At 63.4% G+C, this 56429-nt stretch carries 55 protein-coding genes (2 of these 55 cut by a window edge); 29 read left to right on the top strand and 26 right to left on the bottom strand.

Annotated features, from left to right (window positions below):
• Positions 1-61 carry the 5' end (the start) of a phosphate ABC transporter substrate-binding protein PstS gene (pstS, locus tag AC3CBN_RS17580; protein ID WP_488636762.1) on the bottom strand. It extends 953 nt beyond the left edge of the window, so the window shows 61 of its 1014 coding nt (coding positions 1-61); it begins with the start codon at positions 59-61; its stop codon lies beyond the left edge, outside the window.
• Positions 62-267: 206 nt separating this feature from the next.
• A complete protein-coding gene (rnt, locus tag AC3CBN_RS17575) occupies positions 268-927 on the bottom strand; it encodes a ribonuclease T (protein WP_488634280.1) in 660 nt (219 codons plus the stop codon).
• A 212-nt stretch (positions 928-1139) separates the two neighbouring features.
• Here rnt and AC3CBN_RS17570 point away from each other — a divergent pair, with 212 nt between their 5' ends.
• The 4 genes from AC3CBN_RS17570 (at position 1140) to AC3CBN_RS17555 (ending at position 5739) form a co-directional block, all read left to right on the top strand.
• A complete protein-coding gene (locus tag AC3CBN_RS17570) occupies positions 1140-2780 on the top strand; it encodes a prefoldin domain-containing protein (RefSeq protein WP_488634279.1) in 1641 nt (546 codons plus the stop codon).
• Positions 2781-2974: 194 nt separating this feature from the next.
• Entirely contained in the window at positions 2975-3325 is a 351-nt protein-coding gene (locus AC3CBN_RS17565; protein ID WP_488634278.1) for a hypothetical protein, read from the top strand.
• A 204-nt stretch (positions 3326-3529) separates the two neighbouring features.
• Positions 3530-4213: a carbonic anhydrase gene (locus AC3CBN_RS17560; RefSeq protein ID WP_488634277.1), complete on the top strand. Its 684-nt coding sequence runs from the start codon at positions 3530-3532 to the stop codon at positions 4211-4213.
• Positions 4210-5739 carry a SulP family inorganic anion transporter gene (locus AC3CBN_RS17555; protein WP_488634276.1) on the top strand — a complete coding sequence of 510 codons (1530 nt, stop codon included), beginning with the start codon at positions 4210-4212 and terminating at the stop codon, positions 5737-5739. The genes AC3CBN_RS17560 and AC3CBN_RS17555 overlap by 4 nt, the downstream gene beginning before the upstream one ends.
• 103 nt (positions 5740-5842) lie before the next feature.
• Here the strand turns inward: AC3CBN_RS17555 and AC3CBN_RS17550 are convergent, their stop codons facing one another.
• The 11 genes from AC3CBN_RS17550 to AC3CBN_RS17500 form a co-directional block, all read right to left on the bottom strand.
• On the bottom strand, positions 5843-7333 hold the full coding sequence (locus AC3CBN_RS17550) for an efflux transporter outer membrane subunit (protein WP_488634275.1): 1491 nt from the start codon (positions 7331-7333) through the stop codon (positions 5843-5845).
• 5 nt (positions 7334-7338) lie between these two features.
• Entirely contained in the window at positions 7339-8529 is a 1191-nt protein-coding gene (locus tag AC3CBN_RS17545; protein ID WP_488634274.1) for an efflux RND transporter periplasmic adaptor subunit, read from the bottom strand.
• Positions 8519-11758 carry an efflux RND transporter permease subunit gene (locus AC3CBN_RS17540; RefSeq protein ID WP_488634273.1) on the bottom strand — a complete coding sequence of 1080 codons (3240 nt, stop codon included), beginning with the start codon at positions 11756-11758 and terminating at the stop codon, positions 8519-8521. The genes AC3CBN_RS17545 and AC3CBN_RS17540 overlap by 11 nt, the downstream gene beginning before the upstream one ends.
• A 1149-nt stretch (positions 11759-12907) precedes the next feature.
• Complete coding sequence (locus AC3CBN_RS17535; RefSeq protein ID WP_488634272.1) at positions 12908-14308, bottom strand: sensor histidine kinase; 1401 nt, start codon at positions 14306-14308, stop codon at positions 12908-12910.
• Entirely contained in the window at positions 14305-14970 is a 666-nt protein-coding gene (locus AC3CBN_RS17530) for a response regulator (RefSeq protein ID WP_488634271.1), read from the bottom strand. The genes AC3CBN_RS17535 and AC3CBN_RS17530 overlap by 4 nt, the downstream gene beginning before the upstream one ends.
• A 277-nt stretch (positions 14971-15247) precedes the next feature.
• Positions 15248-15553: a hypothetical protein gene (locus tag AC3CBN_RS17525; protein ID WP_488634270.1), complete on the bottom strand. Its 306-nt coding sequence runs from the start codon at positions 15551-15553 to the stop codon at positions 15248-15250.
• 152 nt (positions 15554-15705) lie between these two features.
• Positions 15706-16344: an endonuclease III gene (gene nth / locus AC3CBN_RS17520; RefSeq protein WP_488634269.1), complete on the bottom strand. Its 639-nt coding sequence runs from the start codon at positions 16342-16344 to the stop codon at positions 15706-15708.
• Positions 16341-16949 carry an RnfABCDGE type electron transport complex subunit B gene (locus AC3CBN_RS17515; RefSeq protein ID WP_488634268.1) on the bottom strand — a complete coding sequence of 203 codons (609 nt, stop codon included), beginning with the start codon at positions 16947-16949 and terminating at the stop codon, positions 16341-16343. Before AC3CBN_RS17515 ends, nth begins: the two co-directional genes overlap by 4 nt.
• A complete protein-coding gene (locus AC3CBN_RS17510; RefSeq protein ID WP_488634267.1) occupies positions 16933-17346 on the bottom strand; it encodes a putative signal transducing protein in 414 nt (137 codons plus the stop codon). The genes AC3CBN_RS17515 and AC3CBN_RS17510 overlap by 17 nt, the downstream gene beginning before the upstream one ends.
• 35 nt (positions 17347-17381) lie before the next feature.
• Complete coding sequence (gene metG, locus AC3CBN_RS17505; RefSeq protein ID WP_488634266.1) at positions 17382-19487, bottom strand: methionine--tRNA ligase; 2106 nt, start codon at positions 19485-19487, stop codon at positions 17382-17384.
• Between the two features lie 78 nt (positions 19488-19565).
• Positions 19566-20096, bottom strand: a complete 531-nt coding sequence (locus AC3CBN_RS17500; protein WP_488634265.1) for a metal-dependent hydrolase — start codon at positions 20094-20096, stop codon at positions 19566-19568.
• Between the two features lie 258 nt (positions 20097-20354).
• Here AC3CBN_RS17500 and AC3CBN_RS17495 point away from each other — a divergent pair, with 258 nt between their 5' ends.
• The 3 genes from AC3CBN_RS17495 to AC3CBN_RS17485 are packed head-to-tail and all read left to right on the top strand — an operon-like array spanning position 20355 to position 22856.
• A complete protein-coding gene (locus tag AC3CBN_RS17495; protein ID WP_488636761.1) occupies positions 20355-21425 on the top strand; it encodes an MFS transporter in 1071 nt (356 codons plus the stop codon).
• Positions 21422-22060 (top strand): HAD family hydrolase, encoded by a 639-nt coding sequence (locus AC3CBN_RS17490; RefSeq protein WP_488634264.1) that lies wholly within the window; start codon positions 21422-21424, stop codon positions 22058-22060. Before AC3CBN_RS17495 ends, AC3CBN_RS17490 begins: the two co-directional genes overlap by 4 nt.
• Complete coding sequence (locus tag AC3CBN_RS17485; protein ID WP_488634263.1) at positions 22053-22856, top strand: DeoR/GlpR family DNA-binding transcription regulator; 804 nt, start codon at positions 22053-22055, stop codon at positions 22854-22856. Before AC3CBN_RS17490 ends, AC3CBN_RS17485 begins: the two co-directional genes overlap by 8 nt.
• 157 nt (positions 22857-23013) lie before the next feature.
• On the opposite strand, the gene AC3CBN_RS17480 is transcribed toward AC3CBN_RS17485, so the two are convergent.
• On the bottom strand, positions 23014-23460 hold the full coding sequence (locus AC3CBN_RS17480) for a DUF2147 domain-containing protein (protein WP_488634262.1): 447 nt from the start codon (positions 23458-23460) through the stop codon (positions 23014-23016).
• Between the two features lie 146 nt (positions 23461-23606).
• On the opposite strand from AC3CBN_RS17480, the gene apbC reads away from it, so the two are divergent.
• From apbC to AC3CBN_RS17460, 4 genes are all read left to right on the top strand, one after another.
• On the top strand, positions 23607-24695 hold the full coding sequence (gene apbC, locus AC3CBN_RS17475) for an iron-sulfur cluster carrier protein ApbC (RefSeq protein ID WP_488634261.1): 1089 nt from the start codon (positions 23607-23609) through the stop codon (positions 24693-24695).
• Complete coding sequence (locus tag AC3CBN_RS17470) at positions 24692-25261, top strand: NADPH-dependent FMN reductase (protein ID WP_488634260.1); 570 nt, start codon at positions 24692-24694, stop codon at positions 25259-25261. Before apbC ends, AC3CBN_RS17470 begins: the two co-directional genes overlap by 4 nt.
• A gap of 70 nt (positions 25262-25331) precedes the next feature.
• Positions 25332-25898, top strand: a complete 567-nt coding sequence (gene dcd / locus AC3CBN_RS17465) for a dCTP deaminase (protein WP_488634259.1) — start codon at positions 25332-25334, stop codon at positions 25896-25898.
• 129 nt (positions 25899-26027) lie between these two features.
• Positions 26028-26489 (top strand): hypothetical protein, encoded by a 462-nt coding sequence (locus AC3CBN_RS17460; RefSeq protein ID WP_488634258.1) that lies wholly within the window; start codon positions 26028-26030, stop codon positions 26487-26489.
• A 144-nt stretch (positions 26490-26633) separates the two neighbouring features.
• Here AC3CBN_RS17460 and AC3CBN_RS17455 read toward each other — a convergent pair whose 3' ends face one another.
• Positions 26634-27050 carry an HIT domain-containing protein gene (locus AC3CBN_RS17455; protein ID WP_488634257.1) on the bottom strand — a complete coding sequence of 139 codons (417 nt, stop codon included), beginning with the start codon at positions 27048-27050 and terminating at the stop codon, positions 26634-26636.
• Positions 27047-27718, bottom strand: coding sequence for a dienelactone hydrolase family protein (locus AC3CBN_RS17450; RefSeq protein ID WP_488634256.1), 672 nt, complete (start codon positions 27716-27718; stop codon positions 27047-27049). The genes AC3CBN_RS17455 and AC3CBN_RS17450 overlap by 4 nt, the downstream gene beginning before the upstream one ends.
• 104 nt (positions 27719-27822) lie before the next feature.
• Here AC3CBN_RS17450 and rimO point away from each other — a divergent pair, with 104 nt between their 5' ends.
• The 4 genes from rimO (at position 27823) to AC3CBN_RS17430 (ending at position 31667) form a co-directional block, all read left to right on the top strand.
• The gene (gene rimO, locus AC3CBN_RS17445; RefSeq protein WP_488634255.1) at positions 27823-29142 is read left to right on the top strand and encodes a 30S ribosomal protein S12 methylthiotransferase RimO; all 1320 of its coding nucleotides are present in this window, start codon (positions 27823-27825) and stop codon (positions 29140-29142) included.
• A 19-nt stretch (positions 29143-29161) separates the two neighbouring features.
• The gene (locus AC3CBN_RS17440) at positions 29162-30022 is read left to right on the top strand and encodes a DUF3025 domain-containing protein (protein ID WP_488634254.1); all 861 of its coding nucleotides are present in this window, start codon (positions 29162-29164) and stop codon (positions 30020-30022) included.
• 33 nt (positions 30023-30055) lie between these two features.
• Positions 30056-31102: a phosphate/phosphite/phosphonate ABC transporter substrate-binding protein gene (gene phnD, locus AC3CBN_RS17435; RefSeq protein WP_488634253.1), complete on the top strand. Its 1047-nt coding sequence runs from the start codon at positions 30056-30058 to the stop codon at positions 31100-31102.
• A 73-nt stretch (positions 31103-31175) separates the two neighbouring features.
• Positions 31176-31667 carry a hypothetical protein gene (locus tag AC3CBN_RS17430; protein WP_488634252.1) on the top strand — a complete coding sequence of 164 codons (492 nt, stop codon included), beginning with the start codon at positions 31176-31178 and terminating at the stop codon, positions 31665-31667.
• Between the two features lie 46 nt (positions 31668-31713).
• Here AC3CBN_RS17430 and greB read toward each other — a convergent pair whose 3' ends face one another.
• From greB to AC3CBN_RS17410, 4 genes are all read right to left on the bottom strand, one after another.
• Positions 31714-32211 (bottom strand): transcription elongation factor GreB, encoded by a 498-nt coding sequence (greB, locus tag AC3CBN_RS17425; RefSeq protein WP_488634251.1) that lies wholly within the window; start codon positions 32209-32211, stop codon positions 31714-31716.
• 112 nt (positions 32212-32323) lie between these two features.
• On the bottom strand, positions 32324-32755 hold the full coding sequence (locus AC3CBN_RS17420; RefSeq protein ID WP_488634250.1) for a hypothetical protein: 432 nt from the start codon (positions 32753-32755) through the stop codon (positions 32324-32326).
• Between the two features lie 178 nt (positions 32756-32933).
• On the bottom strand, positions 32934-34190 hold the full coding sequence (locus AC3CBN_RS17415; RefSeq protein ID WP_488634249.1) for a tetratricopeptide repeat protein: 1257 nt from the start codon (positions 34188-34190) through the stop codon (positions 32934-32936).
• Between the two features lie 163 nt (positions 34191-34353).
• A complete protein-coding gene (locus tag AC3CBN_RS17410; RefSeq protein ID WP_488634248.1) occupies positions 34354-35859 on the bottom strand; it encodes a helicase HerA-like domain-containing protein in 1506 nt (501 codons plus the stop codon).
• 163 nt (positions 35860-36022) lie between these two features.
• Here AC3CBN_RS17410 and AC3CBN_RS17405 point away from each other — a divergent pair, with 163 nt between their 5' ends.
• Positions 36023-37528 (top strand): transglycosylase SLT domain-containing protein, encoded by a 1506-nt coding sequence (locus tag AC3CBN_RS17405; protein WP_488634247.1) that lies wholly within the window; start codon positions 36023-36025, stop codon positions 37526-37528.
• Positions 37529-37603: 75 nt separating this feature from the next.
• On the opposite strand, the gene AC3CBN_RS17400 is transcribed toward AC3CBN_RS17405, so the two are convergent.
• From AC3CBN_RS17400 to AC3CBN_RS17390, 3 genes are all read right to left on the bottom strand, one after another.
• Positions 37604-38038, bottom strand: a complete 435-nt coding sequence (locus AC3CBN_RS17400; protein WP_488634246.1) for a hypothetical protein — start codon at positions 38036-38038, stop codon at positions 37604-37606.
• A 149-nt stretch (positions 38039-38187) separates the two neighbouring features.
• Complete coding sequence (asd, locus tag AC3CBN_RS17395; RefSeq protein ID WP_488634245.1) at positions 38188-39033, bottom strand: archaetidylserine decarboxylase; 846 nt, start codon at positions 39031-39033, stop codon at positions 38188-38190.
• A gap of 98 nt (positions 39034-39131) precedes the next feature.
• The gene (locus AC3CBN_RS17390) at positions 39132-40193 is read right to left on the bottom strand and encodes an FG-GAP repeat domain-containing protein (RefSeq protein ID WP_488634244.1); all 1062 of its coding nucleotides are present in this window, start codon (positions 40191-40193) and stop codon (positions 39132-39134) included.
• Between the two features lie 280 nt (positions 40194-40473).
• Between AC3CBN_RS17390 and prmB the strand changes: the two genes are divergently transcribed.
• The 10 genes from prmB to AC3CBN_RS17340 all read left to right on the top strand — a co-directional run bounded on the left by prmB (position 40474) and on the right by AC3CBN_RS17340 (position 50682).
• On the top strand, positions 40474-41400 hold the full coding sequence (gene prmB / locus AC3CBN_RS17385) for a 50S ribosomal protein L3 N(5)-glutamine methyltransferase (RefSeq protein WP_488636760.1): 927 nt from the start codon (positions 40474-40476) through the stop codon (positions 41398-41400).
• Between the two features lie 7 nt (positions 41401-41407).
• Positions 41408-41974 (top strand): GNAT family N-acetyltransferase, encoded by a 567-nt coding sequence (locus tag AC3CBN_RS17380; protein WP_488634243.1) that lies wholly within the window; start codon positions 41408-41410, stop codon positions 41972-41974.
• 34 nt (positions 41975-42008) lie between these two features.
• Positions 42009-43097, top strand: coding sequence for a chorismate synthase (gene aroC / locus AC3CBN_RS17375; protein ID WP_488634242.1), 1089 nt, complete (start codon positions 42009-42011; stop codon positions 43095-43097).
• Positions 43098-43147: 50 nt separating this feature from the next.
• Positions 43148-44167, top strand: coding sequence for a 2-hydroxyacid dehydrogenase (locus AC3CBN_RS17370; RefSeq protein WP_488636759.1), 1020 nt, complete (start codon positions 43148-43150; stop codon positions 44165-44167).
• Between the two features lie 120 nt (positions 44168-44287).
• A complete protein-coding gene (locus tag AC3CBN_RS17365) occupies positions 44288-45316 on the top strand; it encodes an aspartate-semialdehyde dehydrogenase (RefSeq protein ID WP_488634241.1) in 1029 nt (342 codons plus the stop codon).
• Entirely contained in the window at positions 45316-45606 is a 291-nt protein-coding gene (locus AC3CBN_RS17360; RefSeq protein WP_488634240.1) for a hypothetical protein, read from the top strand. The genes AC3CBN_RS17365 and AC3CBN_RS17360 overlap by 1 nt, the downstream gene beginning before the upstream one ends.
• Positions 45607-45785: 179 nt before the next feature.
• On the top strand, positions 45786-48125 hold the full coding sequence (locus tag AC3CBN_RS17355; protein WP_488634239.1) for a motility hub landmark protein FimV: 2340 nt from the start codon (positions 45786-45788) through the stop codon (positions 48123-48125).
• A gap of 106 nt (positions 48126-48231) precedes the next feature.
• Entirely contained in the window at positions 48232-48999 is a 768-nt protein-coding gene (gene truA / locus AC3CBN_RS17350; RefSeq protein ID WP_488634238.1) for a tRNA pseudouridine(38-40) synthase TruA, read from the top strand.
• Positions 48996-49613, top strand: coding sequence for a phosphoribosylanthranilate isomerase (locus AC3CBN_RS17345; RefSeq protein ID WP_488634237.1), 618 nt, complete (start codon positions 48996-48998; stop codon positions 49611-49613). Before truA ends, AC3CBN_RS17345 begins: the two co-directional genes overlap by 4 nt.
• 64 nt (positions 49614-49677) lie before the next feature.
• Positions 49678-50682, top strand: coding sequence for a cupin-like domain-containing protein (locus AC3CBN_RS17340; protein WP_488634236.1), 1005 nt, complete (start codon positions 49678-49680; stop codon positions 50680-50682).
• Positions 50683-50687: 5 nt separating this feature from the next.
• Here AC3CBN_RS17340 and AC3CBN_RS17335 read toward each other — a convergent pair whose 3' ends face one another.
• A complete protein-coding gene (locus tag AC3CBN_RS17335) occupies positions 50688-51602 on the bottom strand; it encodes a LysR family transcriptional regulator (protein WP_488634235.1) in 915 nt (304 codons plus the stop codon).
• A gap of 120 nt (positions 51603-51722) precedes the next feature.
• On the opposite strand from AC3CBN_RS17335, the gene trpB reads away from it, so the two are divergent.
• Genes trpB through accD form a run of 3 tightly spaced genes read left to right on the top strand, consistent with a single transcriptional unit; the run spans position 51723 to position 54656 of the window.
• Positions 51723-52934, top strand: a complete 1212-nt coding sequence (gene trpB, locus AC3CBN_RS17330; RefSeq protein WP_488634234.1) for a tryptophan synthase subunit beta — start codon at positions 51723-51725, stop codon at positions 52932-52934.
• The gene (gene trpA / locus AC3CBN_RS17325) at positions 52931-53731 is read left to right on the top strand and encodes a tryptophan synthase subunit alpha (protein WP_488634233.1); all 801 of its coding nucleotides are present in this window, start codon (positions 52931-52933) and stop codon (positions 53729-53731) included. The genes trpB and trpA overlap by 4 nt, the downstream gene beginning before the upstream one ends.
• A gap of 52 nt (positions 53732-53783) precedes the next feature.
• The gene (accD, locus tag AC3CBN_RS17320) at positions 53784-54656 is read left to right on the top strand and encodes an acetyl-CoA carboxylase, carboxyltransferase subunit beta (protein ID WP_488634232.1); all 873 of its coding nucleotides are present in this window, start codon (positions 53784-53786) and stop codon (positions 54654-54656) included.
• 587 nt (positions 54657-55243) lie between these two features.
• Here the strand turns inward: accD and AC3CBN_RS17315 are convergent.
• Both AC3CBN_RS17315 and AC3CBN_RS17310 read right to left on the bottom strand, forming a co-directional pair.
• Entirely contained in the window at positions 55244-55816 is a 573-nt protein-coding gene (locus AC3CBN_RS17315) for a phosphatase PAP2 family protein (protein ID WP_488634231.1), read from the bottom strand.
• Positions 55785-56429 carry the 3' portion of a glycosyltransferase family 4 protein gene (locus AC3CBN_RS17310; protein ID WP_488636758.1) on the bottom strand. 516 nt of this gene lie beyond the right edge of the window, so only the last 645 of its 1161 coding nucleotides appear in the window; its start codon lies beyond the right edge, outside the window; its stop codon occupies positions 55785-55787. The genes AC3CBN_RS17315 and AC3CBN_RS17310 overlap by 32 nt, the downstream gene beginning before the upstream one ends.

The raw sequence follows: 56429 nt of genomic DNA, 5'->3' as shown, positions 1-56429 counted from the left end.
GCACAGACATGCCAAACAGCGAAGCCGCAGCGAACACAGCGGTCGTGCCGATGCGAGACATGGATTTGGTTGAGGTCAACACGGTTGCTCCTTAGCGATAAGGGTCTCGGGGGATTCCCGCCCGCCGTTATTTCATGCGCGCCGTGTTGCAATGAAATGAGTTAAATGTTTCAGCTATATGACAATTTACTGTCGACTGTCATATGGCGCTGATAAAAAAGGAATTAAGGGGTGCCGGCGAAACCGGCGATGAGCCCCGTTTCCTCTTTACATCGACTCAACACCGATCTGTTCGCGCTCGAACACCTCGAGGCGACGCCAACGATTGACGATGGTGCAGAACAATTCCGCGGTGCGTTCGGCGTCGTAGATAGCCGAGTGCGCCTCGCGCGTATCGAAAGGAATGCCGGCCGCCTGCACGGCCTTGCTCAGCACCGTCTGGCCAAAGGCCAGGCCACTCAGCGTGGCGGTATCGAAGCAGCTGAAAGGGTGGAATGGATTGCGCTTGTGACTGACGCGCCGTACGGCGGCGTTGACGAATCCCAGGTCGAATGCCGCGTTGTGGCCCACCAGGATCGCGCGCTGGCAATCCATGTCGCGCATGGCATCGCGGATCGGCTTGAACACGTGATCGAGCGCCAGCCGTTCGTCCAGCGCGCCGCGCAGCGGATTGTCCGGATCGATGCCGGTGATCTCCAGTGCGCGCGGATCGATATTGGCGCCGGGAAACGGATGCACATGGGCAGCGACGGCGGGCATCGGTTGCACATAGCCCTCGGGGGTCATGTGCAATATGACAGCGGCGATTTCCAGCAGTGCGTCGCGCTCAGAGTCGAAGCCGCCGGTTTCCACGTCCACGATCACCGGCAGGAATCCGCGGAATCGCTCGGCCATGCGGCCGGCCATGCTGTTGCTGAGATTTTCCATCGCCAAAGCATACCAGCCAGTGCGTCAGGGCCGGGCAGGGCGAGTGTTGCGTGTCCGTTAGGAACGTTCGCGGGCGAATGTCTTTGTTATGTCACATAACGTGCATGTAACGGTAAAGACGCAGCCGCATCCTGCGCTTCGATCGTGCTTGGACAGCCGGAGATCGAAAGGGGGCGGTCCAGGTGATTCTTACCTACATGCGGAGAATATCCATGCGTTCCAAGTTGCTCGCGGTAGCCGTTGCTGCCGGTTTGGGCGTTACCAGCTTCCACGTCATGGCCGACCCGGCCGCGGCAAAGTCGACCTCGAAGACCAGCACGTCACAGTCTACCCAGAGCGCCGAGATCGAAGCGCTGAAGGCCCAGCTGCAGGCACTGCAGGCCAAGGTCGTCGAGCTGGAACAGCGCACCGATGCCCAGTCTGACATCAACGTTTCCACCGGCCAGGCCGTGGAGCAGGTGCAGAAGCAGGTCGCCACGACCGACGCAACGGTCAAGAAGTCGGCCGACAAGATCGCCTACAAGGGCGTGAACATCACGCTGGGCGGCTTCCTTGCTGCTGAGTCGATCTACCGTTCGGCCCAGGAAGGCGCGGACATCGCTTCGAACTACAGCGCGATTCCGTACAAGAACGTGCAGACGGCCCACATGGCCGAGTTCCGTCTGAGCGCTCGCCAGAGCCGCCTGTCGGCCCTCGCGCAGGGTGACGTGAATCCGACCACCCACCTGGCCGGCTACATCGAGATGGACTTCCTGGGCGGCGCCCAGACGGCGAACTCGAACGAGAGCAACTCGTTCAACCCGCGTATGCGCAACGTGTACCTGACCTCCGATTGGGATACCTCGGGCCTGCACCTGCTGGCCGGCCAGAACTGGTCGCTGCTCACGCTCAACAGCAAGGGCATCATGCCGCGCACCGAGCAGATGCCGCCGCAGATCGACGCGCAGTACATCCCGGGCTTCACCTGGGCCCGTCAGGCTCAGATCCGCCTGGTCAAGGATTGGGACAAGAAGTACTGGCTGGGTATCTCGCTCGAGAACCCGCAGACCACGTTCTACAACAGCCCGAACCAGGCCAAGGCGCCGGTGCAGCAGACGGCTTACAACATTACCGCGGGCTCTGGCTTCGACTCTGCCAACACGCTTTCGCTCAACCACATCCCTGATGTGATCGTGAAGTTCGCCGCCGATCCGGGCTACGGCCATTATGAAGTGTTCGGCCTCGGCCGTTCCTTCTACAACCGCTACGCCGTTAACGGCCACTATCAGAACAACGATTCGTGGGGCGGCGGCTGGGGTCTGGGCGCGATCCTGCCGCTCATCGACAAGACCCTCGACTGGCAGATCTCCGGCATGTCGGGCAAGGGCATCGGCCGCTACGGCAGCGCCCAGCTGTCTGACGTGACCTTCAGCCCGAACGGCAACCTCGCTCCGATCAAGGAAAACATGATCCTGACCGGCCTGACCTGGCACGCCAACTCCGACGTGGACGTCTATCTGTTCGGCGGTCGCGAATCGGCCAGCAAGAAGGACTTCACCGCTTACAACGCTGGCTTGGTGCAGCTCGGCTACGGCAACCCGGCCTACAACAACAGTGGTTGCGACACGGCGGGTGCCGCTGCGGCTACCTGCGTGGGCAACGCCAAGGACATCTGGCAGGGCACCGCTGGCTTCTGGTGGAAGTTCTACCAGGGCAAGTTCGGCAAGATGCAGTTTGGTGCGCAGTACTCGCACACCGAGAAGGAAGCATTTGCTGGCCAGGGCTTCGTCAATGGCGTGCTGACCAATGGCGCGGCTTCGCCGAAGGCCAAGGAAGACATGTTCTTCACCAGCTTCCGTTACTACCCGTTCTAAGCAACTGCACGATTATAGGAAAGGAGTTCGACCCAAGGATGGAGAAACGGCGGGCTTTGCCCGCCGTTTCTGTTTTTGTTTTTCGTGAGCAACGCGATGGAAGGCTAAACGTTGCCTGACCTCGTGCGGTTGAATTGAACTGGCATCATCGCAAACACTTGCGATTCATGGCCGTTTTCCGCTAGTTTTCTCGCATGACCTCGCGTCGCTCCCACTCCCCCTTCGCCGCTTTTCTGTCGTGTCTGTTCGGCCTGTTGCTGCTGATCGGCGCGCCCGTGCGGCCGATACAGGCGTCTTCTGCGCCGATGGGTGATGAGGTCACGACGATCTCGGCCATGGCCGACGATTTTCAGAGCGATGCCGATGCCGACTATTCCGGCCAATGCACGTTCGACGACAACAGCGGCGGCATGGACGACATCCTCCATCCGTTCAATACGCCCCGCCTGTGGGCTTCGCTGCCCTCTCAGCCTCCCGCTACTGGCCCCTACGACGTAGGCCAGTACGCTTCCGCCCGGCTGCTGCGTCCTCCCGAAGCCGCCTGATCGCAGACGCCTATTTGGTCTGTGCGTGCACGCGCCAATAGCGTGCCTGCCGTACCAGCGTGCCTGCTCGTGAGCCTCTGACCGCTACGAACGCCTTGCGTGTTCGCGTCCCGTCGCGGCCATTCACCCACTTTTTGTCCGATGCCTCTCATGGCGCGTCACGCGCCACCGGCGTCGCACCCGAATTTTGTCTGGAGTATTCGCATGAAGCGTTTGATCGAAGGTTTCGAACAATTCCGCAAAGAAGTTTTTCCCGCACAGCGCGAGGTGTTCCGCAAGCTGGCCGATGGCCAGAGTCCCGGCACCATGTTCATCACGTGCGCCGACTCCCGCGTGATGCCAGAGATGATATTTTCGTCGCAGCCTGGCGAGCTGTTTGTCTATCGCAACATCGGCAACATCGTGCCGCCCTATGCCCAGCACGTGAGCGGTGTGGTCGCTGCAATCGAGTACGCGGTGAAAGTGCTCAAGGTCAGGCACATTGTCATTTGCGGGCACTCCGACTGCGGTGCGATGAAGGCGCTGCAACACCCTGAGTTGGTGCAGGACATGCCTTCGGTAGCTGCCTGGATGAAGCATGCCGATGTGGCGCGCTACGTGGTGGAACAGAACGGCCCGGGCCTGCATGGCGCTGGTGGTTTGGCGCGGCTCACGGAAGAGAACGTGGTGGGGCAACTGGAGCACCTGCGAACGTTGCCAACCGTGGCTGCGGCGCTGGCGAGTGGTCAGCTCAGCATCCACGGCTGGGTCTACGACATCGCGCACGCGGAGCTGAAGGCGTTCGATGCACAGCGTGGCCGCTTCGTATTGCTTGAGCCGGGCAAGGGCAAGATGCCTGAAGCCACCCCGCATGCGCGTTTCTCGTTGCCTGCGTCGTCGGCTGCGTGAGGAATACGATCGTGATACGCAGTTATTTTTTGCAGGGATGGTTCGGCCGAGACCTGCTCGGTTCCATCGTGGTGTTTCTGGTGGCGCTGCCCTTGTGCATGGGCATCGCCATCGCCTCGGGCATGCCGCCGGCTGCTGGCCTGATCACTGGCATTATCGGTGGCGTGGTGGTCGGTGCCATCGCGGGTTCGCCTTTGCAGGTGAGCGGTCCTGCTGCGGGCCTCGCGGTGTTGGTGTTCGAGCTTGTTCGCGAGCACGGCGTCATGGCGTTGGGTCCGGTAGTTCTGTTGGCCGGACTGATCCAGATCGCCGCCGGTTTGTGCCGGGTGGGTGTGTGGTTTCGCATGTGTTCGCCGGCGGTCGTGGCCGGCATGCTGTCCGGTATCGGTGTGCTGATCGTGGCCTCACAGCTGCATGTGCTGATCGATGCCGTGCCCAAAGCACGCGGTTTGGAGAATTTCGCAGCGCTGCCAGGCGCAGTGATCGATGCAGTGCAAGGCGAGGGCGGCAGCCTGACGGCCATGGCCGTGGGCGTCGTCACCATCGCGATCATGTTGGGTTGGGAGAAGTTGCGTCCGGCCAAGTTGCGTTTCGTGCCCGGTGCTTTGCTTGCCGTGGTCGCTTTGACGGCTGCGGTGCAGGTGATGGACCTGTCGGTGAAGAAGGTAGATGTGCCATCCAACCTGATGGCCGCGGTGTCGATGCCGGGCTGGAGTGGCTTGGCGGGTTTGCTCGAACCGTCAATGCTGATCGCGGCGTTGACGTTCGCCTTCATCGCCAGCGCTGAGACGCTGCTCTCGGCGGCGGCGGTCGATCGCATGCACGATGGTGCGCGCACACGGTACGACCGCGAGCTCACTGCGCAGGGTATAGGTAACATGCTGTGCGGTTTGCTCGGCGCGCTGCCGATGACCGGCGTGATCGTGCGCAGCGCTGCGAATGTGCAGGCGGGTTCGGCCACGCGCATGGCGACCATTCTGCATGGTGCATGGATCCTGGTGTTCGCGTTGCTGCTGCCCTGGCTGATGCGCATGACGCCGGTGGCGTGTCTTGCGGGCATCCTCGTCTACACGGGCATCAAGATGGTGAATTTCCAGCAGGTGAAAGCGCTGGCGGTGTATGGCAAGGGCACGGCATGGATCTATGTGGGCACCACGGTAGCGATTGTCGCGACGGATCTGCTCGCTGGTGTGCTGGTTGGATTTGCGCTGTCGCTGTTCCGTCTCGCGCTGCATTCGTCCCGGCTCAAGGTGGGGCTGGATCACCATAACGAAACGGGTACGGCATCACTGCGCCTGGAAGGTTCGGCCACGTTCCTGCGTGTGCCGTCGGTGGCGCGCACGCTTGAGCGTGTTCCACCGAACACGCGTGTGCAGTTGGTGGTGGATCGTCTTCACCACGTCGATCAGGCCTGTCTGGAATTGCTGCGTGAGTGGGGCCGCAATGCCTCTGCGCGCGGTTGCGAGCTGGTGGTGGACTGGCAGCAGCTCAACCAGCGGGTCGAGGGCACGCGACGGGCCGCGTAGGAGCCCGGCTCGTGCAATGAACCTGTTCACGGCCTCCCCCTCTCTCCGCATGTGAACAGGTTCGATGGCCCCGGGCGGGCACGACGGTGGTAGGTCCGTCGCGTTAGCGGGCCCGGGTTGTGCGGTTGGTCATGGCGGTATCGCCGTCGGGCATTTGAGCACTGTCCCAACCACCGCCAAGCGCACGGATCAGATCCACGCTGGCTTGCAGTCGACGTGTGCGTACCTCCTCGGCGCTGCGCTCGGCCTGCAGGGTGGCCGTTTGCGCGCTGACCACATCGAGATAGTTGACCGCGCCTTCGCGATAGCGGTTGGTGGCGATGGTCTGCGAATCGTGCGCGGAGCTGGCGGCATCGTCCTGCTCGTGCGCTTCCTTGCCGAGTTGCTGCAGCAGGGTGAGGTTGTCCTCCACCTGCTGGAATGCGGCGAGCACGATTTGACGATACTGGCCCGCCGCCGCATCGAGATTGGCTTGTGCCGCCTGCACGCGTGAGCGACGCAAACCGCCGTCGAACAAACTCATGGCAAGCTCGGGCCCCAGAGCCCAGTAGCGATTGCCCGCCGTGAGCAAAGCGCCCATGCCCGTATCCTGCCAGCCATAAGCGGCGGCAAGGCTCAGGCGCGGAAAGAACGCCGCACGAGCCACGCCGATCTGCGCATTGGCCGCATACACGCGTCGCTCGGCGGAGGCGATGTCTGGACGCCGTTGCAGCAGGGTCGAAGGCACGCCCAGCGGAATGGCGGGCACCGGCATCGCGGCATCGGTCGTGACGAGCTCGAAGCTTGAAGCCGGCTCACCCACGAGACTGGCGATGGCGTGCTCGGTAAGTGCGCGTTGCGCTTCCACCTCGGAAACCTGCGCCATCGCATCAGAAAGCTGTGTCTTTGCACGGCTGACGTCCAGGCCAGAGGCGACACCACCCTGGAAGCGCCGCTGCGTCAGGTCGAGGCCCTGTTGGTACGCGTCGAGTGTGTCCTTGAGGATGCGGTCCTGCACGTCGTAACCGCGCAGGCGAATGAAGAGGTCAGCCAGCTGTGCTTCGAGGCTCAGCTTCACGGACGCCAGATCGGCGGCGGCAGCGGCCTCATCCGCCTTGCCGGCGGCAACCTCGTTGCGCACGCGGCCCCACAAATCCAGTTCGTACGCTGCGCCGAAGCCAATCGTATCGGCACTGTATTCGTTGGGCTGGTCGCTGCCGCGCAGCGGGCGATTGTTGGACTGGCGATTGCGCAGGTCGCTGGCGCCAACGCCCAGGTGCGGATAGAGATCCGAGCGCACTTCACCGACCAGGGCGCGCGCGGCGTCATAGCGAGCCAGCGCTACCGAGAGGCTTGGGTTGGCGCTGTCGAGCTGTTTTTCCAATCGGTCCAGTTCCGCGTTGCCATACACCGACCACCAGGGACCGCGCGATGCAGTGTCTGCCGGGTGCGCCGGGGACCAGAGTCCATCCTGCGTCTGTCCAGCGAACGATGCAGGCACCGGGCCGACGTCTGGCTTCTGGTAGGTGGGTGCCAGCGAGCACGCCGGCAACACCGCCACCAGTGCGAGCGACAACACATGCCGCATCGAACGATGCAAAGAGGAAAGGGCCATCGTCACTACTCCCGCTTCGCCTGCGCGGCAGAGGTGCTGGCTGTTTCGACCACTTGCACACGGTCGCCTTGCATCAGCGAATCGGATGGGTGATCGACGATGCGGTCGTTCGGCTGCAGGCCTTGGTCGATTTGCAGGTGGTCACCCAGATCCAGCGCGATATGCACGTTGCGTAGCTGCACCTTGCCGTCGGCGCCGAGCACCGCCACCTGTGGACCCTGCGCGCGAAAGATCAGCACGGTCGCAGGCACGGTGACAATGCGGCGGGTGTTGTCCATGGGTAGATGCACTTCTGCATAAGCGCCGGGCATAAGCGCGTTCCTGGTGTTGTCGACTTCGAACTGGGCGAGCAAGGTGCCGGATGTCCGGTTGACCGCACCGGAGTTGCCGATCAGATGGCCGCTGAAGTGCTCGCCCGGATGATCGGGCACGTCCAGGTGCACGCTCATGCCCGGCTTGATCGCATCGGCATAACTCTGCGGCACTTCCACATACAGGCGCATGCGACTGGTGTCCGACACGGTGAACAGGGCCTGGCTGTTGTCGTTGTTGGCGCTGATCAGATCGCCAATATCGGTGTGGCGGGCAGTGACTGTGCCGGCGAAAGGTGCAGTGATGTGCTTGAACGCTTCCAGTGCCGCGATGCGATCCACATCGGCCTGCGCAGCCAGCACATTGGCCTGCGCCGCTTCGGCTTCACCGGCCTTTTCGTCGGCCTCCTGCTTGGACACCGAATTGGATGCGAGCAGGTTTTTCCAGCGCTTGTCGGTCAACGCGGCCAGGCGTGCGTTGGCCTTGGCGCGCGCCAGCCCAGCCTTCGCCTGTTCGAACTGCTGGTCCAGCTCCGGCGTGTCGATCACCGCCAGTGTTTCGTTGGCGGCCACTTCGCTGCCGATGTCGTGATTCCAGCTCTTGAGGTAACCACCCACACGGGCGTGGATCGGCGCACTGATCCAGGCGTCCAGATGGCCAGGCAGGGTCATGCTTTCAGTACCCGCACCGGTTTCAGGGGTGATCAGCTGCACGCTGGGTACGACCTGGGCGTCGGTCCACTTGACCACGCGGTGGTAGTCGTAAGCGCGTACTGAAATTCCCGCGATGGTGGCGAGCACGGTCAGGACCAGGCCTACGCGCAGAGCCTTGCCCGCCTTGGGCAAGCGCTGCGGCGTGGCGGCGGCATGGACATCATGCGACATGGACGGTATCTCCAAGCAAAGAATCGGGAGCCGCCTGCGCCTGCTCACGGCCGTGCACGATGCTGAAGATCACCGGCACGAACAGCAGGGTGGCGAAAGTGGCGAACAGCAGGCCGCCGATTACGGCGCGGCCGAGCGGTGAGTTCTGTTCCTGGCTGAGCGCCATGGGCAACATGCCGATGATCATCGCCAGCGCGGTCATGCAGACCGGACGGAAACGCGTGAAGCCCGCTTCCAGCGCTGCCTTCATCGCGTCGCCATGCTCGGCCAGGCGTTCGCGGCAGAAACTCACGACAAGAATCGAGTTGGCCGTGGCCACGCCCATGCACATGATGGCGCCGGTAAGCGCGGGTACCGACAGCGTGGTGTGCGTGAGGAACAGCATCCACACGATGCCGGCAAGTGCCGCGGGCAGGGCGGTGATGATCACGAACGGGTCAAGCCACGACTGGAAGTTCACCACGATCAGCAGATAGATCATCACGATGGCGCCGACCAGACCAAATATCAGGCCGCCAAAGGCTTCGTTCATCGTGCCGACCTGGCCGTGCAGACTCACCACGGTGCCCTTGGGGCGTGTTGCGGCGAAGTGGTCGAGCACCTTTTGCACATCGCCGGAAACGGCGCCAAGGTCGCGATCCTGCACCGTGGCGTAGATGTCATAGGCCGGCATGATGTTGTAGTGCGACACCACTGCTGCGCTGGGTACGCGCGTGAACGTGGCGAGCCCTCCGAGAATCTGGCTGGCACCCTTGCCGGTGGGCGTCACCGGCATGCTGGCGAGATCGGCCATGCTATTCATGCGGTATTGCGGCGTGGCGGCCACGATGGCGTAGGACACGCCGCTCTTGGGATTGAGCCAGAACGCCGGTGCCACCTGCGAACTGCCGGCGAGTGACGCGACCATGCTGTTGGTGACGTCGCGCTCGGTGACGCCCAGCTGGTCGGCGCGCGTGCGGTTCACTTTGACGTTGAGCTGCGGATAACTCGAACTTTGCTGCAGGCGAACGTCAGCGATACCCGGCACCTTCCGCAGCTCCTTCATGATCTGCATGGCATAACTCTCGTTGGCCTCGCGATCGCGCCCGGCGATGGAGATGTCCAGCGGGGCAGGTGCGCCGAAGTTGAGAATCTGGCTGCTCATGTCAGCTGGCAGGAAAGCGAACTGGCTGCCCGGGAATTCGCGCGGCAGCCGCTCGCGCAGCTTGCGCACGAAATCAGCGGTGGGACCGTGGCCTTCCTTCAACACGATCTGGATGTCACCGTCCTGCGGGCCGATGGTGCCACTGCTGTTGTAGACCAGATTCACGCCGCTGAGCGGCAAGCCGATGTTGTCGATCACCGATTCCAGCTGCTCAGGTGGGATCACCTGCCGGATGGCCGCCTCGATATGATCGAACTCCGCCGCGGTTTCCTCCACGCGCGTTCCCATCGGTGCGCGCACATGCATGGCGATGGCGCCGGCGTCAACGTCGGGGAAGAAGTCGCGCCCAAGCATTGGCACGAGTGCGAAGGAAACCAGTACGAAGCCGAGAAAGCCAAACACGAATTTCCGCCGGTTGGCTAGGGCTACGCTCAGCGTGGCGTAGTAGAGATCGCGGACGTGGGTGAAGCGAAGTTCGAAGCGCTGCTGTAGCGAGATCAGCCACGCCAGCACCGTCGGTCGGCGATGCGGCACCGGCTGGTCGCCTTCGTGATGATTGATATAGGTGTCTTCCGGATGGTCGCCCTTGCCGTTTTGCGTGTGGTGCGGCTTGAGCAGGTACATCGCCAGCGTTGGCACCAGCGTGCGCGACAGCAGGAACGACGAGGCCATGGCAAAGATCACCGCCAGCGCCATCGGGCGGAACAGGAAGCCGGCAATGCCGTTGAGCATGAACATCGGCACGAACACGATGCAGATGCACAGCAGTGAAACGAAAGCAGGCGTCACGATCTGCTTCGCACCGTCCATGATCGCCGTCTGGACGTCCTTGCCTTGCTCGAGGTGCCAGTTGATGTTTTCGATGGTCACCGTGGCGTCGTCCACCAAGATGCCTACGGCCAGCGCCAGGCCACCGAGCGTCATCACATTCATCGTTTGGCCGAACGCGGCCAACAGCGTGATGGCCGAAAGGATCGACAGCGGGATGGACACGGCGATGATCACCGTGGAACGCCAGCTACCCAGGAACACCAGGATCATCACCGAGGTGAGCAGTGCAGCGATGATGCCTTCGCGCGCCACGGACGAGATGGCCGACTTCACGAAGATGGACTGATCGCTGAGCAGCGAAATCTTCAGCGATGAGGGTTGGGTTTCCTTGATCAGCGGCAACAGCTGCTTGATACCTGCCACCACAGACAGCGTCGACGCATTGCCGTTCTTGAGCGCCGGCATCAACACCGCGCGTTTGCCATCCACGCGCACCACGTTGTTCTGCGGCGGCGCGCCGTCGCGTACATGTGCCACATCGCCAATGGTGATGGTGGCACCATTGACTGTCTTCACCGGCAGGTCGTTGAGCTCATCGATTGCCGTGGGACTGTTGTTGAGCTGCACATGGTATTCGTATGTGCCGATCTTGGCGGTGCCCACCGGGATGATCTGGTTCTGCGCGGACAGCGCATTACCCACGTCCTGCGCCGACAGCCCCTTGGCGGCGAGCGCCTGCGGATCGAGGTCCAGCGTGATCTGGCGTTGCTTGCCGCCGTACGGCGTGGGAATAGCCACGCCCGGCACGGAGATCAGCGTCGGACGCATGAAGTTCTGCGCAATGTCGCGGATCTTCGCTTCCGTCAGCTCATTGCTCGACAACGCCATCTGCAGCACCGGCACGGTGGATGCGTTGTAGTTGAGAATCAGCGGCGGCGTGATGCCGGGTGGCATCTGCTTCACCACGGTTTGCGAAATCGAGGTGACCTGCGCAGTGGCAGTGCGTATGTCCACGCCCGGCTGAAAAAAGATCTTTACGATGCCCACGCCCGGCAGCGATTGCGACTCCATGTGCTCGATGTCGTTGACCGATGTGGTGAGCTGACGCTCGTAGTAATAGATCACACGACCTGACATCTGATCGGGCGGCAGGCCGTTGTAGGTCCACACAACGCTGATGACCGGAATGCCGATGTTGGGAAAGATATCCGTCGGCGTGCGCACGGCGGCCAGCGGACCGGCAATGAGGATGACGATCGCCAGCACGATGAACGTGAGCGGACGTGAAAGGGCAATGCGGACAAGGCCAAGCATGGAATGTTCCGGCGGTGCGTCGGCGCACATGGCGCCACGGCGTGACGGCGGAGCTGTCACATCGGTGAAATGTGGTGGAGCGTCGAGAGCTAGCGGGGCGGTCCAGAGTCTTGCGGAATGCAGCGGCAGATCGTCATGTCGTGGCTCGATGCAGGGCGTGAGCCCGATGCGAGCATGGTCGCAAGGTAATCTTGTGGGAACCTTTTGGATGGCTGAAGGGAGCTTGACCCAGGGGCAGGGCTTTAGCTCCTTCTCCCCTTTGGGGAGAAGGTTGGGATGAGGGGCGGGTGCTCGCGATAGCGTGGCTATGAGCCTTATCGCCAGCTTGCCGCCTAAGACCTGAGGAAGTCCCCGTGGAACACAGCGGGTGTTTCGACATCCTGACGGCTGCTGCTCCTTCTCCCCTTCGGGGAGAAGGTTGGGATGAGGGGTCAATCTTGCGATTGTCTATGGGGGTTCTTGCCAGCTTGCCGCTTACGCAGCGGGCGTTTCGACTGCCTGCCGGCAGCCGAGTCACTTTTCTTTGCTGGCCCAAAGAAAAGTAACCCAAAGAAATGGCCTTGAAGGCTCATAGCGATGGGCGAGATACGAGCCTGAAGGACGCCGCCAGTTAAATGGGTTGCGGCCCATGGTCATGCACAGTTGCTACACCGCAACGCGCCCAGGCGCAGAGGGCTTAACGCGTCGGTTTTGTTGCACTCTCGGCTACAGCAAACGTCGCGACCTTCGGTCGCCCCGCGTTTTAAGTCCTCACCGCTTCGACGCGTTGCGGCGTAGCGGCTGCGTATAGTTAGGGCAACCAACTTTCAGATCACAGAGACCTTCCGGCGCTTCTATCCCACGGCGCGCTGCCAGCTCCAGAGGCTCTTTCTTTGGGTTACTTTTCTTTGAGCCAGCAAAGAAAAGTGACTCGGACCGCGGCAGCGGTTCGAAACGCCCGCTGCGTAGGCGGCAAGCTGGCGACATCGCTCGGCTTACGCGTAATCGCGAGCACCCGCCCCTCATCCCAACCTTCTCCCCAGAGGGGAGAAGGAGCAGTGCTCGCTCGCTGCCTCAACTGCGACGTCCTTCGGCGGCAAGCGGCAAGCGGCCCCAACAAGCCGGTCCTGGTCGATCGCCAGCGGTAGCCAAAAGCAGAAGAGACCAGTCTCAGCCCCGCTCAACCGCCATGCGAATGCGCACCAGCAAACCCCGCCCCAACGGCGAATCCAACAGCTCAATGGATGCACCGTGCAGTTCGATCGCGCGCTGCACGATGCTCAGGCCCAAACCGTAACCCCGGGTCGCGCTCTCCACTTCGCGGTGAAAACGCTGGAAGACTGCGTGCCGCCGATCCTCGGAAATACCCGGACCGTTGTCGCAGATATCAATGACTGCCTGCGTCCCTTCCTGACGGATCGCCACCTCGACCTGGCCGGCGGCCTCGGTATAGCGCAGGGCATTCTCAACCAGGTTGCGGAACATCGCGGTGAGTGCCACCTCGTGCCCCCTCACCACTAGCGCCGTATCGTCGTGATTGAGGCTGACGGCAATGTCTTTCTCGGCGATCAATGGAGCCAGTTCCTCGATCACTTCGGTGGCGATCCGCGCGAGATCGAGACGAACGCGTTGCTGCGAAGCGGCGCCAGCCTCAAGCCGGGCCATCGCCAGGATCTGCTCGATGCGCCGCCCCAGCCGCGCCATGCTCTGTTGAGCGTGACGCACAGTGAACTCCACCTCGGTCGGATCGTCCGAGATCATGGCGCTTTCCAGATGGATCATGGTCGCGGCAAGCGGGGTGCGCAGTTCGTGGGCGACGTCGGTGGCGAAACGGTGCTCGCGTTCCAGCGCATCTTCCAGTCGCTCCAGCTGTTGATTCAGTGCCGCGATCAACGGCTTGATCTCCTGTGGCGCATAGTTCAACGGCATCGGCTTGCGGCTGCCTGGCGTGCGGCGGTCGAGCAGCTCAGTGAGCAGTGCGACGGGCCGCAGTCCGCGTTTCACCGCGAGGCTGACCAGTAGGGCCAGCAGCGGCAGGCCGATCAACAGGGGCAAGGTATGTTCGATGACCAGGCCGCGAGCAATGTCGAATCGGTTGTCGGAGCGCTCGCCGATGCGGATCACCAGGTTGGCGCGGTTCTGCAGGGTGAAGGTGCGCCACAGGCGGCCTTCGCGCTGAATGTCTCGGAACCCGCGTTCGTCGGCGGTCGGTGGCGGCAAATCGGCGAGATTGGACGTCGCGGCGATCAGCTCACCTTGCGTGTCATACGCCTGGAAACCCACTTCTGGCTCATAGTTGTGCGGGTGCACCGATACCACCACGCCATGGCGGTGCGCGTCGGTGCTTTGTGGAATGCCTGGAAGGTCCGCATCGCGCAGCGGCAGCTGGCCGTGGGCGATCAGGGTGCCCAGCGTGCGGCCGGCCTGCGCGAGGCGGCCGTCGAGCAGCTCGTTCATCTCGCGAAGTTCGCGGCGATAGCTGATCCAGCCGAGCGGAATGAGCACGGCCACCATCACGGCGATGATCAGCCAGGTCAGGCGCGTGCGAAGGCTGGCGGGGTGCGCGCTCATTGCGGTTCGCGCGGAATCATGTAGCCAATGCCGCGCACGGTGTGGATCACCTCGGCGCTCAGTTTGCGCCGCAGCCAGTGCACCTGCACTTCGATGGCGTTGCGTTCAACCACGGTGTCCAGGCCGTACACCGAATTCTCCAGCGCCTCCCGACGCACGATACGTCCCGCACGCTCCATCAGCACGCGCAGCAGCGCGAACTCCCGGCGCGTCAGGCTGACGCGTTCGCCGCGAAACTCCACCTCGGCAGTCGCCAGGTTCAGGCGCAGGCCGCCTACTTCGACCAGGTTGTCAGCGAGCCCTTGCGTGCGGCGGGTGAGCGAGCGGATACGCGCGGCCAATTCGCCGAGGTGGAAGGGTTTCACCAGATAATCGTCGGCACCCAGATCCAGGCCACGAATGCGCATCTCCAGCGCGTCGCGCGCGGTCATCACCAGCACGGGCGTCTTGACGCCGGCGCGCCGTGCTTCGGCGAGTACTTCCAGACCGTCCTTGCCGGGCAGGCCAAGGTCCAGCAGCACGAGATCGACAGGATCGCCCCGCAATGCCTCGGTCGCCTCTCGGCCATCGCGCAGCCAAGTGACGGCATAGGACTGGTGCTCCAGTGCGTGCTTGATGGCCGCGCCGAGCTCGGCATCGTCCTCGACCAGCAGAATATGCATGCCATACCACCCGTGTCGGCCCAGGGATCGCGTGGCGATGAGAAAGCCAACGCCCGCGCCATGATCCCCAATCATCCTTTTGTGGAACTTTTGCCGGCAGAGCGGACCCCGGCCCCGTCACGTTGGCGCGTGAGACGGGGCGCGTCAATCGGAGCGTCCGTGGGTGTGGGCAGAAACTGCATAAAGGCAGACGGCGAGCTGCTGCCCGCCGTCTGACTCCCTGCGAATGCGCCAACAAGCGCTGGCGCGGTGAAATCGATGTGAGGTTCGCGGTTGCTTATGGGCCCTTTGCCAGCGCGGCCGCGAGAATTGCGTTTCTCAGGTCGGCCTGAGTCATGGCGGCGCCTTCCGATTGGTCAATCGCCACTGCCTTGATCGACTGCGGTTTGAGCATGAGATGACGTTGCACCTCCCAGCTATTGGCCTGTTGCTGGGCGCGTGCGAAGTCCGCAGGAGTGTTACCGACGAAACCAATCACGGCGTAGCCGGCGAGGTCGACGGTGTAGGTTTCAACAGCGGCGCTTGCCTGGCCAACGAAGGCAAGGCCAAGCGCAATGACAGCAGGGATGATCAGGCGCTTCATGATGTTGCCTCCTAACGGGGATGCATTGTCCGGGGGAGGCTTTACCTTAGGTCTTCGCCGTGCACCAAGCTTGAGGGAGTTGCACGAAACGCTGAGGAAAGCATGAGGTTTTGTCATGCGTTGCGTGCGCACCCTGCCATTCGTCATGCTTTTCAACTCGCGATGGTCTTTTCCTTGTAACGGCACAGATCGCGGATGACGCATTGAGGACAATCGGGCTTGCGCGCCTTGCACACGTAACGGCCGTGCAAGATGAGCCAATGATGCGCGTCCTGCTTGAACTCGGCAGGCACGACCTTCTCCAATCTGTCTTCTACCTTGCGCACGTCTTTCCCGGGAGCGAGGCCCGTGCGGTTGGAGACGCGAAAGATGTGAGTGTCTACCGCAATGGTCGGATGGCCAAACGCCGTGTTGAGTACCACGTTCGCGGTCTTGCGTCCCACGCCCGGCAGTGCCTCGAGCGCTTCGCGCGTGCGCGGCACGTCGCTGTGGTACTGCTCGACCAAAATCCGACACAGGGCGATAACATTCTTGGCCTTGCTGTTGAACAGGCCGATGCTGCTGATGAACGCCTTGAGCTTCTCTTCGCCAAGATCGAGGATGGCCTGCGGCGTATTAGCAACGGGATAAAGTTTTTTTGTCGCCTTGTTCACGCCAACGTCGGTGGCTTGTGCAGAAAGCACCACGGCAACCAGCAGCTCGAACGGCGTGGTGTAGTTGAGCTCGGTGGTGGGATGAGGATCGAGTTCGCGCAGGCGGGTGAACAGCTCGACGACGTCGGCCTTCTTCACTTGGACGGTCCTTGTTGCTTGGCGCGTGCGCGGGCCAATGCCGCAAGCACGGGGTTGTTCTGGGCGGAAGCGTCGACCAGGGCCTTGCGTGCCGCCAACTCGGCATCGCGCTGCACTTGCTCGCGCGCCAACCGCGCTTCACGTCGCTGGAAGTGCGTACGGGCGGCGTCCGTATGTGCTGGATCGTCCACCCATGAGAGCGGCATCGGCTCGAGCACGATGCAATCCACCGGACAAGCTGGCACGCATAGCTCGCAGCCGGTGCAGTCATCGGCGACCACGGTATGCATCAATTTGGCCGCGCCCACGATGGCGTCCACCGGGCAGGCCTGTATGCATTTGGTGCAACCGATGCAGTCCGCCTCCACGATGCGCGCCAGCATGCGCGGTTTCTCCACGCCATGCGTCGGGTCGAGTGGCAGCTCGGGTATGTCCAGCAGTTCGGCGAGACGGGCGATGCCGGCGGCACCGCCTGGTGGGCACTGGTTGATCTTCGCTTCGCCACGCGCGATCGCCTCCGCATAGGGGCGACAGCCGTGAAATCCGCACTGCTCGCATTGCGTTTGCGGGAGCAGGGCGTCGATGCGGTCAGCGAGCGAGGTCATGATGGGAATCTTCACTCGGGGCTCTATTCCAGCGCTTGCCGCAATGATCGCATTGGACCCTGCGTTGCCAGCGCCATGGCATGGGCAGGCAAAGCATGACAAAGAGTACGAATGTCCACCCGCGCCGGCGCTGGTCGGGATGGATCCCGGAGCCTCCACAACGGGGGCAGGTCGGGGCGTCATCCATCGCATCGGGCAAGGCGTATTCGCCTTGCCACCATGCGGCCAGCACCTGCCGGCCCTGTGCGAGGTGATTCTGCGCAACCATGACGCGATAACCGCCATAGGCCAGCGCCATGTTCCAGTTGGCGCGAACGATCCCCGCGTCGAAGACAAACGCCTCAACGCCTTCGGCGCGCAATAACCCAGCGACGATCTCGGCTTCCTGTAGATCCAAGGTCCAATGAATCCGTCGCATAGGTCTCCACGTATTTAGCGAACGGTCGCGCCCGGCTTCGCGCCCTGGTCGGCGTCAAGCAGGAACAGGTCGCCGCCGCCATCTCCCGCGGAAAGGATCATGCCCTCGGAGAGGCCAAAGCGCATCTTGCGCGGCGCGAGATTGGCGATGAACACCACGTTGCGGCCCACCAGCTTCTCCGGCTCGCCGTAAGCGGCGCGGATGCCCGAGAAGATCTGGCGCGTGCCCAGCGGGCCGGCATCGAGTTCGAAGCGCAGCAGCTTGTCCGAGCCATCGACGAACTCGCATGCGGCGACCTTGCCGATGCGCAGGTCGAGCTTGGCGAAATCGTCGATGCCGATGATGGCAGCGCCGTCGATGGCGGGCGGCGTGTGCGTGGTGCTGGCTTCGCTCATGGTCTTGCTGGATTCCTTGAATTTCTTGGCGGGGGCAGGTTTGGTGTCGGTGGGTGCGAGGGAATCTTTCGACGCTTCCACCATCGCTTCGACATGCTTGGGATCGATGCGACCGAGCAGCGGCTCGAACACGTTGACAGTGTGGTTGTGCAGCTCGGCGCGGGCATCGTCGAAACCGGTGATCGGCGCAGCGAGGAAACGCTCGGCCGCTTCCACGGTGGCGGGCAGCACCGGCTTGAGCAGGCTGGCCAGCAGGCGGAACGCGGCCAGCGCGAACGAGCACACCTGGTGCAATTCGTCGCGAAGCGTGTCGTCCTTGGCCATCGTCCAGGGCGCCTTGGCCGCGATGTATCCGTTGACCATGTCGGCCATGGTCACGAAGCGGCGAGCCACTTCGGCAAATTCGCCGCTGTTGTAGAGCGCTGGCACGTCGCCATACAGCGACAGCAGCTCGCGCCACAATTCCTGTTCTTCATGGCTGAAGGCAGGCGCGAGGCGGCCGTCGAAATACTTGTGCACGAAACCGGCCGTGCGGCTGGCGATGTTCACCCACTTGCCGACCAGGTGCGAGTTGACGCGTTCTTCAAACGCTTTGAGGTCCAGGTCCACGTCCACTGGCGTGTCGCTCAGCATGCTGGCGAAGTAATAACGCAGGAACTCCGGGTGCAGGCCGGCATCGAGATAGGTGCGCGCCTTGATGAAGGTGCCGCGCGACTTGGACATCTTCGCGCCGTTGACGGTGAGATAGCCGTTGACGTGCAGCGCCGTTGGCGTACGGAAGTTCGCGCCGTGCAGCATCGCCGGCCAGAACAGGCCGTGGAAATTGATGATGTCCTTGCCGATGAAGTGGTGCATCTCGGCGTGGCTGTCGCCTGCGAGGAAATCCTCGAACTTCAGGTCGGTGCGATCGCACAGCGCCTTGAAGCTGGCGAGATAGCCTACCGGCGCATCCAGCCACACGTAGAAGTACTTGCCCGGCGCATCGGGAATGGGAAATCCGAAGTAAGGCGCATCGCGCGAGATGTCCCAATCCTTCAGGCCGCCATCCAGCCACTCGCGCAGCTTCGCCACCACGCCACTGTTGGCCACCGGCTGGCCATCGGTGAGCTTGCCGGCAAACCAGTCGCGCAGCAGTGGCTCGAACTTGCCCAGCTCGAAGAAGTAATGCTCCGAACCGCGCAGCACCGGCGTGGCACCCGACATCACCGAATACGGGTTGACCAGGTCGGTGGGCGCGTAAGTGGCGCCACAGTTCTCGCAATTGTCGCCGTACTGGTCGGCCGCACCGCAGTTGGGGCAGGTGCCCTTGATGTAGCGGTCCGGCAGGAACATTTCCTTTTCGGGGTCGAACAGCTGCTGGATATCGCGGCGCGCGATGAAACCGCCATCGCGCAGGCGCGTGTAGATCAGCGAGGCGAGCGCGCGGTTTTCTTCCGAATGGGTCGAGTGATAGTGATCAAACGCCACCCCGAACGCGGCAAAGTCCGCCTCGTGGCCGATACGAACGCCTTCGATATAGGTTTCCGGAGACAGCCCGGCCTTTTCGGCGGCCAGCATGATCGGCGTGCCGTGTGCGTCGTCCGCGCAGACATAGATGGCCTCGTTGCCCTGCATCCGCTGCGCGCGCACCCAGATATCGGCCTGGATGTAGCCCAGCAGGTGGCCCAGGTGCAGCGGACCATTGGCATAGGGCAGGGCGTTGGTAACGAGTAGGCGACGGCTCATGGACGGAGGCGATTGCGAGGGGTTTTCCATTATGACATGCGTGCCCACGGAAACCCCGACACCCCGCCATCCGAGTCGTTACGTCCGTATAGACGTCCGCCGCCACGCCATGATGCATGCCGCGACGATCGCCGTGGGAAGCCAGACCCAGCATAGTTCCGATACCAGCACGTGCGCTCCGCGTTCGCTGAAGAAGCGCGCGCCGATCGGGGATACCGCGATGGGGTGGAACGGTGCGAACCAGCGAACGTGACTGAAGGGCCACCATAGCGCGACCCCAAGGCCGCCATCGGTGCATGCATCGAGCAAGGGGTGAGACAGCGCGGAAAGTCCGACGAAAACGGCGCACCGCCCCGGTGAGCTGTTCAGTTGCCGGTGCCAGCACGCCGCCATTGCGGCGAGCACCAGCGCAAACACGATCGAGTGCGTGGCGCCGCGGTGGCCGAAATCCGCGGCATAAGGAATGTGCAATGCGAACGCCAGTACGTCGGCGTCGGGAAGCATGGCAGCGACAGCACCGGCGGCCATCAGGCGACTGCTGACCTGGGATCGTCCGGCAGCGGCGCCAAGCATCAGTGGCACGACGGCATGAGTGAGTATGGTGGGCATCGTCCTTGACTCCTCGTTGGCACCGATGAAGTTCTCACAGGATCCGGGCCAAAGCATGGCCGAGGCGGGGCGGGTGGCGAACATCCCTGTGACGGTGTTGCACGTTTATGCACGTTTTAATACATTTGTGCTTACTACTTCCAGGCATGTAGGCACGTGAAAGCCATTCCTGAAACGACTCTCGGCCTCGACCAGGTGCCATCCCTTGGCGCGGCAAGGTGGGCGACACGATTGATCTTCCTTGTTTCCGGCATCGGCATGTCCGCCTGGGCGCCAATGGTTCCGTATGCCAAGGCACGCCTTGGCCTGGACGACGCGCAGCTGGGACTCGCGCTGCTCGCGTTCGGCGGTGGGTCGATGCTGTCGATGCCTTTCGTCGGCTGGCTTGCGCATCGGCTTGGCAATCGCACGGTGATCGTGGCGTCGGGCCTGCTGATGTGCGCCGCGTTGCCGATACTGGCGCTGGCCTCGACGACGCCAGTGTTGGTCGGCACTTTGTTCTACTTCGGCGTGATGCTGGGTGCGGTGGACGTGGCGATGAACGCGCACGCCGTCGAGGTGGAAAGGCTCGATGGCGGTCGTCTGATGTCGGGCTTCCATGGACTTTTCAGCATCGGCGGCCTGACGGGCGCGGCCGTGGTGAGTGGCCTGCTGGCCGTGGGCGTGCCACTCGTGGCCACCGCGAGCGGCATTGCCGCAGTGCTGGTGGTGCTCGTGCTGTGGCTGCGCGGCAGCCTGCTGGACGACGGCCCTTCGGCGGCATCCACGGAACGCAATGAATTCAGCATGCCGCACGCGTTGGCGTGGGTGCTTGGCCTGATGTGTTTCGCGAGCTTTCTCGCCGAAGGTGCGATGCTCGACTGGAGCGCAGTGTTCCTTCGCGACTTCCGTGGCGTGGCCGCGGCTTCGGCGGGTTTCGGTTACGCCTGTTTCTCGGTGGCGATGGCGGCGGGCCGACTCACCGGTGACCGGCTGATCGCCCGACATGGACCTGTGTGGGCCGTGCGCACCGGCGCCGCATTGGCCGTCTGCGGTTTCCTGCTGGTGGCATGGGTGCCCAGTGCCGCGATGGCGCTCGGCGGATTCGTGCTGATCGGCCTGGGCGCCTCCAACATCGTGCCCGTGATGTTTAGCGCCGCCGGACGATTGCCCGGCACACCTCCGGCGATTGCCATCGCCACCGCCACCACGCTTGGTTACGCGGGGCTGTTGAGCGGGCCGGCGCTGATCGGTTTCGTGTCGCATGCCAGCAGCCTTCCGGTGGCGTTTGCCGCCGTCGCGGCACTGCTGGTCGTGGTGGCCTTGTCGGCGAGGATCGTGCAGCGATGAGTAACTCCGTAAATACCGTGATCTTCGATCTGGGCAACGTGCTGGTTGCCTGGGATCCCCGCCAGCTGTACCGGCGGTTGATCGAGGATGAGGCGCAGATGGAATGGTTCCTCCGCGAGGTTTGCAACAGCGCATGGAACGAGCAGCAGGATGCAGGACGTCCGTGGGCCGAAGCCACCGCAGTGCTACGTGCCAGGTTTCCCGAGCATGCCGCGTGGATCGACGCCTATCACCATCGCTGGGTGGAAACCCTCGTCGGTCCCATCGAGGGAACCGTCGCACTGTTGGCCGAACTTCGCGAGCGCGGCGTGCGTCTGCTGGCCTTGACCAACTGGTCACAGGAAACGTTTCCGATCGCGCGCGAGCGTTATCCGTTCCTGCAGTGGTTCGAGGGCATTGTGATATCCGGCGAGGAGCAGCTGATCAAGCCCGACCCGCGCATTTATCAGCGCCTGCTCGAACGCTACGGTGTGGAACCCGCGAGAGCGCTCTACATCGACGACTCCGCGCGCAACGTGGCGGCAGCGGAGGCGCTCGGCATGCGGGGCTGGCGGTTCAGGGAGCCGGCAGGGCTGCGCGCGCATTTGATGGCGCTGGGCCTGCTGGACGCAGACGCAGAGGTTCGCCATGGCTAAGGCGGTGCCCGTCATTCCTGAAAGCGGCGCGCTGCCCGAGGAGCGACAGCAGCGCATCCTGGCGAAGCTGCGCAACGATGGCCGGGTGGTGGCCGTCGAATTGGCCACCGCGTTTGGAGTTTCGGAAGACTCGATCCGTCGTGATCTTCGCGAACTCGCCGCGCAGGGACTATGCAAGCGCGTCTATGGCGGTGCGTTGTTGCCGGCTGCGACGCCGGCGCCGCTCAAGCAGCGACGTGGCGAACATTCGGCACGCAAACTCGTGCTGGCCCGCAAAGCGGTGGAACTGGTGCGACCGGGCCAGACGCTCCTGATCGACACCGGCACGACCAACACGGTCATAGCGTCCGTGCTTCCGGTGGATGCGGGGCTGATCGTTATCACCAATGCGCCTCTCATCGCCCAACTGTTGCTGGACCGCGAGGGCTTCGACGTGCTGCTGATCGGCGGACGCATCGATGCCGCCATTGGCGGCACCGTGGGAGCGCAGGCGGTAGAGCAGGTGAGACGCGTGCGTGCCGACGTATGTTTTCCCGGCACCTGCGCGATTGACGCGGCGCATGGATTGTGGGGCTTCGACAGCGAGGAGGCGCTATTCAAGCGCGCGATGATCGAGGCCAGCGACGAGACGGTGGTGGTGGCTACCGACGACAAGCTCGGCGCAGTGGCGTCGCATCAGGTGGCCGAGCTCTCGCGCGTGCAGCATCTGGTGGTGGAGCATTCGGCGGATCGTGCCACGCGAGTGGCGTTCACGGCGCGTGGCGTGGCGGTGCATCGGGCGGAGGCGGCGAGCTGATGCCCTTACTTCCTCTCCCCTTTGGGGGAGAGGATTGAGGTGAGGGGTGGGTGCTTGCGGAAGCACTTCAACAAAGGTGGGGTTCTAACAGGTGCCATCGCAAGATTGGCCCCCTCACCCCAGCCCTCTCCCCAAAGGGAGAGGGAGAAGTGCGGAATTACTGCTGGCGTTCCCACACCTGGGTGCGGCCGAGCAGCGAGAAGCCGATGTAGCCGCGCACGGTGAGCTTGGTACCGTTTTCGACGGTCTGGAGCTTGACCTTGTAGATCTTGCCGGTCTTGGGATCGAGGATCTTGCCGCCATCCCACATGTCGCCGTCCTGGTGCACGCCCCACATGATGTTCATGCCTTCGACGGGTTTGTCCTTCCGGTCGCCGTCGCAATTCTTGCAGGTCGGGTGCGGGCCCTCGTCGGACTGCAGCACTTGCAGCACGGTGGCCTTGAGCTCGCCGCCTTCGTTGGTGATCTGCACGATGGACTTGGGCTTGCCCGTCTCATCGTCGATGGTCTTCCAGGTGCCGACCGGGGTGTTCTCGGCGGCGAACACCGCACCCGCACCAAGCAGGAGGGCGGCGGCAACGGCAACGCGAAGCAGTGACTTCATAGGTGATCCTCCCGTACGAAAGCGTATGTTTGGAGCCTGACCGACGCCGCACAAAGCCGTCAAGCTGCAGTGCGAAAGCCTTTGTGACCGGTCCCGGGCCAGTGGCTGGCATAATGGGCGATCCCCATGACAATCCACGACTTCCTATGACGCAAGCGAGCGAAGCCCTGGTCCGCCAGATTCTCGGCGAGCTGCAAGATCCCCATACCGGTGCACCACTGGCCGATACCGTGCGTGCCGTGGGCGTGGACGGCGACCGCGTCTCGGTGGACATCCAGCTGGGCTATCCGGCGGCGGGTGTGATCGACGCGCTGACCGTGCGCATCAAGCAGGCGCTGGAAGCCGACTCGGCCATTGCCGTGGCGTCGGTGTCGATCGGCACGCGCATCCACGCGCACAAGGTGCAAGGCACGCTGGCACCGCAGCCGGGCGTGAAGAACATCATCGTGGTGGCCTCGGGCAAGGGCGGCGTGGGCAAGTCCACTGTGTCGGCCAACCTGGCGCTGGCGCTTGCGGCCGAGGGCGCCAAGGTGGGTGTGCTCGACGCGGATATCTACGGTCCCAGCCAGCCGCGCATGCTTGGCATCAGCGGCAGGCCGCAGTCGCCGGACGGCAAGAGCATCATCCCGATGGAAGCGCACGGCCTGCAGGCCATGTCGATTGGTTTCCTGGTAGACGAGGAAACGCCCATGATCTGGCGTGGCCCGATGGTCACCCAAGCCATGATGCAGCTGCTCAACGATAGCCGCTGGGAACAGCTCGATTACCTCATCGTGGACCTGCCGCCAGGCACCGGCGACATCCAGCTCACGCTGTCGCAGAAGGTGCCGGTGGCCGGCGCGGTGATCGTCACCACGCCGCAGGACATCGCCCTGCTGGACGCGCGCAAGGCGCTGAAGATGTTCGAGAAGGTCGACGTGCCGGTGCTGGGCGTGGTGGAGAACATGGCCACCCATGTGTGCTCGAACTGCGGCCATGAGGAACACATCTTCGGCGAAGGCGGCGGGGCGCGCATGGCCAAACAGTACGGCGTGGCTTACCTCGGTTCGCTGCCCTTGGATATCCGCATCCGCGAGCAGGCTGATGGCGGTACGCCGACCGTGGTGGCAATGCCCGAGTCCGATCTCACTGCACGCTACCGTGAGATCGCCCGCAACGTCGCTGGCCGGCTGTCGCGCAAGCCGCGCAACAAATCGCTGGGGCTGGGCAAGATCATGGTGCAGGGCACACCGTGAGTCCGGATGCCGGACGGCTGGCGCCACTTCGTGTGCTGTGCCTGTCCGGCAGTTTGCGACAGCGTTCCGGCAACACCGCTTTGTTGCGGGCTGCCGAGCAACTGGCGCCAGTGTCGTTGGAGCTGGCGCTGTATGACGGGCTGGCGAGCCTGCCACCGTTCAACCCCGACGACGAGATGAGCGCGCTGCCCGCCAGCGCGGCAACGTTGCGGCAGCGCGTAGGAGCTTGCGATGCGCTGCTGATGGCATGCCCGGAATACGCCCATGGCGTGCCCGGCCCATTCAAAAACCTGTTGGACTGGCTGGTGGGCAGCCTGGAATTTCCGGGCAAGCCCGTGGCGCTATGGAATGCCTCGGCGCGCGGCTCGTACCACGCGCAGGAGGCCCTGAGGGAAATTCTAGGGACCATGTCAGCGCAGCTGCTCACATCGCCTTCCGTCACTGTGCCCTTGCCGGGTGCGGGCTGCGAGGTGGCGGATATCCTGGCCGATCCCGCGCTGGTGACGCAGATACGGGGCGCGCTGGATGCGTTATCCCTTGAATTGGCCCGGACGACTGGCGGGTGAGCCAGGATTTCCGCTATTTTTCGAGTCTTTACGCCAGCCGGCGCGACTGACAACCCCTTCGGGAGTCCGAGTGAGTATCAAATCCGACAAGTGGATCCGCCGTATGGCCGAGCAGCACGGCATGATCGAGCCGTTCGAGCCGGGCCAGGTCAAAACGCGCGAGGGCAACAGGCTTGTCTCGTATGGCACGTCGAGCTACGGCTACGACGTGCGCTGCGCGCGCGAGTTCAAGATCTTCACCAACATCAACTCGACCATCGTTGATCCGAAGGCGTTCGACCCGAGCAGCTTTGTCGACGTCGAGGCGGATGTGTGCATCATCCCGCCCAATTCCTTCGCGCTGGCGCGCACGGTCGAGTTCTTTCGCATTCCACGCAAGGTGCTCACCATCTGCCTGGGCAAGAGCACATATGCGCGCTGCGGCATCATCGTCAACGTGACGCCGCTGGAGCCGGAGTGGGAGGGCCATGTGACCCTGGAGTTCTCCAACACCACGCCGCTCCCGGCGAAGATCTACGCCAATGAGGGCGTGGCGCAAATGTTGTTCCTCGAATCCGACGAGGAATGCGAGACCAGCTACAAGGATCGCGGCGGCAAGTACCAGGGCCAGCAGGGCGTGACCCTGCCGCGTACCTGATGTCGTGCGTCCCGCTTCCGCCGAAGCGGTTGCGGGACACCTGAATGGTTGCCGTCCGGGCCCGGTACGCTATTCCGGGGCGGCGCTACACTTCCACTGTTCACACCGATGCATTGCAGGAGATCCCGCATGACCCGTTTTCCCACGCTGCTGACCCGCGCGGCCGCAGCCATCCTGCTGGGCAGCATGCTGGTGCTGGCTGGCTGCCATCGCGGCGGCACCAAAGATGAAGTGCGCACCGCCGACATGAAGAGCCAGTTCGACGCGGTCGTCCAGGCTTACAAGAGCGGGCAGTTCGTCGTGGACGGCGCCGTGCTGTCTGCGCTGGATACCGGCAGCCACTTCGCCTACCTCAAGGACCAGGGCAAGCTGCCCAAGACCGTGCTACTCGAACCCAGTGACGATTCGAAGATCCGCAAGCAGCACCTGCAGTACATGGCACGCCTGCAGCTCGACTATGGCTTCACCGTGTACTACGACGATGGTGGCACGCTGAAGAAGATCAGCGTGGTCGACACCAAGGCGCGCGACCTCGAAGACTACAAGGCGCCGCCTAAGGCCGACACACCGCCGCCGCAGCAGCACCACTGATCGCTGGTGGTTCGACTAAAAAAGCCCGCGGAGAGATCCGCGGGCTTTTTTTATGGCGTTACGTGGAAGGGGGGCGCGCACGGGGTGCACTGCTACGTGAGCGTTTCTTTTGTAGGAGCGCACCCTGTGCGCGACCTGTCGCCCTCAGCGCATCAGTTCGCCGCGCAGCCGCATCAAAAGCGACGACAGCGCATCTTCCCCATAAGGTTCCGCACGACCGCTTCCCCATACCGGCCCGGGCCACGCCGCGTCACCTTCGCGTCGTCCAACCACATGGACGTGCAATTGCCGCACGATGTTCCCTAGCGCACCGAGGTTGAGCTTGTCGTACGGGGCGATCGTACGCAACGCATGCGAGACAAGATTCACTTCCTGCCACAGGGTGGCTTGCTGGTCAGCAGCAAGATCGCTGATCTCCACCAACGCCGGTTGCCTGGGCACCAGCACCAGCCACGGAAAGCGCGTGTCGTTCATTAGCAGCAACTCGCACAGTGCGAGTGATACGACATGATACGTATCGGCCGCCAGGCGCGGATCAAGCGCGAAATGGGCCTTGCTCATGCGGTGTGCGCCAAGTGCTTATTGAAGAACGTCAACGTGCGCTGGTACGCCAACTTCGCGCTGACCTCGTCGTACTGCGCCCCCACATCACGGTTGAAGGCGTGGTCGGCGGGGTAAGTGAACAGCTCCATCTGCGGCAGCATCTCGCGGTGCTTCTGCACCATCTCCGGCGAAATGCTCTTGTCCTTCTCGCCGAAGTGGAACATCACCGGCGCCTTCGGCTTCTCGCCCAGAAACGGTACGTTGCGTGCGCCGTAGTAACTGACCGAAGGCAAGCCCAGGCGCAGTGCCGAAAGCATGGCCACCGTACCGCCCCAGCAATAACCCACGGTGCCGATGCGGCCGGCAGAGGCGATGGCTTCGGCCGCGCTGGCGACGTCTTCGACGGCGCGATCGAGCCCCAGCTCCACTACCAGCTCCTTGCCGTGCGTATAGCCGGCCTCGTTATAGTCCAGCTCCACACCGGTCTCCAGATGATCAAAGAAACAGGGGGCAATGGCCGTATAACCAGCCTCGGCAAAGTGGTCGGTGACGCTGCGGATGTGCGCGTTCACGCCGAAGATTTCCTGAATCACCACGATGCCGCCCTTGGGCTTGCCCGCCGGTTGTGCCAGATAGGCACCGATGCACTGCATGCGCGTGGTGTTGAGATGGATGGTCTGACCCATGGTGGGCACTCCCGAGGCGACAAAGGCAAATTCTAGCCATTCAGGGATCGGAGCTGCCGTAACGTATAATGGTCCGTTTTCCGCATAGTTACGGTTGCACATCCATGTCGCAGGCCTCACCCAAAATCGGTTTCGTCAGCCTTGGCTGCCCCAAGGCGCTGGTCGATTCCGAGCGCATCCTCACCCAGCTGAAGGTTGAGGGTTACGAGATCGTGCCCAGCTATGGTGCAGCCGACGCGGTGGTGGTCAACACCTGCGGCTTCATTGATGCGGCCGTGCAGGAGTCGCTCGACGCCATTGGCGAGGCGCTGCACGAGAACGGCAAGGTGATCGTCACCGGTTGCCTGGGCAAGCGTTCGGAGCTGATCCGCGAAGCTTATCCGGACGTGCTCGCCATCACTGGTCCGCAGGACTATGCGAGCGTGATGCAGGCAGTGCACAGCGCGTTGCCGCCCAAGCGCAATCCGTTGCTGGACATCATTCCCGATACGGGCGTGAAGCTGACGCCGAAGCACTACGCATACCTGAAGATTTCCGAAGGCTGCAATCACCGTTGCAGCTTCTGCATCATCCCGTCGATGCGTGGCGATCTTGTCTCGCGTCCGGTCGATGAGGTGCTGCTGGAAGCCGAGCGCCTCGTGAAGGGCGGCGTGAAAGAGCTGCTGGTCATCTCACAGGACACCAGCGCCTACGGCGTGGACCTGAAGTACGCCGAGCGCCAGTGGCGCGACAAAACCTACCGCACGCGCATGACCGAGCTGTGCGAGGGTCTGTCGGAGCTGGGCGTGTGGGCGCGTCTGCACTACGTTTACCCATACCCGCATGTGGACGAAGTGATGCCGCTGATGGCGGAGGGCAAGCTTCTTCCGTACCTCGACATTCCATTCCAGCATGCGAGCCCGCGCATCCTCAAGCTGATGAAGCGCCCGGGCAATATCGACAAGACGCTGGAGCGCATCAAGAACTGGCGCAAGGTCGTGCCGGATCTCACCATCCGCAGCACCTTCATTGTCGGCTTCCCCGGCGAGACGGACGCGGAGTTCGAGGAACTGCTCGATTTCCTGCGCGAAGCGGAGCTGGATCGCGTGGGTGCGTTTGCGTATTCGCCGGTCGATGGCGCCAAGGCCAACGAGTTGCCGGGTGCGGTGTCCGAAGAGCTGAAGGAAGATCGCCTCGAACAGTTCATGGCTGTGCAGGCGGAAATCTCTGCGGCCAAGCTGCAGCGCAAGATCGGCCGCACCATCAAGGTGCTGGTGGATGAAGCCGGGGCCGATGGCGCTATTGCGCGTTCGGCGGCCGACGCGCCGGAAATCGACGGCGTCGTGCATATCGCCAACGGTCAGTTGCTCAAGCCAGGCCAGTTCGTCGACGTGGTGGTGGAAGGCGCCGACGAGCACGACCTGCACGCGCGACTGGCAGGCTGACCGGCACGCGGCGTGGCGCATGCGTTACGTGGCGCCCGCTCGCGGAACCGTTGAACCCGAGGTTTTCGCGCGTTTGCCGTTGGCCGGCTGGCAAGGGCATGCCGGCTGGTTGCGGCATGAAGCATGGCCGACGGTCGATGCATTCAACGCGGCCCGGCCTTCGACGATGGACGAGCGCTTCGTGGTGCAGACATCTGAGTTGCTCGCTGACGGCCTGCACTATGAGCAGCGAATCGCCATGCGCGGCGAGATCGCCACGCGCGATGCCAACTGGCATGACCTTTTCAATGCGCTGATCTGGTTGCGGTATCCGGACATCAAGCGCGCGCTCAACGCGCAGCAGGTCGCCGAGATCGCCCATATGGGAATCAGCGCCCGCTCGCGTCCTCAATACGCGATGACGCATTTCGACGAGGCGGGCGTCATGGTGGTGTTGCGTGACCAGTCCCTGCTGGATTTGTGGGACGCCCACGATTGGCATGGCCTGTTCTGGCGCGAGCGTGCCGCTTGGCAGGACGGTCGGGCTGCCGTCGAGGTGTTTGGGCATGCGTTGCTGGAGCACGCACTGACGCCTGACAAGCTGCTGGTGGGGAAGGCGTTGGTCTTTCTGGCGGAAGCCGGTGAAGCCAGCCCTGGGCGTGTCTGTGCCGACGCCATACGGGCCGGGAGCCTGCTGCGGGACCCGCTGGAGCTGCGCCCCCTTCCGCTGTCCGGCATTCCCGGGTGGCACCCCGATAACGGTGGCGAGTCGTTCCACCGGCATACGGCTTGCTACCAGGCGCGCCGTGAAGGGCGCGAATATCCGTTACCCGTGCTTTTGGTGCCCACGGCCGCCACCCCTGACATCTGTGAAATTGCGGTACCTGCCCAATCGCGCTAAAAGCCAAGGCAGCGGAGCGCGGGAGAACGGGCAATGGATATAGCTTGTCGGGGGCGCTTTGAAGGGGGATGGCGGCTGTTTCAGGCCGGGTTGCTGGCTTGCCTGCTCATGTCGGGCCGGTCGGCGGCGGCCGAAAATTCGGGAGCCACCCCAAAAAACGACCCCGTCGCCATCCGCTTTGGCATCCTGCCGATTGGCAGCGCCGCCGAATCGCGCGAGCAATGGCGGCCCTTGCTGGACGATCTGGAGAAGAAACTGGGGCACCCGGTGACCACCGTGTCCGTCAGCAGCTACGCCGGCTTGTCCGGCGCCATCGGCGACCAGCGCGTGGACATTGCCTTCCTGTCCGGCCGGCTGGCCATCGAGGCCGTGCAGCATCAGCACATGAGCGCGGTGGCGCAGTTCGTGCGCAACGACGGCGCCAAGGGCAATACGGCCATGCTGATCGTGCGCGCCGATAGTCCGATCCATGATCTCAAGGGCATGTTCGCTCGGTCGGGGTATTGGCGCTACGCGCGCGGCGAGACGCTTTCCGTCACCGGCTATGTAGCGCCGGAGGCTGAGGTGTTCGCGTCACGCGGGCTCAACTCGGACACCTTCTTCGCCCGGGTACGCGTGGGCAATCATCAGAACAACGCGCTCGCTGTGGTCAATGGCGAGGTGGACGTGGCCACCACCAACAACCCGGACCTCGACCTGTTTCGCCGCAACTTCCCCAGCGAGGCAGCGCAGATCAGGGTCATCTGGCGGTCCACCCTGATTCCTTCCGGGGTACTGGTCATTCGTGATGGTCTGTCCGATCCGCTGCGCAGTCAGTTGATTGCTTTCATGCGTGGCTATGGCCACTCCCCCGGCGTAGCCGGGGAGCGGGAACGCGCCAATCTTGCCCGCATTCCGGATCTGGCCGGTTTTGCCGCGGCTGACAATGGTGTGCTGAAGCCCTTCATTGATCTGGAATTCCAGCTGATACGCGAACAGACCCAGCATGGTCGATGGGTCAGCGAGCAGGCGCGTGATGTCCGCCTCAGGCAGATCGATGCCGACTACCAAAAAGCCGTACGCCAGCTGCTGAGGCACTGAGGTCTCGTTCAACAGATGGGTGCTAGGGTGGCGCCCTTGCCGGCAGCGCCCGGTTCATTCGACGGAGATTTCCATGCCCGCTTTCGATCGCTTCCTGCATGCATGCCGCCTTGGCGTGCTGGCATTGCTGCTCGGGGCGGTGCCAGTGGCACATGCGCAGCTTGCACCGTCAGGGCTGCAGGACGCAGATAAGCAGCAGATCAAGAACTACAAGCTCAACGACGACGTGTTCGGTCGCCTGGCCGCGGCCACACGGGAGGCACGGGCATCAGGCGTACCGCCGCAGGCCGCACCTGACGCGACCAACATACACAGCCTCGACGATCTGGCCGCCCAGGCGATGGCAAGCGACCCGCGCGTTCCCGCGCTGGTGAAGAAGTATGGCTTCACGCCGCGCGAGTTCATGCTGGCCAATATCGCCCTGATGAACGCGGTGATGGCGGCGCAGGCGCGCAACGATCCCGCGCTGGCCAACAACCTCAACCAGGTTTGGGTCAATCCCGACAATCTCCGCTTTGTCGATGCGCATCAGGCGCAGATCGCAGCACTGATGCAGGGCAACTGACGGGTCTTTGGTCGCGCGAGCTGCGTGCGACCAGGCTGCGCTGGGCTCAGTAATTCACCGCCACGATCACGAAATGCGTGCGACCGGCAGGCAATTCGGCCTCGAATTCATCGTCCAGGCGCTTTTTCAGGATGGCGCGCGCAAGCGGTGAGTCGATGCTGATCCAACCTTGTCGCGCATCCGTCTCATCCGGTCCGACGATGCGATAGTTCACGCTTTCGCCGGACTCGACGTTCTCAAGTTCAATGCTGGCGCCGAAGAACACCATCTCGCGATCCGGTGGCGCACCTTCGGCGACCTTCAGCGATGGAATGCGTTTGCTCAGATAACGCACACGGCGATCGATCTCGCCAAGCTGCTTCTTGCGATAGGTGTATTCCGCATTCTCCGAGCGATCGCCTTCGGCCGCCGCTGCGGCCAGTGCCTTCACAACTTCCGGGCGAAGGGTGAGCCACAGGTGATCGAGTTCAGCCTTCAGCTTTTCGAAGCCTTCACGCGTGATGATGGCGGTGGAGTGCGGGGCGGGTGGTCGCCAGCGAGTCATGTTTGGAACATCCGTTGCGCAGCGTATGGGTCGCCGATTTTATCGACTGTCGCCGCTCGTTGCGTACACCAGCGGGAGCATGTGTTCATGCCCCCGCCGTGCATCTGCTGCATCAGGGGCTGTTGACCATGTTGACCATGTCGCTTGCCGTCATCGGTCCGAAGGAAAGCGTGTCGGTGTGTGAGGCCACGAATTCCCGGAACTCGATGGATGACTTTGCGCCTGTGGTGAGGCCCTTGGCCTTGGCTGTATCGTCTTCCTTCTTCTGCTGCGCGTCGGTCAACGCCGGCGCTACTGCAATGTAATCCCAGGAGTCACCCTGATAGTGCGCATACCACTGGGCTCGCGGCAGTCCGAGCTGCTTGTCGATCGCATCGCGATCGGCCATCCATTTGAGGAAAGCCACATGCTTGCCGGGGGCGACACGATAGAGCGAGATGACGGCGCGGGCAGGTTCCTTGGCCGCGGCATTGCTTTGTGCGAAGGCAACCGGAGTCGCCAGCGCTAGGGCGAGCCATAGACACTTGCGGATGACGTGACGCATGGGTTTCTCCTCGTGCTTGGAGTGCCAGTGAACCGGTCCTATCGACGACCAGGGAGCGCCGGTGTCGCTCTCGAGCGGGGCGGTGCACCAATCCGGAGGAGTTGCCCGCGCACGCTACACCCGCGGTTGCGCACGCCGCAATATGGAAAAGTCGAAGGTGTCTCGACGAAGAGAGGACTCAGGCGTTATGGGGTTGTTGCAGGCGTTGCGCCAGCGCATCGATCTGCGCGCGCAGCGCATGGTCCGGCCATGCAGCAGCCAGCTTGCCCAGCAGTACGGTGGCCTCGGCACGCTGGCCAAGTTCTTCGCCCAGCAGCCGAGCGGCGAGCAAGCCTATGCGCGGTGTTTCAGGTGAGCGCGGCCAACGTGCCAGGAAGCCACGGCAGAGCTTCAACGCCAGCCTTGTCATGCCCGCGCGGGCGGCGAGTTCCGCCAGTGTTCCTGCATTGTCCGGATCATCGGGCAGGAAGTTCGCGTCCAGCTCCGTGCACTCCTGCACCAGGCCGAGGGCACGTCGGGATTCGCCGTTGACGAGCAGGGCCGAGATCCAGATTTGCCCGTGTTCCAACAGGCCCTCGTGCAGACCTTCCTGCCGAAGCAGCTCGCGGTAGGCATGGTGTAGCGGCGCAGGTGCACTGCGGTTTTGCATGCGGGCTACCAGCAAGGCGATGGCGGCACGGCGATCCGTGGCGGCAGTAGCCTTTACCTGGTCAAGCAGCAGTGTGTCCTCGTCCTGGCCATTCTCTCGTACCAGCTCCTCGGCTTCGGGTTCAATGCCAAAGCTCTCGTGGCGCTGGTGGATCATCGCGCCCATCAGGTGCAGGTTGAGGACGATCAGATACGTATTGGCGAAGGCGAACAGTGGCAGCGACAACAGCTTCGGCAGAAATGCCATGGCGAGCGAAGCCACCACGATCAGGGCGCCGGTTGCCAGGTTCAGCGCCACCGGAATCAAGTAAGCCCAACCGAAACGGCGCATCACCTCCCACCAGTTAACCGGGCTCATCGCCAGTTCGAGGCTGCCGTCAAAGGCCAGCGACATGTCGATGGCGGGCAGCGTGAGCGCGAACAGCACGATCAGCGGCCACAGTGCGGGTGGGTAGAACACGATGCTCAACGCACACAGGGCCACCGCGAACAAATGGATGGCCGTCAGCCCGTTGCCGGCGGCGGGGTTTTCGTCCACGCCGATGTTCGGCGGATCGGCAAACCCGTTGGCGGTATGCAGCATGCAGGTGGCGGCATAACGCCAGGTGGCTGCCCAGAGGGCGAAGCCGGCGATGACGCCGATGAATGCCGGCAGGATCACCAGGTAGTGCGCCAGTGCGAGTGCGGTGCAGGTGGCCAGCCCGCCGCCGCGCAACGGATAGCCAAGGCCCGCGACGAAGCGTTCGCGTAAGGGCGTGTCGGGTGAAACGGTGGCGATGCGAATCATGCAGTGACCTTCAACTTCCTCTCCCTTGCGGGGAGAGGATTGAGGTGAGGGGTGGGTGCTTGCGAAAGGGTTTCAAAAAAGCCGGCGTTGATGGCACGTAATTGCAAGATTGTCCCCTCACCACAACCCTCTCCCTGAAGGGGAGAGGGAGTAAAGACGCACCTCACCGCTTACCGCCAAAGATGCCGCCCAGCACGCCGCGCACGATTTGCTGGCCCAACTTCGAACCCACGGCACGACTGGCCGATTTCGCCATCGCCTCGATCATGCCTTGGCGGCGGCTGGTGCCCAGCAGTGCATCACGCACCGCATCCGACCAGCCGGGACCTTCGTTCGTCTGCGTGCCAGCGGGTGCCTGCTTCGCCACGTCCTGCGGGTCTGCCGCCTTGTCACTGGCGCGCTTGGCCAACATTTCCGCCGCCGATTCGCGATTGACCGATGTGTCGTACTTGCCGCCTACCGGCGAGCGTTGGCGAACGGTGGCGCGTTCGGCATCGGTAATGGCGCCGATGCGTGCGGTGGGCGAGGTCACCAGCACGCGTTCCACTGGCGATGGCACGCCTCCGTCCCGCAGCGTCGAGGCTAGCGCCTCGCCGACGGCGAGCTGCGTAATGGCTTCGACGACATTGATCTTCGGGTTGGCCACGAAGGTTTCTGCAGCGGCCTTCACCGCTTTCTGGTCGCGCGGCGTGAACGCGCGCAATGCATGCTGCACGCGATTGCCAAGCTGACCGAGGATGTTGCCTGGCACGTCGTCCGGGTTTTGCGAGCAGAAATACACGCCCACGCCCTTGGAACGGATCAGGCGCACCACCTGTTCCACGCGTTGCAGCAATGCCGGTGGCGCATCGTCGAACAGCAGGTGTGCTTCATCGAAAAAGAACACCAGCTTGGGTTGGTCGAGGTCACCCACTTCGGGCAGTTGCTCGAACAGCTCCGACAGCAGCCACAGCAAGAAGGTGGAATACAGACGTGGCTTGAGGATCAGTTGGTCCGCGGCGAGCACATTGATGACACCGCGACCGCTCATGTCCTGGCGCATCAGGTCAGCCAACTCAAGCGCCGGTTCGCCGAAGAACTGGTCGGCACCATCCTGCTCCAGCTTGAGCACGGAACGCTGGATGGCGGCGAGGCTCTGCGTACTTATCAGGCCGTAGTGCGTGGAGATGTCCTTGGCGTTCTCCGCGGCGAAGCTGAGCAGGGCGCGCAGATCGGGCAGGTCCAGCAGTAGCCAGCCCTGGTCGTCGGCGACTTTGAAAATCACTTCGAGCACGCCTTCCTGCGTGTCATTGAGTTCCAGAACGCGGCCGAGCAGGGTAGGGCCCATCTCGCTGATGGTGGCGCGCACGGGATGGCCGAGCTTGCCGTAGATGTCCCAGAAGATCACCGGGTTCGCCTGTGGCTTCCAGTCGGTGAGGCCAAGCTTGGTGAAACGGGCCTTGAGCTTGTCACCCGGTTCGCCTGCTGCCATGGCGAGACCGGCCAGATCTCCCTTGGCGTCGGCGAGAAAGCAGGGCACCCCCAGCTTCGAGAAACCCTCGGCCAGCACCATCAGCGACACCGATTTGCCGGTACCGGTGGCGCCCGCGATCATGCCGTGACGGTTGCCGTAGCGCGGGTCCAGGCACACGCTGGTGCTGTCATTGCGGCCGATGAGAATGTCAGTCATGGGGTTCCGTCCTATGGGTGCCGACCGATTGTAGCCATGCGTGTGCCAGGGCTTCACGCTTATGTGATGGCATGATCCGGCATGACCAAACGCATCACGTCGGTTGAGTCGCCGGCCCTGTGCGCAGTAAGGTCGGTCCTTCGATCTGACAGTGAAGTCGTCCATGTTTCCCCCCGCATTCCTCCGATCCCTGCGCCTTGCGCCCTTCGCCAGCGCGGCCATGCTGCTCGCCGCCTGTGCAAGTGGTGGCGCTGCCAAGCCTTCGCAGCAGGCCAATCAACTCTATGCGCAACTGGACCAGGCCAGCCGCGGCTACGAAACCGCGCTGGGGCAGGCGCGCGCCGGCAAGATGCAGGCCGCGCAGCAAACCCTGGATACGTCGCTCGACCAGCTGAAAGCCGCGGCGGCGCAGTGCCCAGGTACGTCGGGTTGCGATCCGCAGCGCTTCTTCTCAGCGTTCGATCGCCTGTTGCGCCTCAAGGATGGCAACTTTGCCCTAGGCGACGACCTGGGCAGCATGGGCGACGATTTGCCTGAAGGCAGCGACAGCGGCAAGACAGGCGCGGCCAGTCTGCCCGAGGCGCAGCGCAGCGTGACGCTGCTTCGCGGCCAGCAGCTGTCACAGCTGATCGCGATGAACGGCCCGGTGAAGGCAGCGCTGGAGATGTGGCTGACGCAGTGGCGCGGCAATCTGATGGACGCCTACGTCAACTATGAATTCCTGCGCTACCAGATGTGGCCCGAGTACCAGAAGCAGGACCTGCCCGAGGCACTTCTGTTCGGCATCATGGCCAAGGAATCCGGCGGCAAGGTGCACGCGGTGTCGCGCTCGGGCGCGGCGGGGCCGCTGCAATTCATGTATGCCACTGGCCTGCGCTTTGGCCTCAATACCGAGGACGGCTTTGATTCGCGCTTCGACCCTGCCGCGTCAGCACGTGCCAATGCCGAATATCTTGACGAGCAGCTCAAGGCATTCAACAACAACCTTGAGCTGACCCTGGCGGCCTATAACGGTGGCGAGGGGCGCATGCGTCGGCTCGTCGGCGACGATGCCTCGGTGAGCCTGTACGACCCGCGCATCTACAACCAGCTCTCCCAGGAAACCCGTGACTATGTGCCGGCCGTACTGGCGGCGGCGTGGCTGTTCTTGCATCCGGAAAGCTACAACCTGCGGTTCCCTCGCGTGGACGGGGCGCAGGGCAGCATCGTGCTCAAGCGGCCGGCGTCGCTGACCGAACTGACGGTGTGCCTCGGTTCGGCTGGCGGCATGAGTGATGGCTGGTTCCGCTCGCTGCGCAATCTCAACCCAAGGCTCGATCCGCAGATGGCACAGCCAACCGGCGTACGCATCGTGGTGCCCAAGGTGCTGGAGAAGCCCTACGAAGCGCGTTGCACCGATGGCCCGTGGCCGATCCTTGCCAACGATTTGCACACGGCAGTGCTCCCGGTGGTGCCGTCAACACCGGCACCACCGCCGGCATCGACACCTTCCCGCAGCTCCAGTACCACCGGCAAGACCCGCAGCTACGTGGTCAGGCGTGGCGACACGCTCACCAGCATCGCCAACAAGCTGAGTTGTTCCTCGGTACAGGAGGTGGCGCAGATGAATAGCCTAAACCACCAGCACATCAAGCCGGGTCAGGTCCTGAAGGTGCCGACTTGCCGTTGAGTGGAATCCGGAGCCCATTCGTTCAAAAGAAACGCCGCCCCTGAGGGCGGCGTTTCTTTTCCACGGCAATCGTTGTCAGGCGGCGGCTGTTGCCTGCATCCACGTCTGCATGGGATCGGCGCGATGCGCTTCCTTCAGCTCGCGCAGTAACCGCATCAGCTCGCGGTGGTGCGGCTGCAGGTTGGGGTAAGGGTTGTCCTTGGTCTCGTGATACGCGGCCGCCAGCCACAGCGCGAGACCACGCATCGCGACCTCGGGGTTGTCCGAGCGAGCGCGGGCCAGGCCGATATCGGTGCCCTGACCCCAGGGCAGGTAGCGCTCCTGCGGCGGCGTGCCATAAAGGTGCGGGAAGTCGCTGCGCGAGGCCTGGCCGATCTCGCGCAAGGCCATTGTCCCCAACCGGGCGCGACTGCGCTTGGGCAGGGCCTGGATGTTGCGCTCGATCTCGCGAAACTGTCGGCTGAGCTGGCGCCCGCGATTCATGGCGATGAGTCGGGTGACGATGCGCATGGTGTGTCCTCGGTCTGGCCTTGGGATGGCGCCCGCGCTCAGCGTCGCCTGACTGGGAGAATAGCCATGCCCGACGCAACGATGCGCCAAAAAGGTCACAAAACGACGGGGTGCGTCACTTGAACGTCAATAAATTGACGTTCGACCAGTTACCCGTTGAGCCGCACACCCAGGCGCTGGCCAAGCTTGACCGGCTGCTGGGATGGCAGCGCGTCGAGTTCCGCCATGCCCTCGGGGATCAGCAGGATCACCGTCGAGCCCATGTTGAAGCGCGCCATCTCGGCAAAGCGCTCCAGCGTGATGTTCTGTCCGGCGAAGGACTTGCGGCGGATCGACGGAGCGTAGGGCGGGATTACCAGGCCGTCCCACACGGTGGCCACGCTGGAAACCAGGATGGCGCCCACCATCACCACCACGAACGGACCTTGCGCACCCTCGAAGTGGCAGACCAGACGTTCGTTGCGGGCGAACAGACGCGGGATCGCTTCCACCGCGAACGGTGCCACGCTGAAGATGCGCCCGGGGACATGCACCGTTTCCTTCAGCGTGCCGGTCAGCGGCATGTGGACGCGGTGATAGTCGCGCGGTGAAAGGTAGATCGTGGCGAAGCGCCCGTTGCGGTACGGCACCGCGCTTGCCTCATCGCCCAGCAGTTCAGCGGCCGTGTACTCCTGACCCTTCGCCTGGAAGATGCGGCCCTCGACGATCTTTCCCATCTGGCTGATCTTGCCGTCGGCGGGCGAGATCAGGGCGGCTGGATCAGCATCCGCACGGCGGGCATCGGCGCGCAATTTGCGGGTGAAGAACGCATTGAAGTGCTGATAAGCCAGCGGATCGGGCTGCGCGGCCTCGGCCATGTTGACCTGATAGTTGCGCACGATGGTGCTGATCAGGAAGTTCTTCCACGGCTTGAAGGTCCAGCGTGTGGCCCAGTAAACCACTCGCGACAGGGCGCGATGAGGAAGGATGTATTGCAGGAGTACGTTGAAGGTCATCCCGCAAGTATGAACGATGCGGCCTGCGATTGCGCCGGGACTGAAGCCTTGTTTCCCCCGAGAAGATCGGCGATCGCAGGATCGCCGACCTTGTTTCGTTAGTGACCTGAGCCGAGCAAGGACCATCCAGCCGGATAGCTTGCCATGGGCGCGGACTGCCAGCCGTTGCTAAAGGCAGAGACCGTGTTCACGTACCAGGTCAAACGACCGGGTGCCCTGGGCGTCACGCTGGCATTGGGTGTTTCATTGCCCCACACCAGCACGGCTTCGTTCGCGCCATCCATGTTGCCGGTGGCACCCAGGTAATCGCCGGGGTTGATCGGGAAGCTGCGGATAGCGTTGAAGGTCGTTTCGCCCACCTGGCCCTGTGAGTCGTAGTAGCGAACCCACTCATACTGAGTGAACTGCATGGCATCGTCGTTCTGTACGTAGACGTTGATGCCTCCGAAGTCGCCAGCGATGGCGGCACCCACGATATGACCGTTGGGGTCGTAGTTGCCAAGGAACGTCGAAGTAAAGCCAGCATCCGAGCCTGCCCACAGATAGACATCATGGGAGTCGCTGGTCCAAAGCAGGTCGAGGTGGTTCGTCTGCAGGAAATGCCCGAACGCCGCCAGGTGATAGCCGCACGTTGCCTTGATTATCTTCCTCTCCAGTATGGTCGCGCCCTGCATTCGCCAGTAGCCAAACTCACACTTGCTGTCGTTCCACCATAGAAGGTCGGCGTTGTTGTCCCCGTCGATATCGCCCGCGCCCAGCAACTGCCAGCCTTCCGGATAGCTGCCGATACGGGTGGAATCGAAGCTGGTGCCGTTGGATGCCCAGAGGTAGAGGTCGCGGTTTGCACTGGTGAGCACCAGATCAGCCATGCGATCACCGTTCAGATCGCCCACGGCGCCCACGTAATAGCCAGGACGCACATTGAAGATCTTGCGTGTGCCGGGAACGTACACGTAGGGGTACGAATAGCTCCAGGTCGTCAGCCAGTAACCGACCTGATTTTTCTCGGCGTTGTACCAAAGCAGATCGCTTAGGCCGTCGCCGTCGACGTCGTCAGGCGCGACATAGGAGTAGTCCGGGCGAAAAACTTCATTGGCCTCTTGCAGAAACGCCGGCCAGGGCGTCGCTGTCGTCGAGCCAGTGTCGTTGCTTTGCGCCATGACGGGCCCACAAAAAAACGCAGCCAAAGCGGCTGCGATAACCAGCTTCCCTAGGTTCATGTCTTCCCCTTGATGAGTGATATGCGCCCAGTAGACAGGTCCCCTCCGTACCGGTCGCGGGTGGATTCTCACCAGGGCGACGAGAGCCGGACAATCAGCCAAATGGTGAAGGGGTGAGTTTTTGAGACGTGCTGCGCGCTTTGGATGGCCGGGCGGCTTCGGCCAGTGCCCGGGCGGCAGCGGCTATACTGTGCGACCCCTCGACGTCTATGTGCCCGCCGTGACCCACGAACTCGCCTCCATCATCGATTTCATCCGCTACGGCGCCAGCCGCTTCTCAGCGGCCGGGCTCACCTTTGGGCACAGTCACGACAATCCGATCGACGAGGCTACCCATCTGGTATTGGCTAGCCTGCATCTACCGCCGGACATTCCGCCGGCCTACGGCGCGGGCAAGCTCACTACCGAGGAGCGCGAGCGCGTGCTGGCGTTGATCGAGCGTCGTGTCAAAGAGCGCCTGCCGGTGGCTTATCTCGTGGGCGAAACCTGGTTCGCAGGCCTGAAGTTCAAGAGCGATCGCCGCGCTCTCGTGCCGCGCTCACCGATCGCCGAACTGATCGAATCGGGGTTCACACCTTGGCTGGACCATCGCCAGGTGGAGCGCGCACTGGATCTTTGCACCGGCTCGGGCTGCATCGGCATCGCCATGGCCGAGTACAACCCCGAGTGGCAGGTCGACATCGTCGACATCAGCGACGATGCACTGTCGCTGGCCCGCGAGAACATCGTCTTCCAGCATGTGGAAGGCCGTGTTGAAGCGATCAAATCCGACCTGTTCAATGGGTTGAAGGGCCGTCGCTACGACCTGATCGTGTCCAACCCGCCCTACGTCACCGAAGACGAGTACGCAGCGCTGCCGGGCGAATACAGCCACGAGCCCAAGCTCGGCCTGACTTCGGGCGAGGATGGCCTGGACATCTGCGTGCGCATGCTCAACGAGGCAGCGGACTACCTCGCCGAGGAAGGTCTGTTGATCGTGGAAGTGGGCGAAAGCGAGCACGCGCTGGCGGCTTTGCTGCCGGAAGTGCCGTTTGTGTGGATCGAGTTCAAGGTGGGCGCGATGGGTGTGTTTGCGCTGGAACGTCGTGATCTGATCGAACACGCCGACGCCATTCGCGCAGCGGCAGCGGCTCGCCAGGGCCGCTGATTCGCCGATGGAGCTTGAGACGCAGCGCCTTCGGCTCGATGCACTACAAGCCCGCGACGCCGAAGCTTTGCTCCGCTATCGCGCCGATCCCGAGGTTTCACGCTATCAGGGTTGGCGGCCGGGCAGCCTGGCTGACGCTCAGCAATTCATTCGTGATCAGTCGGCAATGTTCGAGCCTGTAGTGGGGCGCTGGTTCCAGCGTGCCATCCGCCGACGCGACGACGCCTTGCTGATCGGCGACATCGGCTTCTGTCTGTCGGAAGATGGCCAGGCCGAATTCGGCATTACTCTGGCACCGGCACAGCAGGGCAACGGCTATGCCCGAGAGGCGCTGAGGGCAGTGCTGGACATGTTGTTTGGCGCGCAGAACATCCATCGTGTGCATGCTTCAGTCGATCCGCGCAACTTGCCCTGCGTGGCGCTGCTGGGGGCGCTGGGGCTGCGCCAGGAAGCCCATTTCCGCGAAAGCCTGCGGTTTCGGGGCGAGTGGGTAGATGATCTGGTGTTTGCCATGCTCGCTCGGGATTGGCGCGAAATTCCCCATGAAGACGCAGCGACGGCTGCATCGCGTTAAGCTGTGAGGGTTCCTCGCAGACGACCCGAGCCTCGTGTCCAGCAATTCCTTCGGCAAACTCTTCACTGTCACCACCTTCGGCGAAAGCCACGGTCCCGCGATCGGCTGCGTGATCGACGGTTGCCCGCCGGGGCTGTCCATCGCGGTGGAAGAGTTCCGTGCCGACCTGGATCGCCGTGCCACCGGCAAGAGCCGCCATACCTCGCAGCGTCGCGAGGCGGATGAGGTGGAGATCCTCTCGGGAGTCTACGAGGGACAAACCACCGGTACGCCCATTGCGCTGTTGATCCGTAACACCGACCAGCGCAGCAAGGACTACGGCGACATCGCCCAGACCTTCCGGCCTGGTCACGCGGATTACACCTACTGGCAGAAATACGGCATCCGCGATCCGCGTGGTGGCGGGCGTGCTTCGGCTCGCGAAACCACCATGCGCGTGGCCGCTGGCGTAATCGCCAAGAAATGGCTGGCCCTGCGCTACGGTGTGCGTGTGCGCGGTTATATGGCGCAAATCGGCGAGATTACGCCCGGTTCGTTCGACTGGGACGAGGTCGGGCAGAACCCGTTCTTCTGGCCCGATGCCCATGAGGTTTCGGTGCTGGAGTCGTACATGGACGCCCTGCGCAAGTCTGGCGACTCGGTGGGCGCGCGTATCAACGTGGTGGCCGAAGGCGTGCCGCCAGGTTGGGGCGAGCCGATCTACGGCAAGATGGATGGCGACCTCGCGGCGGCGCTGATGTCGATCAATGCGGTGAAAGGCGTGGAAATCGGCGACGGTTTCGAAGTGGTCACGCAGCACGGCAGCCAGCATCGTGACGAGATCACGATGGACGGCTTTACGTCCAATCATGCCGGCGGCATTCTTGGTGGCATCAGCACTGGTCAGGCCATCGTGGCCTCGATGGCGCTCAAGCCCACCTCCAGCATCCTCATCCCGGGACGTAGCGTGAACCTGGCCGGCGAGTCGGTCGAGGTGATCACCAAGGGGCGTCACGACCCTTGCGTGGGCATCCGGGCTACGCCGATTGCAGAAGCCATGGTGGCGCTGGTGCTGATGGATCACGCGCTGCGTCACCGCGCGCAATGCGGCGACGTGGGCGAGGTGAGTCCCCGCATTCCCTAGTTTTTCCGGCGAGTCGATTGCGCCGATTGAGAAGACAGACCTACAAGCTGATGACCGTCAAACCGAAAGTCTGGGTATCGCGCCCCCTGTTTCCCGATGTGCTGGCGCGGCTGGCCGAATACTTCGATGTGCAGGCCGAGGCGGTGGAACGACCGCGCAGCGCCGCCGAGCTGAAAGAGAAGCTCGCTGGGGTGGATGCTGCAGTGGTTGGGCTGTCCGATCGCGTCGATGCCACGGTGCTGGATGGCAACCGGCGTCTGCGAGCGGTGGCCAATCTGGGTGTCGGCTTCAACAATCTCGATCTCGACGCGCTCACCCGTGCCGGTGTGGTGGCCAGCAATACGCCCGACGTGCTGACCGAAAGCGTGGCCGACTTTGCCTGGGCGCTGATGCTGGCGGCCGCTCGGCGGGTCGGTGTGGCGGAACGGTGGTTGCGGGCAGGGCACTGGCCAGGCAGCAACATGCGTTTCGACGATTGGCTGGGCCTGGATCTGCACGGCCGCACGCTGGGCATCCTTGGCATGGGGCGCATCGGCCAGGCCATTGCGCGCCGGGCCATGGGTTTCGACATGCAGGTGATCTATCACAATCGTTCGCGGTTGCCGGAACTGGTTGAACGTGAATGTCGCGCCACCCTGGTGACCAAGCCCGAATTGCTGCGCCGGGCCGACTTTCTGGTGCTGGTGCTGCCGTTCACAGCGGAGAGCCGCCATGCCATTGGTGCGGCCGAACTGGCGCAGATGAAGGCGTCGTCGCTGCTGGTGAACGTTGCACGCGGCGGTATCGTGGACGACGCGGCGCTGGCCGCAGCGCTGCGCGATGGGAAGCTGGCGGCGGCCGGGCTCGACGTGTTCGAGGACGAGCCGGCCGTGCATCCGGACCTGCTGGTGTTGGACAATGTGGTGCTTTGCCCGCATATCGCCAGCGCCAGCGAAGATACGCGCCGTGCCATGGCCAACCTGGCGGTGGACAATGTAATTGCGGCGCTTGGCTACGGCGAGGCGGCGGGAAAACCGCCGACGCCACTTAATCCAGCGGTATTGAATCGCTGGGCGGCATCCAAAGCGTGATGATTTTCACGCCCCCGCGTGCCGCAGGTTGTATTGCGCGCCGCCCCGGCTAGATTTCCGATGATGCGGAGATCGGCGCCATCGGACGGTTTTCCGATTCCTCCTACTTGATACCGGAACATGAGCAAGAAGAGCAGCTACAAGGTGGCAATGGTTGGCGCGACAGGCGCCGTGGGTGAAACTCTGCTGGCCATTCTGGCCGAGCGCGACTTTCCAGTCAGTGAGCTGGTGCCGCTGGCCAGCGAGCGTTCGGCGGGCGAGAAAATCACCTTCGGCGGCAAACAGGTCACCGTGAGGAACCTCGCTGACTACGACTTCGATGGCGTGGACATTGCATTCTTCTCGGCCGGCGGCTCGGTGAGCCGCGAGCATGCTCCGCGTGCGGCAGCAGCCGGCGCGGTGGTGATCGACAACACCTCCGAGTTCCGCTACCAGGACGACATCCCGCTGGTGATAAGCGAAGTGAACCCGCATGCCATCGCCGAGTACACCACGCGCGGCATCATCGCCAACCCCAACTGCTCGACCATGCAGATGCTGGTGGCGCTGGCGCCGATCCATCGCGAAGCAGGCATCGAGCGCATCAATGTGGCCACCTACCAGTCAGTCTCCGGCGCGGGCCGCAGCGGCATGGAAGAGCTGGGCCAGCAGACCGCCGCGATGCTCAGCTTCCAGGACGTCGAGGCCAAGAAATTCCCCAAGCAGATCGCCTTCAACGTCATCCCGCACATCGACGACTTCCAGCCCAACGGCTACACCAAGGAAGAGATGAAGATGGTGTGGGAGACGCGCAAGATCCTGGAAGACGACACCATCCAGGTGAATCCCACCGCCGTGCGCGTGCCGGTGTTCTACGGTCATGCCGAGGCCGTGCATGTGGAAACGCGCGACAAGATCACCGCTGAACAGGCGCGCGAATTGCTGGAACGGGCCGAGGGCGTTGTCGTGATGGACGAGCGCAAGGCCGGCGGTTATCCCACGCCGGTGGGCGACGCTGCGGGCAAGGATCCGGTGTTCGTCGGCCGCATCCGTGAGGATATCTCGCACGAGCGCGGCCTGGACCTGTGGATCGTTGCCGACAACATCCGCAAAGGCGCGGCACTCAATGCGGTGCAGATTGCCGAGTTGCTCATCGAGGATTACCTGTAATGAAAGTCATGCTGTCCGGGTTGTTGTGGTGCCTGCTGGTGCTCGCCGCGCCGGCCCGGGCGGCGGTACAGGCTCAGCCCTCGTCGTCCCAGGGTGGCGAGCAGAAGCAGGTGAGCCAGGCGATCGCGAAGCAACAGGTGACGGTCAAGCAATTGCAGGGAGACCTTGACCACGAGGAATCCCGCTCCCGCCAGGCCGATGCGAAGCTGAAAGAGCAGGATCAGGCCATCGCCGCCCTGCAAAAGCAGATCGAGGCGCTCAAGACGCCGCCGCGGGGCGTAGGACGCTAGATAAGCGACGGTTATCTAGCGCCACACGGCGAGAACAAGTTGTAGCAAGATGTTGTAAACACTGGTCGGCGCTATTGTTGATTGGCTTGTACCTAACTAAAGTGACCCCTCGTTGCGGGTACCGCCGCCTTGCGGTGGGCCGATAAGAAACGTCACGGGGTCGTTCGGGGGAATACACGATGAATCGTTCGTTGAAGCTGTCGATACTGCTGGCGCTTGCCATGGGCAGTGGTCAGGCAGCAGCACTGGAGCTGGGCCAGATCCAGGTTAAGTCGGCCTTGGGCCAACCGCTGCTGGCCGAGATCCCGGTAAACCCCGAAAGCCCGGCCGAGCTGCAGAACCTGACAGCGCGACTGGCCTCCGCCGAGGATGCTGCCCAGGCTGGCATCGCGGCGGGTCCCACGATTCCGCTGCAGTTCGCCGTCGTCGAAGGCGCTAACGGCAAGAAAGTCATCCGTATCACCAGCACGGCGCCGGTGAACGACCCCTATCTCGACCTGTTGGTCGAGGTGAACAACGCAGCAGGCAAGAACCTGCGCGAGTTCACCATTCTGCTGGACCCGCCCAACAGCGTGGCCAGCGTACCCGCCACGCATGCACCGACCCAATCTGCGGCCAAGCCGTCCCGCCGTGCCGCAGCCTCCGCCAGCCCGGCGACCGCGAGCACCAGCCAGGCACCGGCGCCCGCGCCCGCGCCAGCTCCCGCCGAGGCCAAACCCGCCAAGCCCGCTCCGGCGCCCCGCGCAGTGGCGAGCGGCAGCCTCGCGCCGGTCGAACGTGGCCAGACCCTTTCGGCCATCGCGCATGAAACCGCGCCCGATGGTGTTGACATCAACCAGATGCTGGTTGCCCTCAAGCAGGCCAATCCGGACGCCTTCTACCGCGACAACATCAATGCGCTGAAGACCGGCGCCGTGTTGCGCGTCCCCGGCCGCGAGGACGCCCAGGCGATGACCGTCGCCGCTGCGGCGGCCGAAGTGCTCCGTCAGAACAGCGACTGGCGCTCCGGCGCCGCGCGCACCCCGACCACGGTGGCTGACGCCGGCACGCGCGCCAATGCGTCGTCCGCACCCACAGCCGCGGCGCCTACCGGTGATCACCTGGCATTGGTGCCCGCTAAGGAAGGCAGCGATAACGCCGCGGGTCACGGCGGCAAGGGCGACAAGTCGGAGAAGGGCATGGTTGCCCTCCATCAGGACCTGCTCCGCAGTCAGGAAGCGCTCACCACCCTGCAGCAGCAGGGCGGCGAGCTGAAAGCCCGCCTGAAGGACCTGGAAGACATCAACAATAAGAACGAGCGCTTGTTGTCGCTCAAGGACAACGAGATTGCCGAACTGCAGCGCAAGTTGGCAGAGGCGCGCAAGGCCGCTGGCCAGCCCGCCACTGCGGCGAGTGCTCCAGTCAACGCGATGGCTGCCAAGCCGGTAGAGGCCAAGCCTGCGGAAGCCAAGCCCTCCGCCGAGGAAACGGTAGTCAAGGCCAATACCCCGGTGACGACACCCGCTTCGGCCGCCAGCGCACCCGCGTCGTCGGCATCGGCGGCGACTGCGAACGCCAGTGCGCTCGCCCATGCCACCACGGCCGCCGCCACTCCTGCGCCGGCCAAGCCTGCCGCCAAGTCGGCAATGACCAAGCCGGCGCCGGTAGTCGAGGAAGAGCCCTGGTACATGCAGACCTGGGCATGGACCTCGGGTGCGGGTGCGGCGGTGCTGTTGCTGCTGCTTGCCCTGCGCAGCCGTAGCCGCAAGCCCGCCGCAGGTGCTACCGCTGGCGCCTCGTCCCTGGCTGATCGCTTCGGTACGGTGACGCCCGCTGGCGGTGACAGTGCCGATCCCGATCAGGACGAACTACTCGACCAGCTGGCCGAGCACCCGGATGACGTCGGCTTGCATCTGGAGCTGGTGAGCCTCTACTACAGCCGCCGCGACGTCGATCATTTCGAAGCTGCGGCCGAGGCGATGCACGCCCACATCGGCGACCCGCAGCAACCGGAGTGGCAGGACGTGATGCACATGGGCGAGGACCTCGTTCCGGAGCATCCGCTGTTCTCCCACGGTGTTCTGCCGCGCAGCGGGGACGAGCACGATGCGCTGGATCACTTCGACCTGGATCGCTATGCCGGTGGCCAGGAAGATCCGGATATGCCGCCGATCCCGCATTCGCCGTCGCATCCCAACAAGGTCAGCGAATACCACTTTGATTTCGACCTGACGCCGCGTCCGGCTCATGCGCCTGCTCCGGCGACTGCCACGGCCGAGCATGAGGTCGGGGAGAAGCTGGAAACCCGCGCTTCGACCTGGGAATTCGCCGAGCCTGTCGCGGATATGCCGGTCGACGAGCTGGAGCACGAAGCAGGCCAGTTCAACGACGACCCGGTGGACACCAAGCTCGATCTGGCACGCGCCTACCTGGACATGGGCGACCCGGATGGTGCACAGGCGATGCTTGAGGAAGTCATGCACGAAGGAACGCAGATGCAGAAGGACGTGGCCAAGCGTTTGCTCGACAGCATTCACTGATTCACGGTTTCCCACGCGTCAAACCCGCTCGGGCCGGCCTTCGCCGGCCCGAGTTCGTTTGGGGCCTGTTACCCTTTGCGCTCCTGTTTGCGGCGTTTGTTTCTTCATGCGACTTGCCCTTGGTATCGAATACGACGGCACTGAATTCTCCGGCTGGCAGCGGCTGAGTCACGGCGAGACCGTGCAGGGTGCGCTGGAGCGGGCGCTGTCGTTCGTTGCCGCGCATCCCGTGGAAGTGACCTGTGCCGGGCGCACCGATGCGGGCGTGCACGGGCGTTGCCAGGTGGTGCATTTCGATACCGAGGTGCAGCGCGACATGCGTGGCTGGGTGCTCGGTTCGTGCTCCAACCTGCCGGGCAGCGTGGCGGTGTTGTGGGCGCAGCCGGTGGATGCGGCGTTCCATGCGCGCTTTTCCGCACGCAGCCGGCGCTATCGCTATCGGATCCTCAACCGGCCCGTGCGCGCTGCGCTGGAGGCTCGCTACGTGACGTGGGAGCGCCTGCCGCTCGATGCGGCAGGCATGCATGAGGCTGCACAGGTCCTGGTTGGCGAGCACGACTTCAGCGCGTTTCGCGCGATTTCCTGCCAGGCCGCGCATGCGCGCCGTGTAGTGCTGGCAGTGAGCGTGCGCCGCGAGAATGAGCAGGTCATCATCGAGATCGAGGCGAATGCGTTCCTGCATCACATGGTGCGCAACATCGTGGGTTCGCTATTACCCATCGGGCGAGGCGAGCAGCCAGTGGCGTGGATGGGCGAACTGTTGGCCGGCCGTAACCGCGAGGTGGCTGGCCCCACGGCGCTGGCTTCTGGCCTGACTTTTCTCGGACCTCGCTATGAGGCGCAATGGGGATTGCCTGCGGAGGTGAGCCAATGACCCGCATCAAGTGCTGCGGCATGACACGTGCCGAGGATGCCTTGCTCGCCGCACAACTTGGTGCCGATGCCATCGGCATGGTCTTCACCGCGCGTAGCAAGCGGCGCGTGACGATCGAGCAGGCACAGGCCATTGTGCGGGTGCTGCCGCCCTTCGTGACTACCGTGGCGCTGTTCATGGATGACGATGCGTTGCTGGTCCAGGACGTGATCGACGCCGTACGGCCCGACCTGCTGCAATTCCATGGCGAAGAACGCGATGCCTGGTGCGCCCAATTCGGGCAGCGTTATCTGAAAGCGATCGCGATGGGGCAGGGGGCGGCTGCGTTGCCGAAGTTGCGCGATTATCCGGGCGCTTCCGGGCTGCTGCTCGATGGTCACGGTCTGGGTGAGGCGGGTGGCAATGGCAAGATGTTCGACTGGTCGCTGATGCCGGGCGACCTGGTGCAACCCCTGATCCTTGCCGGTGGCCTGACGTCCGCCAATGTCAGTGAAGCCATCCGCGTGGCGCGACCCTGGGCGGTGGATGTAGCCAGCGGCGTCGAGTCGGCGCCGGGCATCAAGGATCCGCGCAAGCTATCGGAATTCATCCAGGCAGTGCGCGACGCTGGTTAGGCCTTTTCGTAGCAGCGTGCGCTGCTAGCATGGCCTGTCGCCCGCTTTTCGCCACAGGTTTCGCATGCCCGTTCCGATGGAAGAATTTCAGTACGACGGCCAGCCCGATGCGCTGGGCGAGATAGTTCGTTCCGAGCGTCCGCTGGTTCTTCGAGGGTTGGTAAGGCACTGGCCGTTGGTTGCGGCGGCACGGGAATCCGATCAGGCATTCGCGTCTCGTCTTGCCTCGCTCGACAATGGAACGCCCGTCGATGCGTTGCTGATGCCGCCCGAGGAAGAGGGCGTGATCGGCTACCGAGGCGAAGCCGAAGCATTCAACTTCAGTCATCACAAGGTATCCGTCACCCAAGCGCTGCAGCGGTTGCTGCGGACTGCCCAACAGGATCCTGCGCCGGGCATTGCGCTTCAGAGCGCAGCCATTGCCAGTTGCCTGCCAGGCTTGCTGGACGATCACGCACTTTCGTTGCTCGACCCGGAAATCAAACCGCGCCTGTGGATTGGCAATCAGGTCACCACGCCGGCGCATTTTGACGAGTACCACAACATTGCCTGCGTGGTGTGCGGCACGCGGCGTTTCACGCTTTTCGCGCCCGAGCAGGTGCGCAACCTTTATGTTGGTCCTCTGGATTTCGCGCCGACCGGCGCGGCCATCAGCATGGCCAGGCTCGATCGGCTGGATGACCCGCGCTTTCCGCGCCTGAAGTCTGCGCTGGCCGAGGCGCAGGTGGCTGATCTTGCACCCGGCGATGCGATCTACATCCCGCCCATGTGGTGGCACCACGTGGCCTCGCTAGGCAAGCTCAATGCACTGGTGAACTACTGGTGGAAGAGCGGGCAAGGTACGGGGCTGGTACCGAACACGCGATTGGGCGGGCTGCTGCACTGCATTCTGCTTTTCAAGGCGTTGCCGCCAGCCGAGCGTGCGGCGTGGCGTGAACTGCTCGATCACTATGTGTTCGGCGATGAGGATCCTGCCGCACATATTCCCGAAGAACGACGAGGTTGGTTAGGCGAGTTGGATGCGGAGCAATCGGCGAAGTTGCTGGAGCGCATTCGGCGCTATCTCTAAGCCATTCACCCCAACCCTCTCTCCGGAGAGGAGAGGGAGCCAAACTCCGCCTTCAGCCAGGCGGCCAGCGGCGCGGTGCGGCCGGCAGCGGCACGTACGGGTGTCGCCAGCACCCATAGCGCTGCGGTGTCCTGAAATCCCCACGGCGCGACAAGGCGTCCCGAGGCGAGATCGTTGGCCACGAGCTGCTCCGGTGCGATGGCGATGCCGCGACCGGCAACCGTTGCTTCGATCAGGTGATACAGGTGCGGGTAGCCCTGTCCCAGGCGCAGCTTGTCCGTCGCCAGTCCTGTGCTGTCGGCCCAGCTGGCCCAGGCTTGTGGACGCGACAACGTATGCAGCAACGGTTGCTCCAGCAGAGTCTCGGGTCGCTTGCGGGCCAGCGCATGCGCTTTCGCGAACGACGGACTCACTACAGGACCCACACGTTCGCGTGCCAGCGGCCGCACCTGCCAGCCCGCCGGCCACGGCGGCTCGCCCGCAAGCACGGCGGCATCGAGACCGCTGAGCGCGTCGTCAAATGGCGTTTCCTGTGGACGTAGGTGCAACGACAGTTCGGGCAGCTCAGCCATCAGCCGTTCCAGTCGCGGAATCATCCAGCGCGCGAGCAGGCTCACCGGGCAGCCGAGCACGAAAGGTGCCTGGGCACCGTCCTGCCTCAGCTCGTCCCAGGTCTCGCGCAACTGGACGAAGGCTGCCGTGCTGGTTTCGCGCAGGCGCTGGCCGGCGGGGGTGAGTGCGAGTCCGCGTCCCTGGCGCTGGAACAAGACGGCTCCCAGCTCCTCCTCCAGTGAGCGAATGTGTCGACTCACGGCGCCGTGGGTGACGTGCAGTTCTGTTGCTGCCTGGCTCACACTACCCAGTCGGGCCGCGGCCTCGAAGGCATGCAGGGCATTGAGCGAAGGCAGTGGACGAGCCATGGGATATGTGAGTTTTACTGACAGGTTAGGGCGATCATATCGCTTTTGGCGACCCGGCCTTTGGGGTACGGTGGCAAGCCCATGGCGGACCCGTTCCGCTGTCGCTTCGCGAGTCGATCCATGAGCAAAATCACCGATTTCAGTGCCTACCCCGACGAACACGGGCGCTTCGGCAACTACGGCGGCAGCTACGTTGCCGAAACCCTGATGGCGCCGCTGGCCGAACTGACCGAGGCCTACCTGCGCCTGCGCGAGGACCCCGAGTTCCTGGCCGAGCTTGACCATGACCTCAAGTACTACGTTGGCCGCCCGAGCCCGGTGTACTACGCCGAGCGGCTGTCGCAGCACGTGGGTGGTGCGCGCATCCTGCTCAAGCGCGAGGACCTGAACCACACCGGCGCGCACAAGATCAACAACACCATCGGCCAGGCGCTGGTGGCCAAGCGCATGGGCAAGCCGCGCATCATCGCCGAAACCGGCGCGGGCCAGCATGGCGTGGCCAGTGCCACGGTGGCGGCGCGCTTCGGGCTCAAGTGCGTGGTGTACATGGGCGCGGTGGACATCGAGCGGCAGAAGATCAACGTCTACCGCATGAAGCTGTTGGGCGCTGAGGTGGTGCCGGTGACGTCCGGCTCGAAGACGTTGAAGGACGCGCTCAACGAAGCGATGCGCGATTGGGTCACCAACGTGGCGGACACCTTCTACATCATCGGCACGGTGGCCGGGCCGCATCCCTATCCGTTGATGGTGCGCGACTTCAACGCCATCGTCGGGCGCGAGGCGCGCGAGCAGGTACTGGAACAGTTTGGCCGCCTGCCAGATGTGCTTACCGCCTGCGTCGGTGGCGGATCCAACGCCATTGGACTGTTCCATGCGTTCCTCAACGATCCGGGCGTTCGCATCGTCGGAGCCGAAGCGGCCGGCGAGGGCATTGCGACGGGACATCACGCTGCGTCGCTGGCAGCGGGTCGCCCTGGCGTGCTGCACGGCAACCGCACTTACGTGTTGTGTGACGACAACGGCCAGATCACCGAGACGCACTCGGTGTCGGCGGGCCTGGACTATCCGGGCGTAGGCCCGGAGCACGCGTTCCTCAAGGACGCAGGCCGCGCGGAGTATGTCGGCATCACCGACGACGAAGCGCTGGAGGCATTCCATCTGCTGGCGCGCACTGAGGGCATTCTTGCCGCACTCGAATCCAGCCATGCCGTGGCGCAGGCGATCAAGCTGGCGCGCGAATATCCGAAGGACGGCATCGTGCTGTGCAACCTCTCCGGTCGCGGTGACAAGGACGTGCATACCATCGCCGCTCGCGAAGGAGTGCAGGTATGAGCCGCATCGACCGTCGTTTCGCCCAACTCAAGGCCACCGGACGCACGGGACTGATTCCGTTCGTTACTGCCGGCGATCCTTCGCCTGAACATGCGGTGGCGTTGATGCACGCGCTAGTCGATGCCGGCGCCGACGTGATCGAACTGGGCGTGCCGTTTTCCGACCCGATGGCGGATGGCCCGGTGATCCAGCACGCGAGCGAGCGTGCGATCGAGAAGGGCGTGGGGCTGACGGACGTGCTGCGCTGGGTGGCCCAATTCCGTCAACGCGATGCGGACACGCCGATCGTGTTGATGGGTTACCTCAATCCCATCGAGATTCACGGTTACGCCCGCTTCGCCGCCGAGGCTGTGGATGCCGGCGTCGATGGGGTGCTGGTCGTTGATTGCCCACTGGAAGAGTCGACCGTGTTGCAGCCGCTGCGGGATGCCGGCCTGCAACAAATCCTGCTGGCAGCACCGACTACCGCACCCGCGCGTATGGTGCAGTTGTGCGGGTCGGCCCGGGGTTTCCTGTACTATGTCTCGTTCGCCGGCATCACGGGCGCGGCACGATTGAGCACGGGCGACATCGCCGCTCGCGTGGCTGACATCCGGTCGAAATCGAAGGCGCCGGTCGCCGTGGGTTTTGGCGTGCGCGACGCGCAGTCGGCCAAGGCAATCGCTGGTTTCGCGGATGCGGTGGTGATCGGCAGCGCGCTGGTGGAGCGCCTGGCTGGTGCGGACGACGTCGATGACGTCACTGCGCGGGCGAAGGAGTTCCTGGCGCCGATCCGCGCCGCGCTGGATGCGCATTGAAGACACGCTGCGTCTGACGCGGCGTCGCGTCATGAACGTTTGAGGTGTTGCGATGAACTGGCTCCAGAAAATCATGACTCCGCGTGCTCGCACCGAAGCCACCGGTACTGCCGGCAAGGGCAAGGTGCCTGAAGGCGTGTGGGAGAAGTGCGGCGGTTGCGGCACGGTGCTGTATCGGCCGGAATTGGAGCGCAATCTGATGGTCTGCCCCAAGTGTGGCCACCACCACACCATCGATGCGCGTGCGCGCCTGGATTCATTCCTTGATCCGGGTTCGATGCAGGAGTTGTGGGCCAGCATGGAGCCGAGCGATCCGCTCAAGTTCCGTGACTCCAAGAAGTACCGCGATCGCATCATTGCCGCGCAGAAGTCCACCGGCGAGAAGGACGCGCTGATCGCCATGAGCGGCCGCCTCAAGGGCCGTCCGCTGATGGCTGTGGCGTTCGAGTTCTCCTACATGGGCGGCTCGATGGGCTCAGTGGTGGGTGAGAAGTTCACCCGCGCCGCCGAGCGTGCTCTGGCCGACCGCAGCGCTCTGGTGTGCTTCTCCGCCACGGGCGGGGCACGCATGCAGGAATCGCTGTTCTCGCTGATGCAGATGGCCAAGACCTCTGCCGCGCTGGCGCGCATGCGCGATGCCGGCGTGCCGTACATCAGCGTGCTGACGCACCCGACCACCGGCGGTGTGTCGGCAAGCTTGGGCATGCTGGGTGACATCAACGTCGGCGAGCCGAAGGCGCTGATCGGTTTTGCGGGCCCGCGCGTGATCGAGCAGACCGTGCGCGAGACGTTGCCGGAAGGTTTCCAGCGCTCGGAGTTCCTGGTCGAGCATGGTGCCATCGATCTGATCGTCGACCGCCGCGAAATGCGCGACAAGCTGGCCGACCTGATGGGCATCATGATGAAGGCGCCGCGCGTGGCTTGATGGTCACCGTTGAGTTTGATCGAAAAAACAGCGCCCTCGGGGCGCTGTTTTTTTTGTGTGCGAAGTTTTCCACAGCCATTGTGGATGTATGCGGGAGAAGCTTGTGGATAGGTGGCCTATCTGCTTGAACGCAAAGAGTTCGCGACGCCTTGATGCGGAAATGCACAGCGGAGCAACGAGGGCGAGCTGCACAACGCTCATGTTTTCCACAGCGAATGTGGATGCGCGATCTGAAAGCCTGTGGAAAAGCCGCTTTTGCCCCTTTGCCAACAAGCACTTGGTACACCGTGGCGATGAATTGATCAGCGCCGTCGCGGTTTTCCACAGCAGCTGTGGATGTCGTGCGAACAAAGCTGTGGATAAGCACTGCAACTGCTTGCTGTGCAAGGTGATCAGCACACTATGGCGAGAAAATAGGCAGAAGTCATAAGGGCGCTTCGCATCGTGTTTTCCACAGCAGTTGTGGACGCATGCGGGAAAAGCTTGTGGATAGGTGACCTATCTATCTGAGTGCAAAGCGATCACGACGTGTTGGCGCGTAAATGTGCAACAGCGGGACTCGTGCATTCAGTGCGCGACCGGGCGCGTTATGCCACCAGCGCGCGCAACGGCAGCAACCACAACGACAGCACGCCCAGCACACTGCCAATCGCCGTGGCGGCGATCACGTCGCTGGGATAGTGCAGGCCGAGAATCACGCGCGATGCGCCCACCAGCGAGGTGAAGGTCAGCAGCAGTGGTGCCAGCAGCGGATACCAGGCCAGTGCCACCACGGTGAAGCTCACTGCTTGCAAGGTGTGTCCGGAGGGGAAACTGAATTCATCCAGCGGCGGCACGTGCGCGATGACGCCCGGGCAGGCGCGGAACGGGCGCGGTCGACGTGTCCAGCGCTTGAGCAGGCGATAGAGGAACAGAGCGGTAAGTCCGGTCACGGCCATCTGCGCTGCCGCAAGCAGGCCGCGGCGTCCGTCGATGAGCGCCAGCGCAAGCATCAGCGAGTACCAGAACACACCATCGCCGAGCCGGCTGATGATGCCGAAGAACACCCCGACGGCACGTCGTGTGCCCCAGCGGTTGGCCGCCACGCACATGCGGCGGTCGATGGCGAACCTCGGGCCCGCTGGTAGCTCAGGCGTGTGCAGCGGCGGAATGGTGCTCATGCACGTTCTCCTTGGCCAGTTCACGCAACAGGTTCTCGAATTCCCGGATCACGGCGTCTGGCGAGAGATGGGAGATGCTGGCGTGCGCGGCGCGGCCCATGTGGCGTATCAGGCTGGCGTTGCTCGCGAGCGTCGTGGCCGACTCGATAAAGGCCTTCTCATTGCCCACGTCGATGCGATAGCCGTTGTGACCGCTGCGCAGATGCTCACGCGCGGCGCCTTCCTCATAGGCGACCACCGGCAGGCCAGAAGCGAGCGCTTCGAGGATCACATTGCCGAATGTTTCGCTGAGGCTGGGAAACGGAAACAGGTCTGCGCTGGCGTAATGGCGGGCCAGCGTTTCGCCGCGCTGCATGCCGGCGAAGATGAAATCCGGATTGGCAGCCTGCAGGGCGGCGCGTGCCGGGCCGTCACCCACCCAGACATAGCGTGCCTTGGGCATCTGCTGCTGGATGGCGCGGAACGTGCGCACGGCCAGGTCGAGGTTTTTCTCGGGTGCGATACGTCCGACATACAACACCACCGGCGTATTGCCGTCGACGCCCCAGGTTTCGCGCAGTTCCGCACTGCGATGGCGCGGGTGGAACAACTGTGTATCGACCGCGCGCCGCAG

The organism is Dyella sp. OK584, assembly GCF_057787755.1.
The sequence above is the reverse complement of the archived record's forward strand: the minus strand, read 5'-3'. Positions and strand labels throughout refer to the sequence as shown.

Coding starts and splice junctions, on each gene's coding strand:
- AC3CBN_RS17495 (WP_488636761.1), top strand. CDS start 20,355: ATGTCCGCCTGGGCGCCAATGGTTCCGTATGCCAAGGCACGCCTTGGC.
- AC3CBN_RS17545 (WP_488634274.1), bottom strand. CDS start 8,529: ATGTCGCATGATGTCCATGCCGCCGCCACGCCGCAGCGCTTGCCCAAG.
- AC3CBN_RS17345 (WP_488634237.1), top strand. CDS start 48,996: ATGACCCGCATCAAGTGCTGCGGCATGACACGTGCCGAGGATGCCTTG.
- AC3CBN_RS17560 (WP_488634277.1), top strand. CDS start 3,530: ATGAAGCGTTTGATCGAAGGTTTCGAACAATTCCGCAAAGAAGTTTTT.
- AC3CBN_RS17420 (WP_488634250.1), bottom strand. CDS start 32,755: ATGCGTCACGTCATCCGCAAGTGTCTATGGCTCGCCCTAGCGCTGGCG.
- greB (WP_488634251.1), bottom strand. CDS start 32,211: ATGACTCGCTGGCGACCACCCGCCCCGCACTCCACCGCCATCATCACG.
- AC3CBN_RS17530 (WP_488634271.1), bottom strand. CDS start 14,970: ATGCATATTCTGCTGGTCGAGGACGATGCCGAGCTCGGCGCGGCCATC.
- AC3CBN_RS17550 (WP_488634275.1), bottom strand. CDS start 7,333: ATGGCCCTTTCCTCTTTGCATCGTTCGATGCGGCATGTGTTGTCGCTC.
- metG (WP_488634266.1), bottom strand. CDS start 19,487: ATGAGCCGTCGCCTACTCGTTACCAACGCCCTGCCCTATGCCAATGGT.
- AC3CBN_RS17570 (WP_488634279.1), top strand. CDS start 1,140: ATGCGTTCCAAGTTGCTCGCGGTAGCCGTTGCTGCCGGTTTGGGCGTT.
- rimO (WP_488634255.1), top strand. CDS start 27,823: ATGTCGCAGGCCTCACCCAAAATCGGTTTCGTCAGCCTTGGCTGCCCC.
- AC3CBN_RS17415 (WP_488634249.1), bottom strand. CDS start 34,190: ATGATTCGCATCGCCACCGTTTCACCCGACACGCCCTTACGCGAACGC.
- apbC (WP_488634261.1), top strand. CDS start 23,607: ATGACGCAAGCGAGCGAAGCCCTGGTCCGCCAGATTCTCGGCGAGCTG.
- AC3CBN_RS17430 (WP_488634252.1), top strand. CDS start 31,176: ATGCCCGCTTTCGATCGCTTCCTGCATGCATGCCGCCTTGGCGTGCTG.
- AC3CBN_RS17460 (WP_488634258.1), top strand. CDS start 26,028: ATGACCCGTTTTCCCACGCTGCTGACCCGCGCGGCCGCAGCCATCCTG.
- AC3CBN_RS17355 (WP_488634239.1), top strand. CDS start 45,786: ATGAATCGTTCGTTGAAGCTGTCGATACTGCTGGCGCTTGCCATGGGC.
- asd (WP_488634245.1), bottom strand. CDS start 39,033: ATGACCTTCAACGTACTCCTGCAATACATCCTTCCTCATCGCGCCCTG.
- AC3CBN_RS17380 (WP_488634243.1), top strand. CDS start 41,408: ATGGAGCTTGAGACGCAGCGCCTTCGGCTCGATGCACTACAAGCCCGC.
- AC3CBN_RS17500 (WP_488634265.1), bottom strand. CDS start 20,096: ATGCCCACCATACTCACTCATGCCGTCGTGCCACTGATGCTTGGCGCC.
- AC3CBN_RS17525 (WP_488634270.1), bottom strand. CDS start 15,553: ATGAAGCGCCTGATCATCCCTGCTGTCATTGCGCTTGGCCTTGCCTTC.
- AC3CBN_RS17335 (WP_488634235.1), bottom strand. CDS start 51,602: ATGGCTCGTCCACTGCCTTCGCTCAATGCCCTGCATGCCTTCGAGGCC.
- AC3CBN_RS17315 (WP_488634231.1), bottom strand. CDS start 55,816: ATGAGCACCATTCCGCCGCTGCACACGCCTGAGCTACCAGCGGGCCCG.
- phnD (WP_488634253.1), top strand. CDS start 30,056: ATGGATATAGCTTGTCGGGGGCGCTTTGAAGGGGGATGGCGGCTGTTT.
- AC3CBN_RS17485 (WP_488634263.1), top strand. CDS start 22,053: ATGGCTAAGGCGGTGCCCGTCATTCCTGAAAGCGGCGCGCTGCCCGAG.
- trpA (WP_488634233.1), top strand. CDS start 52,931: ATGAGCCGCATCGACCGTCGTTTCGCCCAACTCAAGGCCACCGGACGC.
- AC3CBN_RS17400 (WP_488634246.1), bottom strand. CDS start 38,038: ATGCGCATCGTCACCCGACTCATCGCCATGAATCGCGGGCGCCAGCTC.
- AC3CBN_RS17390 (WP_488634244.1), bottom strand. CDS start 40,193: ATGGCGCAAAGCAACGACACTGGCTCGACGACAGCGACGCCCTGGCCG.
- AC3CBN_RS17370 (WP_488636759.1), top strand. CDS start 43,148: ATGACCGTCAAACCGAAAGTCTGGGTATCGCGCCCCCTGTTTCCCGAT.
- AC3CBN_RS17455 (WP_488634257.1), bottom strand. CDS start 27,050: ATGAGCAAGGCCCATTTCGCGCTTGATCCGCGCCTGGCGGCCGATACG.
- AC3CBN_RS17340 (WP_488634236.1), top strand. CDS start 49,678: ATGCCCGTTCCGATGGAAGAATTTCAGTACGACGGCCAGCCCGATGCG.
- AC3CBN_RS17405 (WP_488634247.1), top strand. CDS start 36,023: ATGTTTCCCCCCGCATTCCTCCGATCCCTGCGCCTTGCGCCCTTCGCC.
- AC3CBN_RS17450 (WP_488634256.1), bottom strand. CDS start 27,718: ATGGGTCAGACCATCCATCTCAACACCACGCGCATGCAGTGCATCGGT.
- AC3CBN_RS17480 (WP_488634262.1), bottom strand. CDS start 23,460: ATGAAGTCACTGCTTCGCGTTGCCGTTGCCGCCGCCCTCCTGCTTGGT.
- trpB (WP_488634234.1), top strand. CDS start 51,723: ATGAGCAAAATCACCGATTTCAGTGCCTACCCCGACGAACACGGGCGC.
- accD (WP_488634232.1), top strand. CDS start 53,784: ATGAACTGGCTCCAGAAAATCATGACTCCGCGTGCTCGCACCGAAGCC.
- AC3CBN_RS17440 (WP_488634254.1), top strand. CDS start 29,162: ATGCGTTACGTGGCGCCCGCTCGCGGAACCGTTGAACCCGAGGTTTTC.
- AC3CBN_RS17515 (WP_488634268.1), bottom strand. CDS start 16,949: ATGACCTCGCTCGCTGACCGCATCGACGCCCTGCTCCCGCAAACGCAA.
- AC3CBN_RS17565 (WP_488634278.1), top strand. CDS start 2,975: ATGACCTCGCGTCGCTCCCACTCCCCCTTCGCCGCTTTTCTGTCGTGT.
- AC3CBN_RS17490 (WP_488634264.1), top strand. CDS start 21,422: ATGAGTAACTCCGTAAATACCGTGATCTTCGATCTGGGCAACGTGCTG.
- AC3CBN_RS17360 (WP_488634240.1), top strand. CDS start 45,316: ATGAAAGTCATGCTGTCCGGGTTGTTGTGGTGCCTGCTGGTGCTCGCC.
- rnt (WP_488634280.1), bottom strand. CDS start 927: ATGGAAAATCTCAGCAACAGCATGGCCGGCCGCATGGCCGAGCGATTC.
- AC3CBN_RS17410 (WP_488634248.1), bottom strand. CDS start 35,859: ATGACTGACATTCTCATCGGCCGCAATGACAGCACCAGCGTGTGCCTG.
- truA (WP_488634238.1), top strand. CDS start 48,232: ATGCGACTTGCCCTTGGTATCGAATACGACGGCACTGAATTCTCCGGC.
- AC3CBN_RS17365 (WP_488634241.1), top strand. CDS start 44,288: ATGAGCAAGAAGAGCAGCTACAAGGTGGCAATGGTTGGCGCGACAGGC.
- AC3CBN_RS17540 (WP_488634273.1), bottom strand. CDS start 11,758: ATGCTTGGCCTTGTCCGCATTGCCCTTTCACGTCCGCTCACGTTCATC.
- AC3CBN_RS17535 (WP_488634272.1), bottom strand. CDS start 14,308: ATGAGCGCGCACCCCGCCAGCCTTCGCACGCGCCTGACCTGGCTGATC.